This window comes from Lysinibacillus sp. 1 U-2021, assembly GCF_029916965.1.
In the GTDB taxonomy this organism is placed as follows: domain Bacteria; phylum Bacillota; class Bacilli; order Bacillales_A; family Planococcaceae; genus Lysinibacillus; species Lysinibacillus capsici.
In genome coordinates this window covers 4764945-4822615 of sequence record NZ_CP123966.1, presented here as the reverse complement: position 1 = coordinate 4822615, position 57671 = coordinate 4764945, and the positions used below count along the sequence as shown (strand labels likewise).

Genomic DNA, 57671 nt, shown 5'->3' with positions numbered 1-57671 from the left:
GGACAAGGATGCTTATTTAAAAGTGGTGAATGCAGGGCTGGGTTTACCATTAGACTCAATTATTCCTTCCAAAACCGTTTATTATAAGCAGCAAAAAATGTATGAACACAATATTGAAAAGGCAAAAGAATTATTGGCTGAGGCAGGCTATCCAGATGGCTTCGATATTGAAATCTGGGGGAACACAAACTCGGATACGATGAAGGGTATGCAGTTTATTCAACAACAGTTAGGTCAAATCGGTGTAAAAGTAGAAATTAAATCAATGGAAGAAGGAACTTTATCAGACGAAATCTATGGTGCACAAACACCAGATGATGCGAAATTACAAATGTGGTATGTGAGTTGGTCAGCGTATGCTTCGGATATAACGAATGCAACAAAGCCTCTTTTCCATAGCGTATCATTCCCACCGAATGGTGCAAATACAGCTTACTATCATAACACGGAGGCAGATCAATTAATGGATGAAGCTAACTCCATTTCAGATGTAGATCGCCAAGCTGAACTATATGAAAAATTACAGGAAATCGTTTATCAAGATACACCTTGGATTTTCTTAGGGGTAGATGAGGTTGTTTACGGTGTACGTTCAAATGTGAGCGGTGTGCTAGTCAACCCTACAGGTGGACTTGATGTGAAGAATGCCAAAGTGGAGTAATGAACAGTTAAAGGAATTGATGCTCGTCAATTCCTTTTCTACAAAAATAGAAAGGAGGAAGGCCACATGTGGAAGTATATAGCAAGAAGAACGATTGAAATGATACCGATATTAATTGTCATTTCCATATTAACATTCTTATTTATTCATTTCATACCAGGTGACCCTGCAAGATTAGTAGCTGGTAAGGATGCCACGCTAGAAGATGTTGAAAATGTACGCCATGAGTTAGGTTTAGATAAACCTATTCTTAAACAATACATGGATTATATGAAAAATCTTGTGACGGGTGAGCTAGGAACATCTTTAACAACAGGACTACCTGTCATAGATATGTTTAAAACAAGGTTTATGCCTTCTCTTCATCTTACTTTCCTTTCCATGTTTTGGGCTACATTAATGGGTTTGGTGATTGGTGTTTTTTCTGCCATCAATAAAAACAAATGGCCTGATTATTTTGGTATGGTAACGGCTGTTTCTGGCATCTCAATTCCAGGATTTTGGTTGGGCTTATTATTAATTCAATTATTTTCAGTGCAGCTAGGGTTATTTCCGACAGGTGGATTAGATGGCTTTTCTAGTTATATTTTGCCCTCCTTGACCTTAGGGGCTGGCATTATGTCAATGATTGCGCGATTTACTCGTTCTTCCATGCTTGAAACGTTACAAGCTGATTTTATAAGAACAGGGAGAGCAAAAGGATTGAAAGAACACTCCGTTATTGTGACCCATGCTTTAAGAAATTCCTTGATTTCTGTGGTAACAGTAGCAGGTCTGCAATTCGGATTTCTCTTAGGAGGATCGGTGGTAGTGGAGACAGTCTTTAGTTTTCCAGGAATGGGACGACTTTTAATTGATTCGATTGCCTTTCGAGATTATCCCGTCATTCAGTCTGCACTGCTGTTATTTGCATTTGAATTTATTTTAGTCAATTTAATAGTTGATGTGCTTTATACCGTGTTAAATCCAAAAATCCAATTAAATTCTTAAGGGAGGGAACAAAATGACTTCACCAACTACTGTGCAAAATAGCCAAGTGCAAAATACACAAAGAAAATACTCTCCTCTTAAAGAATTTTGGAAGTCTTTTAAAAAACAAAAGGCTGCTTTGGTAGCAAGTATCTTTATAGGATTGTTAATTGTAGTCGCTATTATTGGCCCTTATATCGCACCTTACGATCCTTTTGAACCGAATTATAATGCTTTATTAGAGGGACCAAGTGCAAGTCATTTGGCAGGAACGGACGAGTATGGTCGAGATATTTTTAGTCGTTTAATAGTAGGCGCAAAAATATCCTTAATGGTGAGTTTCAGTGCCGTATTTTTAGGCTTAATACTAGGAACTATTTTAGGTTTAATTAGCGGTTACTTCGGTGGGTGGGTTGACAAAATCATCATGCGTAGCTGTGATGTGTTGTTTTCATTTCCTGATTTATTATTAGCGATTGCCATTGTAGCCTTATTGGGCCCTGGTATTAATAATGTCATCATTGCTGTGATGATCTTTAGTGTGCCATCTTTTGCTCGTTTAGTCAGAGGTGCTACATTGAATGCGAAGGAGAATGTCTATGTAGAAGCAGCACAATCTATGGGAGCATCGCATGTTAGAGTGCTGTGGAAACATATTTTCCCTGAAACAATTAGTGAGTTAATCATTTTTGTCACAATGCGTATAGGGACAGCCATTTTAGCAGCTTCTGGTTTAAGTTTTTTAGGCTTAGGTGCAAGCCCTGAAATGCCTGAGTGGGGAGTAATGCTAAGTAGTGGGCGTGACTATTTAGGGACATCTTCGCATGTAGTCATCATGCCAGGTATTGCCATATTTTTAACCGTACTAGCATTTAACTTAATAGGTGATGGATTACGAGATGTGTTAGATCCAAAAATAAAAAATAATTAAGGAGAATGCCTATGCCAGAACATGTATTGCGAGTAAGTGACTTAGAAACGTCCTTTACGCGTGATAATAAGGAAATCAAAATTTTAAGAGGTGTCAATTTTTCCATCCGTAAAGGGGAGATAGTAGGCTTAGTGGGAGAATCGGGCAGTGGAAAAAGCTTAACATCGTTATCCATCATGCAATTATTTCACGGTACTACAGGCAAAATCGTCAATGGCTCTATACATTTTAATGGACATGACTTGACGAAAATATCCGAATCAGAAATTCGGAAGATTCGTGGCAAGCAAATGGCCATGATTTTTCAAGAGCCCATGACTTCTTTAAATCCTGTCTTAAAAATAGGCAAGCAGTTAAGGGAAGCAATTGAGATGCATTTGAAGCTGCCGAAAAACGAAAGTAAGCATCATGCAATCCAAATGTTAAAAAGCGTGGGCATAGGAAGAGCCGAGGAAATCATTTATGAATATCCACATCAGCTCTCAGGAGGAATGCGCCAACGGGTAATGATTGCAATGGCTATGGCCTGCCACCCTAATTTACTTATTGCCGACGAACCAACCACTGCGCTTGATGTCACGATACAAGCTCAAATTTTAGAGCTAATGAAAAAGCTAAAAGAAGAAAATGAGACAGCTATTTTATTAATTACACATGATTTAGGTGTTGTGGCGGAAATGTGCGATAGGGTAGTGGTCATGTATGCAGGGCAGGTTGTAGAGGAAGCAGATGTCTTTGAATTATTTGCTAGCCCCAAGCATCCCTATACAAAAGGTTTAATTGCATCTGTACCGAAAATTGGTGATAACAAAGAGGTATTAGATTCTATCAATGGTCAAGTACCATCCCCACAAAATATGCCGAATGGTTGTAAATTTGCTCCACGTTGTAATCAAGCGATGTCTATATGCCATCAGGAGAGTCCACCGACAGTAAAAATTTCGGCTACACGCCAATGTAGCTGCTGGCTATATGTGAAAAAGGATGTGGAAGTAAATGCCTAACAGTATATTAAAAGTGGAGAATTTAAAAAAGAGCTTTCAAATAGCCGGAGGGTTATTTCAAAAAAAGCAATATGTTAACGCAGTTATAGATGTCTCCTTTGAAATAGAAGAAGGTACGACATTTAGTTTAGTTGGGGAAAGTGGTTGTGGGAAATCTACTACGGGCAGATTAATTACTAGATTACTAGCACCAACGAATGGAAGTATCGTGGTGGATGGGAAGGAAGTAGCTACTGCAAAGCCGTCCGAATTAAGGCACTTAAGGCAAACTGTTCAAATGATTTTTCAAGACCCATATGCCTCATTGAATCCAAGAATGAAGGTCAAGGAGCTTGTTGGAGAGCCTTTAGAAATTCATACAAAGCTTTCGAAAGCAGAGCGTGAAAAACTAGTGCTTGAAATGCTGGAAGTCGTTGGATTAAATGCTGAACATGCTGATCGCTATGCACATGAGTTCAGTGGTGGACAAAGACAGCGTTTGGGTATTGCTCGTGCTTTAATTACAAAGCCAAAATTAATCATTGCTGATGAGCCTGTGTCTGCGTTGGATGTATCTATACAATCGCAAATATTGAATCTATTAAAGCAATTGCAGCAAGAATATAAAATATCTTATCTCTTTATTTCTCACGATTTAAGTGTTGTAGAACATATTAGCCATTATATTGGGGTTATGTATTTAGGATCCATTGTAGAAATTGGGCGTAAAGAAACCATATTTAATGAACCAAAGCATCCCTATACACAAGCGCTCATTGCTTCCGTACCGATTGCAGACCCAACATTACGAAAAAAGAAGATCGTTTTAACTGGTGATATTCCAAATCCTAAAAATCCGCCGAGTGGTTGTACCTTCCACACAAGGTGCCCCTTTGCATCAGATATATGTAAGCAAGCTATACCAGAAATGAGGAAAATTAACGAAGAGCAAAGTGTTGCATGTCACTTTGTTAACTAATGGAGAGGATGTTTATAAATGAAAATAGGGTTAAGCACATACAGCATGGTTAAAAAAATGAGACAGGGAGAGATGGATGTTCTAGATGTTTTACAATGGGTAGCAGACAACGGTGGTCAGCATGTAGAATTAGTGCCCTATGAATTTACGGTTGTAGATAACTATGAACTTGCAACTGAAATTAAAGATAAAGCAGCAGAGCTAGGATTAGAGTTATCCGCCTATTCGTTACCAGCTAACTTTATTCAGGATACGGAGGAAGCTTTTTTAGAAGAAGTTGAACGTTTAAAGAAACATATTGATGTAGTACATCATATGGGTATTCACATTATGCGCCATGACGTTACTCTCTTTACCTTACCAAAGGAGCAAACATCCATTCATTATTACAACGAGCATTTTGAAGAAATGGTTAGAGGCTGTCAGTTAATTGCAGATTACGCGAAACAATTTAATATTACGACAACGATTGAAAATCATGGCTTTAATGTTCAAACAAGTGATCGTGTACAACAATTAATTCATGCGGTAAACAGAGACAACTTTAAAACAACTTTAGATATCGGTAATTTTTTATGTATTGATGAAGAGCCTCTCATTGGTGTTATGAAAAACATTCCTTATGCTGCTACAGTGCATTTCAAAGATTTTTATATTCGTCCTTATTATGAAAATCCAGGTGAGGGCGAGTGGTTCCGTACAGTTCATAACAACTACATCAGAGGTGCTATTGTCGGGCATGGTGATATAAATATTCGAGAAATTATTAAACTCGTAAAAGGCAGTGGATATGATGGCTATCTTACTATTGAGTTTGAAGGAATGGAAGATTGCCAAGTAGGTTCAAAAATAGGGATGGATAATGTACGTCGTTTATGGAATGAATGCAAGCTCTAAAGGAGGAAAGCACATGGATAAATTAAAAGTTTGTGTCATTGGCACAGGTTCTATTTCAGATTTTCACTTAGGTTCCTATACGAATAATCCATACGTTGAATTATATGGCGTGTATGATGCTTCCATTGAACGAGGCAAAGCAAAAGCAGCCCAATTTGGAGCAACACATGTTTTTTCTTCAAAAGAAGAGCTATTCGCAGATAAAAATGTGGATGCTGTCAGTATTTGTACATGGAATAATACGCATGCTGAATTGGCGATTCTTGCTTTGGAAAATGACTTACATGTTCTAATAGAAAAGCCGCTATCTATGACTTATGCAGAGGCTCTAAATATCCAAAAGGTTGCAGAAAAGCATCAGAAAGTATTTCAAGTGGGCTATGTAAGACGATTTGCAACAAATACCAAAGTACTGAAAAGCTTCATCGACGATAACAAATTGGGCGATATTTATTATGCCAAAGCTTCCTGCCTAAGAAGATTAGGGAATCCAGGAGGCTGGTTTGCCGAAATTGATAAGTCTGGCGGCGGACCTTTAATTGATCTAGGGGTACATGTAATTGATATATGCTGGTACTTAATGGGTAGACCAAAAGTGAAACGTATAACAGGTCATACTTACAATCAATTAGGAAATCGAAATCATATAGAAAATTTATCCTTCTACAAGGCTGCAGACTATGATGCAACTAAAAACACAGTAGAAGACTTAGCAAATGCCCTCATTACATTTGAGAATGGAGCATCGCTAATGGTAGACGTTTCCTATACACTACATGCTTTAAAAGATGAAATAAGTATTAAGCTATATGGCACGAACGGTGGAGCAGAGCTAGAGCCTGAATTAAAAATTGTAAGTGAAGAGCATAATACAATTTTAAATATTCATCCTCAAATTAACGATCTAACTTTTGATTTTGCGACAGCCTTTCAAAATGAAATTAATTCATTTGTTGATTGTTGCCTTCATCATTATGATTCAGTTGCACCTGTGGAGGATGGGGTAGAAATTATGAAAATCTTAGAAGGTATTTATATTTCTGCAACTGAAGGAAAGGAGGTTGTTTATTAAAATGGTAAAATTGGATAATAAAATCGGTGTGATAGTAGACAGCTTTCGTTTACCTATTCGTGAAGGTTTATTAAAGGCGAAAGAAGTTGGGGCACAGGGGGTACAAATGTATGCCGTTTCAGGTGAGCTGGACCCCGATAACCTAAATGCTGAACAAAGAGCAGAATTGAAGGCGTATATTTTAGGGTTAGGTCTAGAAATCTCCGCCTTATGTGGAGATTTAGGAGGACATGGCTTCCAAGATAAAGCAGAAAATGCCTGGAAAATCAAGAAATCGAAAGAAATACTGCAATTAGCCAAGGACCTAGGAACATCCATTGTTACAACCCATATCGGTATTATTCCTGAAGATGAAAATGACCCAATCTATCAAACAATGCTGGAAGCTTGTGAAGAATTAGGACAATATGCTACATCATTAGATGCTTATTTTGCGATTGAAACAGGGCCAGAAACGAGTAAAACATTAAAAGAGTTTTTAGATAAGCTATCAACGAACGGTGTATCGGTTAATTTTGATCCAGCCAATATGGTGATGGTAACAAAAGATGATCCTGTAGCTGGAGTCAAACTATTAAAGAAATATATTGTACATACACATGTAAAGGATGGTATTCAACTGCAGTCAACGAATCCTAAAGATGTGTACGGGTACTTAGGATACGATTCTGGAACATCTCATGATAAAATAGAAGAAATGGTGGAAAATGGAGAGTTTTTTAGAGAACTTCCATTAGGTCATGGAGATGTCAATTTCGAGCTTTATTTTTCAGCTTTACAAGAAATCGGATACAATGGCTATTTAACTATTGAACGAGAAGTGAGATCAAATCCCGAAAAAGACATCAAAGAAGCTGTACAATTCATAGAAAAGTTTAAATAGGGGTTGAATCTAATTTGAAAAAGCAAGATCAAGTACAAATGCGAAGACAAAATAAATATATTGTGCTTGACGCAATAAGGCAGATGGCGCCAATTTCAAGAATTCAATTATCAAAATATACAAAAATGAGCCCTACGACCATTACTCGTATTGTGCAGGAGCTAGAAGCGGAAGGCTTTATTCTTGAAGGGGTATCGGAAGAAACAGCCATTGGTAGACGTCCTACGTTAATTCATATGCGAGAAGATGCTTTATATACGATTGGGATAGAAATTGACTGTTTTACTATTCGAATAGGTATACTAGATTTCTTAGGGAAGCTTATTGCCTTTCAGGAAGTCAAATGTAGCATCAAGCATCAATACGAAGAAGCTATATATCTACTTAAACGATCTATAGAAAATATCATGACAGAATATCAGATTGCTCAGGATAAATTACTAGGCATTGGGATAGGAATTCCAGGAGTAATCAATAACGAGGAAGGAATTATCGTTTCCTCTGAGCAATTGAAGTGGGAAAACTGCCCTATAAGAGAAGATTTGAATGGTGTTTTTGGTTGTGAAGTCATCATAGATAATGAATTAAAAATGCAAATCATTGCTGAAATTGGTGATATCTATACGCCACAGTATTCAAATTGTATTTTAGTCGGAATTGGAACGGGAATAGGAGCATCCATATTATTAAATGGAGAAGTGTATCGTGGCATTCAAAATAAAGCTGGAGAAATAAGTCATATAACGATTAATCCCTTTGGTGAAATGTGTCACTGTGGTAAAAGAGGATGCTTATCGATGTATGTTTCTGAAGTTACGCTGTTAAAAAGAACACCTAAAAATCTTAATATTCAATCAATAGAAGAGATTTTGCAGTGTGTTGATCAAGGTGAGCAATGGGCGATCGATATTCAACAAGATGTAGCTACTTTTCTAGCTATAGCCATCAATAATCTAGTTTGTTTATACGAACCAGAGGCTGTCATCGTCAGTGGAGAAATTATTGAGCACAATGTGACATTTCAAAAACTACTTAGTGAAAAGTGTAAACAGTATATATGGAAGGAATTACAACCCTACTTTGATTTACAGTTTTCCAATCAATTAAAAGAAGGGGTTGTTAAAGGAGCGGCATTACAAGCACAAAAGCAGTTGCTGTCTGTTTAAAGAAAGGTTGGTTGATTCGTGGCTTACTCAGAATTTTTAAAGGAGTATCGTTCAGGATTAATGGAAAATGTGCATTATGGACAAATGAGTGCTGTGAATCTAACGAAGGAAGAATTCGTCTCTGTAGGTCAAGACTATGAGCCTGTGTATTTTCGTTCTGCAGCAAAACCATTTCAAGCCATTCCCATTTTTATGACTGATTTTATAGAAAAATACGGGATTACTTCAAATGAAAGTGCATTATTTTTGGCTTCACAAAGAGGCGAAATTTATCATCAAGAGGCATTAGTCTCTCTGCTGGAAAAACTCCCTATTAATGAAAGTGAATTAATTTGTGCAGCATCCTATCCATTAAATGAGGAACCTAAAACACAGTATATTCAACAGGGATTTGAAAAGAGGAAACTCTTTCATAATTGCGCGGGCAAGCATTTAGGATTTTTAACTGCATGTTTAGCAAATGGCTATGATGTCAAGCAATATTGTCATCCAGAACATCCACTGCAACAGATGATAAAAAAATATATTGCTTATTTAAGTGAATATGAGATAGAGAGAATTCGTACAGGGATTGATGGCTGTGGCGCGCCCGTCTTTGCAATTCCGTTAAAAAACATGGCCATTGCCTATTTAAAGTTAGCACGACCAGAATTGATTGATGATGAACTAATTCGTGAAGCAGTAATCAAGCTTACGTCGGTGATGAATCAAGAGAATCATATCATTGCAGCACAAAACTTTATTTGTACGGCATTATTAAAGGACTCTAATATTGTGGCGAAGGGCGGAGCACAGGGCGTATACTGTTTTGCTCTTAGAAATGAAGGAGTAAGTTTCGCCTTGAAAATTATGAATGGTTCAGAAAGTCCATGGCCGAATGTAATTGCTTCTGTATTGGAACAAATGCAGTATAAAAATCAAGAAACAATTGAGCGTATTAAAGCATTGTCTCCTGCATTTGTGCATAATGATGCAGGGATAGAGGTAGGAGAAATTGTATCTACAATTAAAATTGTATAGAGGTGAAGGCACTTGCATGTTTTGGCAATAGACGGTGGTGGAACGAAAACGATTGCAACAATCTCAACATGTCATGGGCAAATTATGGCGCTAGCTGAAACAGGCAAAAGTAATCCCACATCCATGAGCTTCGAGCATTTTACAGAGACGATAACAGAATTAATAAATGATTTAAAAAGACAACAGCCTCACGAATTTCAACACATTACAAAGTGCCATGCGGGCCTGTCTGGTGTAACAGAAAATAATAATGAGAAAATTACCTATGCATTATTAACCTCGCTTTTACCGAAAGGCTGTCAACTATCACTATCGAATGATGGAATGAACGCGCTGTATGCGGGAACCTTGGGGCAGCCAGGCATTGTACAAATTTCTGGTACGGGTGCGATTACACTCAGTATAGATGCATCTGGAAGAATTGAACGTACAGCAGGATGGGGTTATATTTTTGATGATGAGGGCAGTGGCTATGATATTGGCATTCGCACATTAAAAGCGGTATTTAAAGCATTCGATAAAAGAGGTCCTGAAACGCTTCTAACAGCAGCGGTATTAGAATATTTTCGATTACAATCCGTTCCGCAGATAATTGAAGTGGTATATGGTGAAGGACATCCGAGGGATACCATATCTCCTTTAAGTAAGGTTGCAATTGAATGTGCTAAACGTGGTGATGGAGAAGCCAATACGATTATTGATCAAGTGTGCCATGTTTTTTATCAAAGTATAGACGCTTGTTACAATAAAAACCCGTTTGCACATAAGCAAGTCAAAGTAGTGCTAGCTGGTGGCGTTTTTAATGAATTGGAGCTATTTACTAAAAAATTAATCGCTATAGATAAAAAGAGTAGTAATCAGTATCACTTCGTGGGTGCTTATAGCTTACCGGTAGGTGGTGCCGCTTTAGCTGCTTTAAAATTACCATATAATGAAGCAAAGCTATTTATTGATCAATATAATGCAAGTATGAAGAAGTTTTTAACGAGTTAATACCCCTTAACTTTGCAAGTAGAGAAAAGCATGTACATGTCTCTACTTGCATTTTGTCAGTCTCCTACTTTAAACATATACCCCTTATATGAATTATGAATGATCATGACGATTCCGATAAGCATAAAATTGGATAATAACGAACTTCCGCCATAGCTTAAAAAGGGTAGGGTGACACCTGTGACAGGTAAAAGTCCAATGGTCATGCCTATATTTTGAGTAATTTGAAAGGCTAGTAAGCTTGAAATACCTGCCCCCATTAAAGTCATAAAGGGGTCTCGCGCTACTACCGTAATAACAACAATACGATAGATAACAAAAAATAGTAGTGCTATTACAAATGCTCCTCCAATAAAACCTAGCTCTTCTGCAATAGTAGAGAATATAAAATCGGTATGTTTTTCTGGTACATAGACATTGTTATGTAGATAGCCCTTGCCCACAAATTCTCCTGATCCGATAGCCATAAAGCCTTGGCGTACTTGAAAAGAAGAATCTGTATATTCATAAGGCTGAAGCCATCCATAAATTCTAGAAATCTGATGTCCTGAGAGAGCACCTAAAACCTTCTCTGTAAAAAATTCATTAAATCTGACATAGAGCACTACCATCGTACTGATGATAACTAGAGGAACGGCCGTAAATATGGCAAGAAGCTTTCTATGAATACCTGAAAAGAAAATCATTGGTAAAATCATTGCCATATACAGCATGACCATACCTGTATCGGGTTGTCTATAAACAAGTAGCGTAGGAGGAAGGACAATTAGCCCGATTTTTATAAGTAACCAAAAATCTGCTAGATAAGAGGGGCGAACATTTTTCTCTTGATGAGCAATAATGACCTTACTCACAACTATTAAAAAAGCGAATTTTAAAAATTCCGATGGTTGGAGAGAACCTAAAAACGGGATCTGATACCATGATTTTGCCTGATTGATCGTTCGAGCAATGCTTTCAGGTGCAACAATAAGACCAGCCGTTAAAGCAACTATTAGGAAGTAAAATGGCCATCCAATCTTTTTCAATTGTTCAATATCAAGCAAGGAAATTCCAAACATGATGGTGAATCCGATGACATAAAATAAAAACTGTTTGATAATAAAGGAACTTGAATACTGTTCAAAATTTACACTACTAGAATGGACAAAAAGGCAACTAATAGCGCCGAGTAAAAGAAGACTTATTACTAAACTCCAATCTAACTTCTTGAATTGCGTCAAATGTAACACCTCCATTCTCTATTAGGAACGCTGACAATGTATGGAAGGTTGCGAATGTTTTCCTAAAAGTAGTATGAATAAGTAGCAACAATCTGGCTAATTTAGCGAGTTAAATTACCTAAATAAAACTAAATGATGGGTATAAATTCTTAATATTTCGATTAAAATTTACAAAAATATAACACTGGCTTTATATCTCTATACTATCATTATTGGTAAGAGTTGGAGGAGGAGCCAAGGATCATGCATTTTTTCCGTTTCATTAAGGTGAAGGACAAGTTACTTGTACTCATGATTGTTTGTGTATTATCGAATGTATTGCTAGGTGTATTCAGTGTAGATTATTTAAGGAAAATGTCGTGGCATGCAAGTGAGAGTTACACACAGGGACTTGTCCCAATTGGATGGCTAAATGAGCTAGAAGAATCACAGCGTCGATTGGATTTTATAGTAGATTCGAAGGGTGACGATAAAGAAATGACAGCCATTTTACAAAACATGGCCCAGCCTTTAGAGCATCTAGATAGCCAAGAAATTGATAAAAAGATGAGTCATCAAATTAAGAAGTATAAGTCATTGCTTAAGAAGCAGGAAGAAGCCATTGAGAATTTTAAGCAATTGAACCATGGTGAGCTAGATCAGTTTTATGTGCAAACATTTTTACCAATTAGTCAGGAGAGTCATGCATTATTAGAAGATACGCAAAATTATTTGGTTCAACGAGCAAAAGATCAACAGCAGGCTTATCAGAAAGATGTGCAATTTGGCTACTGGTTACTAGGTGGTGTATGCTTAGCGGTTGTCTTGCTTGTTATCCTTATCGGTTTTATCGCAACGAAGGCAGTCAATGTGCCAACCCGTCAACTAAAGTCGTTATTAAAACGTGCAGAACAAGGTGATTTCACTGCCAATGCAAGTTATGTAGCTCATGATGAGCTTGGTGAAGTAGTTCTGTCTTACAATCAAATGGTAACAGAGGTGAAACGACTACTCCATACTGTGACAGACAGTGCCTATGAAGTAGAAGAAATGACTGGGAAATTGCAGAAATCCTCTGAGCAATCATCAACAACGACATTAAAAATAGCGAAGGATGTACAATCTATTTCAGAGTCAACGTCTGCTTCTTCTAGTAAATTAGCTTCGAATACGGCTTCCTTAGAGGAAGTTTTAAATGATGTACAGGTTATTTTAGAAAAGGTTCAGGTTGTAGAAAGTTTTGCACAAAAAACGGCCAGAGATGCAGAAAGCGGAACTGAAATTGTACAGGCTAATTTAACGCAAATGCAAGCTATTAAGCAGGCGGTTGAAAAATCTAATACAGCTATCTTTAATTTAGTAGAGCGAGCTGCATCGATAGATCAAATGATTGAAGTAATAGAAAGAATAACAGCGCAAACAAATTTATTAGCTTTAAACGCGTCAATTGAAGCCGCTAGAGCAGGAGAGCATGGTAAAGGCTTTGCAGTAGTGGCTAATGAGGTTCGTAAGCTTGCAGAGCAAACTGTTCAATCGACACAAACGATTACATCCATTGTACAGAACATCCATTTAGATTCGAGTTATGCGGTACAAATGATGGAAGGCGTTTTAGTGGCGACTGAAAAAGGTGTAGCTGTTACAGGACAAACTGCGTCAAGTTTTGATCAAATTTTAGAAAAAGTACATACTATTAAGCCTTATATTATGGAAGTATCTGCTACGGTTCAAGAGATTGCCAATCACACGAAGAAGGTAAGTGAGGATGCAGGTATGCTGACAGCCTTATCTGATACGAATGCCGTGTCTACTAAGCATGTAGCTACGTTAACAGCTGATCAATTAACAGCTCAGCAACAGTTCCATAATTATATTAAGGAATTGCGCAAAGTATCAAAAGTTTTGCAAATAGCTGTCAAACGTTTTTCGATATAATTTAATATTAAAGAATAATATTCGAAAAGGGTCTTCTTTGCAAAAAATAGCAAAGAAGATTCTTTTTTTGCATGGTTACAAAACTAGCTTATGAAAGTGCAAAAGTTTTGTGTTTTTGAGGTGTACAAATGTGTTTTATATATTTTTGTAGCACAATATTTTTCATGACCTCATATACTGTGGATAAGGGATTGTATGTTCTTTGTAAGGAATATTGTTAATATAATTGTTGTATTTTCAAAACGAACACATTATAATGAATTTCATTGAAAGTGTTATTAAATCAATGTTTATTAATATATTTTTGTACTTTCAGAAAGTACAATTGTTCACATGTGGAGGTTTTGGGAAATGAAAAAGATTATTGTTACTGGAGCACTTGGTCAAATTGGTTCTGAGCTAGTAGAAAAACTTCGTGGTATTTATGGAGAGGACAATATACTTGCTACAGACATTAGAAAGCTTGAACATACTAAGGGCCCATTTGAAATATTGGACGTGACAGATGGACAAAGAATGCATGATTTAGCAAAGGACTTCGGTGCAGATACGATGATGCATTTAGCAGCATTATTATCAGCTACAGCAGAGAGAAATCCATTGTTAGCTTGGAATTTAAATATGGGTGGATTAATGAATGCGTTAGAAGTTTCACGTGAGTTAAATATGCAATTTTTCACGCCAAGCTCAATTGGTGCGTTTGGTCCGTCTACACCTAAGGAAGATACACCACAGGATACTTTGCAAAGACCAACAACTATGTATGGGGTAAATAAGGTAGCGGGTGAGTTATTATGCGATTATTACTTCAATCGTTTTGGTGTTGATACACGCGGAGTACGCTTCCCAGGGCTAATTTCTTATGTAACACCTCCAGGTGGTGGTACAACAGATTATGCAGTAGAAATTTTCTATGAAGCCATCGAACAAGGCAAATATACATCGTATATTCAGGAAGGTACATTTATGGATATGATGTACATGCCAGATGCCTTACAAGCTATTGTAGATTTAATGGAAGCAGACGGTAGTAAGCTTGTTCATCGCAATGCTTTTAATATTACAGCCATGAGCTTCGAACCTTCGCAAATCGCGGCTGAAATCAAGAAACACTTACCAAATTTTACAATGAGCTATCAGGTAGATCCTGTTCGTCAGGCCATTGCAGATAGCTGGCCAAACTCTTTAAATATTGAAGCGGCTCAAAAAGAATGGGGCTTCAAAGCAGAATATGATTTAGCTAAAATGACGGTAGATATGTTAGAAAAATTGAAAATTAAACTGCATAAAAAAGCAATTTCATAATAGATAGGCAACGGGTGAAGACTAGACTTCATCCGTTTTTTTATATATAAAAGAAAATTATTGGAATATATAGATTAAATTATGAAATTAAAATATAATAATATTCGGAATATTAATAGTATTCAGTTAAATTGATACTATGATAATTTCACAAGGGGAAATTCACAAATGAAGGGATGATGGGGTTTATGATGCAAGCACCATTAGTTTTAACTAGTTTTTTTAAACGAGCAGAGAGCTATTTTGCAAGAAAATCAATTATTTCACGGACAAGCCCACACAAAATACATCGTTTAACATATGGGCAGTGGGCAAAAAGAACGCGTCGTTTAGCAGATGCCCTTACGAAGCTTGGGATGACAAGAGGAACAAAAGTCGGCTCCTTTGCGTGGAATCAGCATCGACATTTAGAAGCTTATTTTGCTGTGCCTTGCTCAGGGGCAATCTTACACATGGTAAATATTCGTTTATCAGAAGAGCATTTGATCTATATTATTAATCATGCAGAAGATGAGATTTTAATGGTAGATGTAGATTTATTACCGATCATTGAAAATATTGCGCCAAAACTTGATACAGTGAAACATTATATCATTATGACGGATGAACCAGCTTTGCCAAAGACTACATTACAAAATGTTTTATCCTATGAGGACATAATAGCTACTGCTGATGAAGAATTTCAATTTCCAGAGGATATTGATGAAGAAGCACCTGCCGGTATGTGCTATACAAGCGCCACAACAGGGAATCCAAAGGGGGTTGTCTATTCCCATCGGGGTTTAGTATTACACAGTATCATGCTGAGTATGTCTGACTCTATGGGAATTGCGGAAAGAGATGTCGTGATGCCGATTGTACCCATGTTTCATGCAAATGCATGGGGCTTGCCTTTTGCTAGTGTCAATGTGGGTGCTACACAAGTTCTACCAGGTCCACAATTTACTTCAGCATTAATAATGGATTTAATCGAACAAGAAAAGGTTACATTAACTGCTGGTGTTCCAACCATTTGGATAGGTGCCCTACAGGAGCAGGAAAAGAAAGAACGAGATATTAGTTCTTTAAGAGCGATATGCTGTGGTGGATCGGCTTCACCAACTCGACTCATTCGGACATTTGAAGAAAAATATGGGATTCCTTATATTGTTGTCTACGGCATGACGGAAACTACACCAATCGTGGCATTGTCTAATTATATGTCATGGATGGAAGATTGGCCGATTGAAAAGCGTATTGAAGCTCGAGCGATGCAAGGGATGACAATGGCAGGTATCGAATCTAGTATTATTAATGAGGCGGGGGAGGTACCTTGGGATGGCGAAACAATGGGGGAATTACGTTTAAAAGGCCCATGGATTTCCAACGAATACTATCGTGATGAGCGAACAGCAGATGCCTATCGAGATGGTTGGTTATATACTGGTGATATTGCTGTACGAACAGCAGATGGCTTTATTAAAATTACGGACCGTACGAAGGATCTTATTAAATCAGGTGGGGAATGGATTTCCTCTGTTGATTTGGAAAATGCGCTGATGACTCATGATGCCGTTTTAGAAGCGGCTGTCATTGCCATGCCCCATGCTAAATGGCAGGAGCGTCCATTAGCTTGCGTTGTATTGAAAGAGGGACAATCAGTAACTGAACCAGAGCTTCTTGCTTTTTTAGAAAATCAATTTGCCAAGTGGTGGGTACCAGATGCAGTCGTCTTTCTAGAAGAAATTCCAAAGACATCTGTCGGAAAATTCCTGAAAGCGAAGCTGCGAGATAATGTAGCAGAAATTTATCCTAAATCATTGGTATAGGTAAAAGAGCGATTTCCGTAAATGGAAGTCGCTCTTTTTTGAGTTATTTAGTTAGCATATGGAAGACTTGTTCAACGTCTTTATCGCCACGACCAGAGATATTAATAATAATGCTTTCCCCAGATGATAAAGTTGGTGCTAATTTTAGAGCATGTGCGACTGCATGTGAGCTTTCAAGAGCAGGAATAATACCTTCAACCTTAGAAAGTACTTGGAAGGCATCTAAAACTTCTTCATTTGTCACGGTCACATACTCAGCACGGCCGATTGTTTTCAAATGGCTATGCTCAGGTCCCGCACCTGGATAATCTAAACCAGCTGCTATTGAATAGGTAGGGAGTGGGTTACCTTCTGCGTCCTGAAGTACTAAACATTTGAAGCCGTGTAGCTCTCCTGGTGTTCCTTCGTTTAAGGTAGCAGCTTTGTCTGGCTCTATTCCAATAAGACGAACATCTTCGTCTGCAATATAATCAGCAAATGCCCCAATGGCATTACTACCGCCTCCTACACAGGCAAGAACAGCTGTCGGCAGCTTTCCTTCCTTTTCTAATATCTGTTCACGACTTTCGCGGCTAATCACTGATTGAAAATGTTTAACCATTGATGGGAAGGGATGTGGTCCAACTGCTGAGCCTAATAAATAGAAGGTTGTTTCATAGTTTTCTACTAAGTCAGCGAATGCCTCATCTACTGCATCCTTTAAGCGGCCTTGCCCTTTATCGACAGCTACAACTTTCGCGCCGAGAAGTTCCATGCGAAATACGTTCAATGCCTGACGTTTTGTATCTTCCAAGCCCATATAAATCGTGCAATCCATTCCAAACATGGCACACGCTGTAGCTGTTGCTACACCATGTTGACCTGCCCCTGTTTCGGCAATCACGCGATTTGCTCCCATACGTTTAGCTAGTAAAATTTGTCCTAATACATTATTGATTTTATGGGAGCCTGTGTGGTTAAGGTCTTCACGTTTTAAATAGATTTTTGCGCCACCTAATTGCTTTGTTAAATTCTCTGCAAAATAAAGAGGGGATTTACGACCGACATATTCACGGAAATAGTAATCTAATTCTTGCTTAAAATCATCATCCTCTTTATACTTTTGAAAATTCTCATCTAGTCTATTTAAAACATTTTGAAGCTCCTTTGGAACAAAGCTTCCACCAAATTCACCGAAATATCCCTTTTTTTCTACTACTGTACTCATCTTAACTCGACTCCTCTATGCTAATTTTTCCAAAAAAAAAGCCACTCCAATCCCTCATAAAAAGGACGAGTAACCGTGGTGCCACCTTCATTCGCAATTTTTGCGCGCTTTCCTGCTCCGGTAACGGGGAGCGAAACGGCCTTACATTTGATAAGGCTGCTCTGAAGTCCATTCACAAGTCTGTACTACTGGTTTGCACCAACCACCAGCTCTCTAAAAGTAACAATGCTTGCTACTACTCTTCTTCCTTGCATTTATTAGAAAGAATTGTAGAGTATTTTCAGAATAGTGTCAAGAAAAAAGACGAATCTAAAAAGATCCGTCAGTTAAATCAAATTTTTAAAGTCAAGGCGTTTGTTTAATACATACATAATCGGTGCACCTACAGCTAATACAACAAATTCACCCGCCGCGACGGTTAGCCAAGTCCAGAAAAATGGCAACTCTAAAGCCAAGTTCAGCTCAAAGGCAATGATAAACATAGTACATGTAAAGAGCAATGTATTAATAATTAAACGTGCCCAAATATTTTTGACAAATTTACAGATTAAAATAAACAGGCCAAGAGTAATCATTGAATGACCTACACCAAACACTAAATCGTAAATGCCAAGTGGTGAAAAGAGATTAGAAATCAATACACCAATAATAATCCCTACGGCAAAGCGTGGATTAAAGGCCACTAAATGGTTAAACATCTCAGATACTCGGAACTGTACCTCTGTAAAACCAAATGGGGCAACAAGCATGGTTACAGCTATATATAGAGCTGCAATGATACCACTTGCTGCTAAAAATTTTATTTTCATATTCATTTCTCCTTAGTTTTTTTTCGTGGGATGGTTACGAACCACGGTGCTTTCACACAAGTAAATATTCTATTATAGATATCTAGTAGAAGTCAAATGTCAGACTTTGTCTATAATGTCCTATCGTCGCAAAATTGTCATAAATATTTTTTACTATGTTGAAAAAAGAAATCGATTAACTAAAACAGCGTAGTTTAGCGGTTTAAAGCGCCAAATTAAATGAAAAACTAAAATATTTTGTCACTTTTAAAAGTCAGAACATTCATAATGTTGTTGACGGAGCTCGATAATAACGATAATATAGCGATACATTCACACTTTGTTTGGATAAAGTGCGATAGATATTCGAGAATATAATCGGGGGGATTATTTGTGAAAAGCAATGTAAAGAAGTTGTCATTCCTTCTTTTTGGATTAGTGTTGCTTCTTGCTGCTTGTGGTAGCGGTGGCTCAGGTACAGCAGATTCAAAAGGAAATGAAAAAAACAATGCAAGTGAGAGCGGAAATGCAGACGATAAAACATATAAAATCGGGATTACTCAAATTGTTGAGCATCCATCGTTAAACGCAGCAACGGAAGGCTTTAAAAAAGCAATTGAAGATGCTGGCTTAAAAGTTGACTACGATCCACAAATTGCGCAAGGAGATAACAGCCTTAACACAACGATTGCTAACAATCTAGTGAGTGCAAACGTAGATTTAATTTTTGCTAACTCTACACCTTCTGCACAAGCAGCTGCAACAGCAACAAGTGATATTCCAATTATTTTTACATCGGTTACAGATGCTGTTGGTGCACAGTTAATCGACTCAATGGAGAAGCCAGGGAAAAATATTACAGGCACAATTGATCTACATCCTGAAACGATTTCTAAAACAGTAGCATTCTTAAAAGACCTTGGTGCGAAAAAAGTAGGGATGGTCTACAATGCGGGTGAGCAAAACTCAGTTGCCCAAGTTTCAGAAGTGAAAAAGGTTATGGATGAACAAGGTTTAACGGTGGTAGAAGCATCAGCATCCACTTCAGCAGATGTAAAGCAAGCGACAGAATCTCTAATTGGTAAAGTAGATGCTTTCTATATTATTACTGATAACACAGTAGTTTCTGCTTTAGAATCGGTAATTGATGTTGCCAATACGAATAAATTACCATTAATCGTAGGAGAATTAGATTCTGTGGCACGTGGTGGTTTAGCGGCTTATGGATTTGAATATTTCGATATCGGTTATGAAGCAGGTCAAATGGCTGTGAAAATTTTAAAAGGTGAAGCAACACCTGCTGATACACCAGCACAATATCCTCAAAATCTGAAACTATTAATCAATAAAAAAGTAGCAGATGATTTAGGCATCGAAATGAAAGATTCTTGGGGTGCAGAAATTCTAGAACAGTAAAACGAAGCGGGGGAGAACTATCCCCGCTTTATCTTCATTTTACAAGCGATATAAATAATAAAGAGATTTAGGAGATGATTCAACGATGTTTTTAGCATTATTTGGCGCAGTGGAGCAAGGAATCATCTATGCAATTATGGCACTTGGTGTATATTTAACATTTCGGGTGTTAGATTTTCCGGATTTAACGGTTGATGGAAGCTTTGTAACAGGGGCGGCAACTGCAGCAACAATGGTTTTGCTTGGCTACCACCCAATCTTAGCGACTTTAGTGGCAATTGTTGCTGGATTTATTGCTGGATGTATGACAGGAATTCTTCACACGAAAGGAAAGATTAATCCGCTTTTATCAGGAATTTTAATGATGATTGCTTTATATTCAATTAATCTACGTATCATGGGGTTAACTGCAGAAAATACGATAGGTCGCCCGAATATTCCACTACTAAACTCTGAAACAATCTTTTCAAAGTTTCAATCTTTTTGGAGTAATTTAGGGATCGATGATGCTATCAATAACCTATTAAAAAGCATAGGCTTTCAGCATGTACCAGGTACATGGAGTGTGCTGATTGTTGTATTAATCATCACGATTTTAATTAAGTTAATAGCAGACTGGTTCTTAAAGACAGAAGTTGGGCTAGCAATCCGAGCAACTGGTGATAATAAACGAATGATTCGCAGCTTCTCTGCAAATACAGATACACTTATCATTTTGGGGCTAGGTCTTTCCAATGCGCTTGTCGCATTTTCTGGAGCTTTAATCGCACAATATTCGAAGTTCTCTGATGTTAGTATGGGGATTGGTATGATTGTGATCGGTCTCGCATCCGTTATTATTGGTGAAGCTATTTTTGGGACTAAAACTATTATCCGTACAACGTTTGCCGTTATTGCAGGAGCCATCATTTATCGTATTATATTAGCTTTAGCATTACGTGTAGATTTCCTTGATTCAGGAGACATGAAATTAATTACAGCGATCATCGTTATTTTGGCGCTGATCTTACCGCAATTTATTAATAAGAGTAAAGAACGTAAACGTAAAGCTAAACGTGCTGCAGAACTTTCACAAGTAAAAAAAGTAGAGCAGGGAGGTAACGGCCTTGCTTAAATTACATGGTATTAATAAGGTATTTAATGAAGGAACACCTGATGAGAAGATTGCACTTGCGGAGATCAACCTACATTTAAAGCCCGGTGATTTTGTGACAATTATAGGTAGTAATGGTGCAGGTAAATCAACGATGATGAATATGATTTCAGGTGCTTTAACACCCGATTTCGGTACAGTATTGATTGATGGTAATGATGTGACAAGTTTGCCTGAATATAAACGCTCTCAATACATTGGGCGTGTCTTCCAGGACCCAATGGCAGGAACTGCACCTACGATGACAATTGAAGAAAATCTAGCATTAGCATACTCTCGAAATAAACATAGAGGGCTACGCAATGGTGTGGACAAAAAGCGTCGTGAATTTTTTAAAGAATCGCTAGCGATGCTTGGTTTGAATCTTGAGAATCGTCTTTCTGCTAAGGTAGGTTTACTTTCAGGTGGGGAACGTCAAGCTTTGTCGCTCTTAATGGCTACCTTCACAAAGCCATCTATTTTATTGCTAGATGAGCATACAGCTGCACTTGATCCATCACGTGCAGAATTAATTACCCGTATTACGAAATACTTAGTGGAAAAAGATAATTTAACCACATTAATGGTAACGCACAATATGCAGCAAGCATTAGACTTAGGGAATCGTCTTATTATGATGGATAAAGGCCAAATCATTTTAGAAGTTGGTGAAGATCGCAAACATGAATTAACAATTCCTGATTTAATGTCCGAGTTTGAACGTATTCGTGGGGAAAAAATGAATTCAGACCGTGCTCTATTAGGTTAATATCGAAACGCTCATACACTTGTATGGGCGTTTTTTTATAGTGTTAGAAAAGTATTTTTATGAATGGTGAAAATACTTGATTTCTTAAGTGGGATTCCGATCTATCTCATGGGAGTCAAGTAGCCCTCCAATCCAGCTCATCAATTTAGCAAAGGTCCTCACTACTCTTTATGGAGGGGCGTTGTCACACATCGTTTTTCCACATTGTTAGTATGATAGAAAATGAAAGGACACAGTTTCAAATGGGTTGATTGGAGAGGAGTCAGCTCTTAGGGGATTTAGCGGCTCATCAGATGCCACCTGGACGCTGGCGGAACAGATATCGATCCCTCGCCTTGCCAGAATGTCTCTTTCCGCAGACGATATTGTTTTTTCAACATCAACTAGTTTTAATAATTTTTATTTAGGGAAATAAAACGATTGATAAATTTTATCACATAAAAAAGCCTCACTTTCAGAGAAGTGAGGCTCTTGATTTTAAACGAGTAAGCCAAATAGTTGAATATCGTTGTTTACTTCTTTGTATTTGAAGCCGAATTCATCCATTCGGGCAAGTAGTCCTTCATATTCAGCACGATCACCTAACTCAATGCCGACTAGTGCAGGGCCACTTTCTTTATTATTTTTCTTGGTATATTCAAAGGTAGTAATGTCATCGTTTGGTCCAAGTACACTAGTGAGGAATTGACGTAATGCTCCGGCACGCTGAGGGAAGCTGACGATGAAGTAGTAAAGTAAGCCTTCGTGTATAAGTGACTTTTCTTTAATCTCCTGCATTCGTCCAATGTCATTATTCCCACCACTGATGATGACAACGACTGACTTACCTTTAATTTCTTCTTTATAAAAATCAAGAGCTGCCACTGATAATGCTCCTGCAGGCTCAGCGATAATCGCATGTTTATTATATAGATCTAGAATGGTCGTACATACCTTGCCTTCAGGTACAAGAACAATATCATCTAAATAGCGACGGCAAACATCATAAGTATGATGACCGACGCATTTTACTGCAGCACCATCAACGAATTTATCAATCCAATCAAGAGCAACTGCGCCACCTTCAGCAAAGGCAGCCTTCATACTACCAGCACCAGCAGGCTCCACACCAATAATTTTACTAGTAGGAGAGAGATTTTTAATGTAGGCAGACACGCCTGACATTAAGCCACCACCGCCAATACTTCCGAATACGTAGTCGATTGGCTCCTCCATATCATTCATAATTTCTACCGCTACCGTTCCTTGACCAGCAATGACATCAAAATCATCAAATGGATGAATGAAGATTTTACCATGCTCTTCACAATAGCTCAACGCGCTTTCAGCAGAATCATCGAATGTATCTCCTGCTAAAATAATTTCCACATATTCACGACCAAACATACGTACTTGGTCTATTTTTTGCTTCGGCGTTGTTTGTGGCATAAAAATGCTTGCTTGAATTTTTAATTGGGCACAGGCATAAGCTACACCTTGTGCATGATTGCCTGCACTTGCACAGACAACCCCAGCATTGCGCGCTTCATCCTCGATTTTTTTAATTTTATAATAGGCACCACGAAGCTTGAATGAGCGTACATGCTGTAAATCTTCGCGTTTAATATAAATATTAGCTCCGTATTTCTCGGATAAATAGTCGTTTTTTTGTAGTGGTGTGTGCACAACTACATCTTTTAAAAAATGATGTGCAATCAGGACATTCTCCACTTGCACGGTTCTAGTATCAGCAACTTCCATAGTATTCATCCTCCGTTATACGTTTAAAACATTTATCTATGATAGCACACTTTATTTGCTTTTTGTGATTAATTTTTAGTAAATTCTAAATTTTCCGTGTCTATTTTATGATGTAAGCGTTTTATCTTGATATAGCTAATTATTTTATAAAGAAGCAATGTCTCAGACCTAGAATTAGCTCAATTTAAGGGGAGAAAATCTGTTGTTTCAAATCTAAAAAATACGACTCTCATAACAAAAATGGTCAAGCATATACTAGATTAGCTGAGGACAAGTAGGAGGGTATGTAGTGGAAATCATTCAAGGGATTTTATCAACATATTGGAAGTTTTTTGATTTGGCGATGTGGCAAGAAGTACTAATGGACCCTGTCTCCTGGGGACTAATATCCTCATTAATTATTATAGAAGGTTTGCTGTCGGCAGATAATGCACTGGTATTAGCGGTACTAGTGAAACATTTACCAGATAAACAGCGAAAACGGGCATTAATGTATGGTATGCTAGGTGCCTATTTTTTTAGATTTTTATTTATTGGCATAGGTGTTTATCTAGTAGAATTTTGGTTTATTAAAGTATTAGGTGCTTTGTATTTAGGTTGGCTTTGTGTAGCTCATTTCCTTCACATAGGGAATGAGGATAGTGTAAAAGAGGTAAAGAGGTCAGGATGGATGGTGCGTCTTTTCGGCACGTTTTGGGCAACTGTCATTTCTGTTGAGCTAATGGATATTGCTTTTTCAATTGACTCAATCTTTGCTGCGTTTGCGATATCAGATCAGGTCTGGGTGCTTTTAATTGGTGGGATGTTAGGCATATTAATGATGAGGACGATTGCAGGTGTTTTTTTAATCATCATTGAAAAAATACCAGAGCTTGAAGCAACAGCCTTCATAATTATAGGTGTCATCGGCTTAAAAATGTTAGTAAGTGTTTTCAATATCCACATCCCTCATTATTTATTCTTTCTTTTCTTAGTGATTGCTTTTTTCATCACGATCATTGTGCATATGATGAAGAGGGTAAGAGCTGCCTAATTAAAAAGTACTGTTCTCCAAAATGAGAACAGTACTTTACTTATTTTACATATTTATCTGGGTCAACAATATAGAACTTTTCAACATTAAGCCAGCTCTCGCTCATTGGTTCGCCGTCATCAATACGTTTTTCAGTCTCCTGCATCATCCAACCAGTCTGAGACGCATGGGCTTGTAATGCTTTTAATTTGTCCATTCGCATTTCCCGAATATCATAGACCACATGTGGTTCACCATTTTTTTCAATCGTATCATTGGCGAAGGCACAACCGAATATTTGTGGACGAGCAGCCTTTGGCATACGACGTACAGCTTCAACTACAGCCCGTGCTGTTGCTTCATGGTCTGGGTGAACAGCAAAGCCAGGTAAAAATGTGAAAATTAAAGAAGGCATTAGTTCTTCGATTAGCCCTTCCATTAATTTTACCATTTTCTCATCATCTTCAAATTCTATTGTTTTATCACGTAGACCAAGCATGCGTAAATCTTGAATACCCATTGCCTCTGCCGCTGCAACCAATTCCTTACGACGGATTTCAGGTAAAGACTCGCGTGTAGCAAAGGGTGGATTACCTAAATTACGTCCCATTTCGCCTAATGTTAAACAGGCATATGTAACAGGTGTATTCATTTTCTTTGTATAGTAGGCGATGGTTCCCGCAACTGAGAAAGCCTCATCATCTGGGTGAGGGTACACAATTAAAATATGACGTTGTGGTTGTAAATTCAAATAGTCGTCCCCCTTAGTAAGTAAATGGCGTTTCACTAATTTCAAGCGCAATCGCCAATTTTCCAGAGTAGTCTAGTCCAGCCATTAATAAACGGCCTAAATCATCTAATTCAAAATGTGTAATGCCTTGAGCATAAACCCAGCCATGAGGTAATTTTAAACCCACACGATGAGGTGCATTATCTACAACCTTAGCAAGCTCATAGTTAATTTTAGCATTGCGAATAAAAGCACCTGCATTAAAAAACTGTTCATCATAGTGTGCTGCATAAGATCCGTTTGTCGTCTCAAGATGAATATAAACGTCTTTGTTGGCGAAAGAATTCAGCAATTTTTGCAACGTCTCTACTTGTACTTCTTGCATCTTAACACTCCTCTCGATCATTTCTCCTTTAAGTATAGTAAAAAAAATTCGCAAAGGGAAATTGATTGCTTTGATAAAAAAATTGATGATTTATATTTACAAACCTTAGCGCCATTTGGTCCAAATTTTTTGAAAGTGTTAGCATCCAGGGGAAATAAATCATCATCTCTAAATCTATGACAAGTCCTTAAGCAATATTCTTGAAAAAATTATTGTAATGTATCAATATAGGGAGTGTGAAAATAAATATGTACAAACTGTGTCGTTTCGCATTGTATCCGTTTTCACATATAAAAAGATATTGCAACCATGACTTCTTCCTAATTCGTGTGTGTAAACAGCTCCACCTGTTGAAGTAGTATTATTTCGGAAATAATGAATTCTATCTTGGTACAATAGATGACGTTCCTTGAACAGGTGATGCAAGGTAGCTGTGAAAAAGGGAAGAAAAATGAAGCTCATTATCATAGTATAATAAAAACCGCGACTCTCTTTATGACGGAGAGTCGCGGTTTTTTATTGAAAATTAATGTAGGCTATGTATTTGTTAGTATCGATTGAGCTTTCGTTCTATTGTATCTAAACGATTATTAACATTTTGTAATTGTTTAAACATTTGCTTCATATAAAGATTTTGATCTTGGGTTTCAGTAGTTTTGGCTTGTGCCAATTCTTCCTCCTCCTGCAGAGCCAATATTGTGGCAAGGGTGGATAATGAGTAACCAAGTGTTAATATGATGGAGGCAATTACTTCAACTTTTGAAGAGGTGATTTCTCCAGCTAGTAAACCTGATTCTTCCGTTAAGTCTTCTACCTTGTTTTTTTTCATTTTTTCCCCTCCCATACAGCTAATATATGGGGTATGAGGCATTAACGTATCTTGTCCAATTTTAATCTTTATCGGATAAATACTCATCATTAAATAATTGTTTAGTATTTGTAATTTTCTAATAATTACATTGATTTTTCCATTTAAATATAGCATTATAGTAGGAATAAACAAGATGTTTAGAGGGGGAACTGGAGTGAATAAGGACTTTAAATATTGTAAGGAATCAAGAGTGATGCGTACAAGTCGTGTATTTCCAAACGATGTGAATAATCATAATACATTATTTGGCGGACGGTTGATGAGCGATATTGATCAAGTTGCTTCCATTTCAGCTGCAAAGCATAGCAGAAGAGATTGTGTTACAGCCTCAACTGATTCAGTCGATTTCCTACATCCCATTCGCCCAACAGATTCGGTTTATTTCGAATCGTATGTAGCTTGGACGGGAAGATCTTCTATGGAGGTTTTTGTCAAAGTCATTTCTGAAAACTTGAAAACTGGGGAGAGAAAGGTGGCAGCGACTGCATTATTAACTTTCGTGGCATTGGATGAAAATAACAAACCAGCACTGGTCCCACGAGTAATTCCTGAAACAGTAGAAGAGACAAAATTGCATGAAACAGCTTCAGAACGAGCGAAGGCCCGTGCAGAACGTAAAAAGGAAAGTAAAGCGTTAGCGCAATTTATATCTATGAATGATCCATGGGATTATCGGCTAGAAATGATGGAGAATTATATGTAAAAAAGGGATGTCTCAAATGACTTTGAGACATCCCTTTCATCCTTATATTTCTGTTACTGTTACGTGTGGAGCACCAAAGCGAGATTTCGCACCATGCATGACAGGACCTACATATTCATTTAGCGCCCAGCCATGTGCAATAGCTGTGGATACAAACTCTTTTGCTTCAATAACAGAATCTTTAATAGTAAGACCATTCGCAAGGTTCGCTGTGACAGAGGCAGCAAAAGTACAGCCTGCACCGTGGTTATTTGTAGATGGAACTTTTTCAGATTCTAATAAGTAGAATGTTTCACCATCAAAGAATAAGTCTATTGCTTTTTCAGTAGCTAGAGCTTTTCCACCTTTAATGACAACAGCTTTAGCCCCTAGTTCATGGATTTTACGAGCGGCAATCTTCATGTCGTCAATGTTTTTGGGTGTACCTGTGCCAGCTAATTGTCCAGCTTCAAAAAGGTTTGGTGTTGTTACTGCTGCTAGTGGTAAAAGATGCTGAATCATGGCATCTGTGTTACCTGGATTCAGTACTTCATCGTCACCTTTACATACCATAACAGGATCGATGACAATATTTGAAGTCCCTGAATTTGCAATAGCCTTTCCAGCAATACGAATAATTTCTTCTGTGGAGAGCATCCCTGTCTTAATGGCATCAATTCCTGTGGAAAGAGCTGTGTCAATTTGTTTTTGTAGTAAATCGGTTGGCAAAGGTGTGACGTTATGTGTCCAGCCATTAGGGTCCATTGTTACGACAACTGTTAATGCCACCATCCCATATGTACCGTGCTCTTGGAATGTTTTAAGGTCAGCTTGCATTCCTGCACCGCCTGATGTATCTGAACCTGCAATTGTTAATGTTTTTTTTAGAGTCATGTAAAGGATCTCCTTTATCGTTAAGAGTTATAAAATTAACATCTAGTATAGTCCGATTCTGATTCTATAAAAATAGCCAGAATACTATATTTTTATATGGTCAGTTTCAACTGATGCTTGAATTCATCTTTCATTTTTTGTACCGTTGTAAGAAGAGAAAGGGGCTTAAAGAACGATGAAACAAGTATTCCCGAATGATTGGCAAGAAGTACTCAAAGAAGAATTAGAAAAACCATATTATCAAAAACTACGTCAATTTGTCGCAAATGAATATTCGACACAAACTATTTATCCACCAATGGATGATGTGATGAACGCATTTTATACAACAGCATATCATGATGTGAAGGTTGTTATTTTGGGACAAGACCCTTATCATGGGCCTAATCAAGCGCATGGGCTAAGCTTTTCTGTTAAACCAGGTATTCCACATCCTCCTAGCTTACGGAATATGTTTCAAGAGCTACAGGATGATTTAGGCTGTCCAATTCCTCAAAATGGAACGCTAACAAAGTGGGCTGAACAGGGTGTTATGCTATTAAATACGGTGCTTACAGTTCGAGCAGGACAAGCGAATTCCCATAAAGAACAAGGGTGGGAGCAATTTACCGATGCTGTTATCGATCTATTAGCTGCAAGGGAAGAACCACTAATTTTTGTATTGTGGGGCAAACCAGCGCAACGCAAAAAGCAATTAATCCGAAAATATAAAACACCACATGTCATACTCGAAGCGCCACACCCAAGTCCATTAAGTGCTTATCGAGGATTCTTTGGTAGTAAACCTTATTCAAAGATTAATCAACAATTAGTGGAGTGGGGCAAGCAGCCGATTGATTGGTGTTTAGAATAGATTGGCACAAATCGTTTGCTTTATACGCTTTAGCAATCATGTTACATTTAATATAGAAGAAAGTGAGGGACATTGATGAAGGTGAATTGTTTTAAGTGTCAATTTTTTAAAGTAACCTGGGACCCTCAAAACCCACGCGCATGTGCAGCTTATGGCTTTAAAACAAAGCAAATACCATCCGTTGTTGTGAAGCAATCCTCGGGTGTAGATTGTTTAAAATTCGTACCAAAAGTAGAAAGCGGGAGAATGTAATGATTTCTTATCAGGCCGTTATACAGCAACTTGAAAAACAATTATCTAACGCAACAAATGCGGGGAATGATCAGCAAATTCGTGAGGCACTTACAGCCATTCGAGCATTATGTGATGTGGTGTTAGATTCTTCAAGTGATGCACCATCTATCACTCCTCATAAGCATGTACCGCAAATGCTTGTGTCAGAGTCAAAACCATCCACTTTATATACAACAAAGATTGAAGAAGATGGAGCAAATGGTGATTCCATTTTTGATTTTTAATCCATTTTAAAGGTAGGGTAACGAAAATGAAAAGATTTATCGTGACAGGTGCTCTTCATGGCCTATTAGCAGTAGCATTCGGTGCATTTGGTGCACATGCTTTAAAGGAAATTTTAGATGAATATAGTCGAGGTATTTGGGAAACGGCTGTTCAATATCAAATGTTTCACGCTACAGGATTACTAATCATTGGTCTGTTAATGAGCTCTAAACTATTAGGTGAAGTGAAACAATTAAATTTAGCAGGTATTTTCTTTAACCTTGGTATTGTTTTCTTTTCTGGGAGCTTATATGTTCTGGCGATAAGTGGTATTAAAGTATTAGGAGCTATTACACCAATTGGTGGCGTACTATTTTTAGCGGGATGGCTACTTATTATTTTAACTGCTCTCAAGCATGCTCGCTAATTTTAAGCTGACTCTCTTACATTATTTGTAGGGGGGTTTTTCTTTGTTATGAGTCATCTTTCAAAGATAGGGATTTAAATCCTATCCATTTTGTAAGAATTTATAGTACACTACTAATATTACTTGCAATATTTCGAAAATACCAAAAGTGAGGTTACGTAGTATGGAAAAACTATTTACATTACTGGATGCTAACTATAATGAGATGGTAGGGATTCGTCGCCATTTACATGAATACCCTGAATTATCCTTTGAAGAAGTCGAAACGCCATCCTATATAGCTACTTTTCATAGAGAATTGGGTCATGTGGTTCGAGAAGGAGTGGGAGGACGTGGCGTCGTAGCGATATTACGTGGCAGAAAGCCTGGCAAAACGGTGGCATTACGAGCTGACTTTGATGCATTAGCGATACATGAAGAAAATGATGTACCTTACAAATCTAAAATAGCTGGAAAAATGCATGCATGTGGACATGATGGACATACAGCTACATTGCTTGGGCTAGCTAAGGCATTGAATGCGATGAGGGACCAAATTGAAGGCACTATCGTATTTATTCATCAGCATGCAGAGGAAGTGGCGCCAGGTGGAGCTAAGCCAATGATTGAGGATGGTTGTTTAGAAGGAGTAGATGTTATTTTTGGTACACATTTATGGGCACCTACACCATTAGGAGAAATATTAGTGAAAGATGGAGCCATCATGGCTGCCGCGGATAAAGTAGAAATAACGGTTCAAGGAAAGGGTGGTCATGGCGCAGAGCCTCATCATTCTATTGATGCAGTTACCCTAGCCTCCCAATTTGTCGTCAATGCTCAACAGCTTGTTTCAAGACGAATTGACCCATTGAAATCAGCTGTTTTAACAATCGGTCATTTTGAGGCAATTAATCCGTTTAACGTTATAGCTGATCGGGTAGTTTTAGCGGGGACAATTCGTACATTTGAAGAAGAAGTACGCATACAAATGGAGCAAGAGCTAGAAGCAGTATTAAATGCGACTTGTCTGGCATTTGGGGCAAGTTACGAATATCGCTACACAAGGGGTTATCCACCTGTTTATAACCATCAGAGAGAAACTGAGTTTTTGGCACAATTGGCGTCGACTGTACCAGGGGTAGATCAAGTAATAACATGTCCGCCATTTATGATTGGGGAAGATTTTGCGTATTATTTAGAAAAAGTACCAGGCACATTTTTCTTCACAGGAGCTAAAAAGCCAGAATGGGAAACGGCCTATCCGCATCATCATGCACGCTTTGATTTTGATGAACGTGCTATGCTAATTGCAGCAAAAACCTTAGGTAAAGCAACCTTAACGTATTTAAATGAAAATTGAACATAGCGAAGGATAAAAATCCGCATACGCCCATCGACTTTTGGTCAGTGAGTGTATTGCGGATTTTTACTTAGAGATAGAATTATGGATTTTGATTAAAGTAAGCCATTTCCTCATCATACTCTGCAAAATCGAAATAAATCATAGGGAAAAGAAAACGATGATTAGACTTAAGCTCACGAATAATGACATGATCTCGACCAGCTGCTTCTACCACACCTCGAACAGTTTTTGTGTTTTTTCCCTGCTCTACTGCGTGCTCAAAAGAAAAATGGAAGGTAGCTGGTTTTCCACGGTTCAAACGTAAAATATTTTCTATATAGGACTCCTCACGGCCGGGTGGTCGTCCGCTCGGAAGTGTGACTGGGGGAGGAGTCATTTGTTGTTGCGTTGTTGGTGTCCAATAATAAGGCATCATCAATTATCAACCTACTTTCTTTTTAAATTTGAGGACAATCTTGTTCAGTTGGCGAGAAAAAACAATGGGATTTGAACCTGCCAGTATTCCATTGGCCATACCATTGTGCAGGACAATCACCTGCTGGCATGAAAAACCACAAAGAGCGGGTAGCTGGATGAAATCTTTCACCCTGAATCACCCTTTTAGCTAGTCGAATATCTTGATCACGTGCTCGTTGATAAAAATAACCCTTTTGTGTTGCCTCAAAGCCTCCCGGACGCTGATAAACCATTTGTTCAATTGTTCGAATATCACCAAAATCTAAACAATCACCTCTTACACGATTAACGCCAACATTCCCAACCATCAGCATGCCTAACTCTCCTTCGCCTTCTGCTTCGGCACGCATTAGTCTTGCGAGTAGGGCTGTCTGTGCATCATTCGTCTTAATAACAGCGATTTTCATACCTCCTCGCAGACAGTATATGCATGAAGGTATAGTAGTCATGTTCAATTTTGTTAAGAAAGACAATCACATATTAAAGTTACTATGCATATAGTAGTAATAACGACAAGTACGTAGAAAATACTTCAAATCCTGCAAGTCCCGATAGTTTTTATAGCAAAAAGGGTAAATAGAAAAAAATAGATTTAGGGGAACGTGAGATCAATGAATTGCATGTGTATCTAATACATGTGAGGTGATGGCTTATGGAAATTGGCGTTTGGTTTGGGATCTTATTAAGTGCAGTGCTGGCATTTTTATTAGGGGAGTTTTATGGACAGCCGCTCCATTGGTATCTCTTTATTGTTATAATAGTGATTGGTTTTTTTATTCAAACGGTCATCTTAATTTTAAAAGTAAAGAACGAGAGCTCTTAATGAAGTATGTAGAAGAAACGTGTTAGGGGGGAAGAAAGTGTCATCGCTAAAAGATGGCACTTTTTTATATTGTGAGTATAAATTTGCTAGTATGGAAAGCAAAGCATTAGCAAAAATGACTTTACAATGCTTGTTTTAGCTGCTATTCAATAAGACATAATTATTCTTACCTAGTAAGTATATTAAAAATATAGCGTGACATACTAAAAATGACTTTATTTTTGCTTTTATGAAGGAGCGTTTCCATGCGTATTTTTAGTATGTTTGTAGCAATCATCATCAGCGCTTTTCTGGCAGTTGGAATAGCAGAATATTATCATCAACCATATAATTGGTATTTAGTTTTTCTTATGATTCTAACTGGGATTTTTATTCATATTATTATTTTAATATTCGAATCCGAGAATGCAGAAGAAAACGAAATTTAAAAATGCGAGTCCGTATTGACGGACTCGCATTTTTAATTAGATTTTAAACAGTTAAGAATTTAACCAATTTATCTTTATCCAGAAGGTTTCCGACGAAAAATTCCCCGAACTCGCCATAGCGTGCTGACACTTCGTCAAAGCGCATTTCATATACTAATTTTTTGAATTGCAGTACGTCATCAGCAAATAAAGTTACGCCCCATTCGTGATCATCGAAGCCTACAGAGCCAGTGATAATTTGTTTTACTTTACCAGCATAGCCGCGACCAATCATTCCATGTGAACGCATTAATGATTTACGCTCATCCATTGATAGCATGTACCAGTTGTCGTTTCCTTGACGGCGTTTATCCATTGGATAGAAGCATACATATTTAGCGCGCGGAAGTTCAGGATATAGACGCGCACGTACATGCGGATTTTGGTAAGGATCTTCATTTGACTCGCCAGCTAAATAGTTTGAAAGCTCTACAACAGATACATAAGAATATGTAGGAATTGTAAAATCTGCAATAGCTAATTTATTGAATTCTGCTTCAAGCTCTTGTAACTCATCCATTGTTTCACGCAATGTCATAATCATAAAGTCAGCTTTTTGACCAACAATTGCATAGAAAGCATGAGCACCTGTTTTAGCTACGTCTGCTTCGTTCAGTTTTTCTAAATAAGCAATAAATTCCTCTACTGCTGCTTGACGTTCCTCAGCAGAAACAAGTTTCCAAGATGCCCAATCAATTGAGCGGAAATCATGTAAAGCGTACCAACCATCTAACGTAATTGCTGCTTCATTCATTATTGAAAACACTCCTTTATAAGTGAATACCATTCAAAAATAGTTTATCATAGTTTGTACAAAATCCCTAAGTTCATGATAGTAATTCACGAATTTGACACCATCTTAAGATCATGTATTCTAAAGAGAAGAGATGTAATAAGAGGAGTACCAATATGAAACATATTTTACAACAGCCAATTTGGCGTTATTATGATCAATCCATTAGTGCGAAGCAAAGATCACCGCTTGAATCTTTTGCGACGGACGATACATTGTGCCAATTAGTCGGCCAATTGATGTCCCCGCCAACAATTCGTACATGGGTTCATGAGGCATCTGTTGTGCTAGGTATTCAAGACCATCGTTTACCTTATGTTCAGCAAGGTATGGAATTACTAGAATCTAGAGGCTATCATCCTATTGTTCGTAATTCTGGTGGACTAGCGGTTGTGCTAGATGAAGGGATTCTTAATATTTCCATTGTATTGTCTGAACAAAAAGAGTCGCTCAGTATAAATGATGGCTATGATGTAATGGTGGACCTTGTGAAGGGGTTGTTCCCAGAAATAGCTGAAAAAATTGAGGCTTATGAAATAGTGGGCTCTTATTGCCCAGGTTCGTATGATTTAAGTATTGATGGGAAAAAATTTGCAGGTATTTCACAAAGACGCTTACGTCAAGGGGTGGCAGTGCAAATTTATTTATGTATTGAGGGGAGTGGCTCGCAACGCGCGGCACTTATCCGTGACTTTTATGAAGCAAGCTTGCAACAAGAGGAAACAAAATTCGCTTACCCTCAAATCGTGCCTGAAGTCATGGCTTCGCTATCAGAGCTTATAGACCCTCATTTAACAGTAGAAGCAGTTGTTATTCGTCTACAGCAACTACTTAATCAGTGGGCCGAGGAAGTACGTCCACAGTCCTTTTATGACGAAGAATTAACGTTGTATGGTTTTTATTTACAGCGCGTTTTTGAGCGCAACACCAAAATGCTTGAACGTAAGTAAGTTGGTTGATTATATGAAACAGAAAAAGCGATGCGGCTAATTTAGCGCATCGCCATTTTCTGGTTGATAAATAGAACTGCTAGTGACAAGATTTCCGTTCTTCTCCATTTTAAAAACAGGTGCAATTCGCTCTTCCTCTTCATCAAGCGTAACAAGACGTCTAGCACGATTCATAATTTGAACAAATTGCTCGTAATCTTTGCGAATCGCTCGATTTTCCTCTTCTAGTTTTGTAATGGTTTTCTCTAGTTTTTTATTTTTCTCAGATGTTACATGTACAAGTTGTCGCCATTTTGAAGATTCATTTCCTACTTCACCAGAATGCTGTAAACGTAGTAAATAAGCTATGACAATATCAAGAGAAAGGGCAGATAGCGGAATTGATTTTCCTTCTGCAGCACTATTATTTACGGTAAACATACTAGAAGCACGGCGTCTTGCTGGCGCTCCTAACACTCGCATTCTCTCTTTTCTTTCCTTTTTAGCTTCTGCTAATTGTTCCTCGTATTCTTTACGAACAACGGCATTCCAACGAAAACCGCATGCTGCCGCAGTACGATTTAATGCATCGCCCGCTTCCTCAAAGGCATTAAGCTGTGTGCTTCCTTCTGTTACATGACGGATTACAGCCTCTGCTAGTAATTCATCGTTTTCTTTTAACCAAGCATCTTGTCTTACTTTACTCATATTAAAATCCTCCCACCTTTATCTGGAACTTGTTATTTAAGACTAGCATGACCAATCTTTTAACCTTTTATTCATCTATGTAGAAGGAATTATGCTTGAATAGAAGGGGAAAAGTACGATACAATACCCGATGTAGGTTTGTGCACATGCTGCATACTTAAATATGTGAAGGTCATGTGTGCAATAGAGCGAGATTATGTTTGAAAAATACTATATAGAAAGGGTTGTTGACAAAATGGCAAACGAATTTAAAGTTTGCGATGAATGTCAGGCCGTTAACTTAAAGACGTTAATTCCAAAATTAAAGGAAATCGATCCTGATGCAACCATCGAAATTGGCTGTCATTCTTACTGTGGTCCAGGACGCAAAAAGACTTTTACCTTTGTAAATAGCCGACCTGTTGCTGCATTAACAGAAGATGAACTAATGGAAAAGGTTTTAGCAAAATTAAAAAAGTAAAACTAAAAGCTATCTCTACTTGGGGGATAGTTTTTGTTTTGCTTTTTTATATGTTGAGAAATTAGACCAATATAAATATAAAAATAATGATTAAGGTAATTGAAATAGGTTGTTAATATCTATAGAAAAATGGCAATAAGTATGCTAGTCCAAGATTTATCGCATATAATAGAACTATAACAAAATGGGGGTGCTATCAAAATGACATATGCAAACGCTAAATTAGAAGAAGAAAAGGTATTTAAAGATCCAGTACACCGTTATGTGCATGTTCGAGATCAAGTGATATGGGATTTAGTGGGTACAAGAGAATTTCAGCGTTTACGTAGAATTCGTCAACTAGGTACCACATTTTTAGTATTTCATGGAGCAGAACATAGCCGCTTTAGTCATTCTTTGGGGGTTTACGAAATTGTACGTCGCATAGTAGATGATATCTTTGTAGGGCGTCCAGATTGGGATGAAAGTGAAAGATTATTAGTGTTATGTGCAGCCCTTTTACATGATTTAGGTCATGGCCCATTTTCCCATGCCTTTGAAAATGTATTTGAGCTTGATCATGAATATTTTACAAGGCAAATTTTGTTGGGAGATACGGAAGTAAATGCGATCTTAAAAAAAGTGGCAGCTGATTTTCCTGAAAAGGTATCCCAAGTAATTGAAAAGACATATCCAAATAAGCAAGTAATTAGTTTAATTTCGAGCCAAATTGATGCAGATCGTATGGATTACTTACAACGTGATGCTTATTTTACAGGTGTAAGCTACGGTCATTTTGATATGGAACGGATTTTAAGAGTAATGCGTCCAAGAAAAAACCAAGTAGTCATCAAAGCAACAGGCATGCATGCGGTGGAAGACTATATAATGAGTCGCTATCAAATGTACTTACAAATTTATTTCCATCCTGTTTCACGAAGTGCAGAGGTAATTTTAAATAATATATTAAAAAGAGTAAAACAATTAAGTTTAGCGGGCTATACATTTAAGCATGAGCCTACTCATTTCCTAGCATTTTTCCGAAATGTTATTACATTAGAGGATTATCTTGCGTTAGACGAGAGTATACTTTTTACATATTTTCAGTTATGGATGCAAGAGGAGGATGCCATTCTAAGTGATCTAAGCCGTCGCTTTGTGAATCGTAAGCTATTTCAATACATTGATTTAGACCCGGGAGTAGAGCTCAATAAATATCAAAAACTCCAAGAGCTTTTCAAAAAGGCAGGATTAGACCCCGATTATTATCTTATACATGATACAACAGCAGATCTGCCATATGATTTTTACAGACCAGGAGAGGAAGAAGTGCGTGTACCAATTTTTTTAGAAATGAAAAATGGTGAGCTACGGGAGCTTTCACGTGAATCCATTATTGTGGATGCTATCTCAGGGCGTATGAAACGAGATCATAAAATCTATTTCCCATTAGATTTCTTAGAGGACGATTCTTCACATCCAACGATCAAACAGCAAATACTAATGATGTTAGGTAAAGATGAAAAATAAGTTGTGTCTGACAATATTACTCCCATGAAATCTTATAAAATAGGGTAGAGCGCTCTCTTGTGCTCTACCCATCTTACTATTATTTGTCGCTAAAACGAACGCCTGCAACGCCGTAATGGTTTTTAGACATTTCTTCAATAAAAACTGTTACATTTTCTGCAGGTGCATTAACTGTGCGAGATACTGCTTCTGTTACTTCTTTTACAAGAGCACGTTTTTGTTCCTCTGTACGACCTTCAAGCATTTTCACTGTTACGTATGGCATAATATTGCCTCCTTTATAGAATAATGTTGTATAGTTAGTTTATAAGAAAGTATAAACTTCTTACTTGCGTTGAGGCATATACGCAATGGTGAAAATAGTGATTGTTTCGACAAAATATGCGTGGATATGCTTTCCTTTATAATAGCAGAATGGAGGATATTTAAGTATGACAAATGAAGAAAAACCAAAACAAAAAATGGGTTTTACCATTATAAAAAATGATCCAACAGATGGACATAAAGGATTTGGTATCGGTTCACTTTCATTAGAGAATGTATCGCCTGTAATAGTGGATGTAGAAGAGGGGACAGCTTCTGTTGAAATTGGTGCCATGCATGCAAGAAGTGACGTAGAGCGTGGTATTAAATTTACAATGGACCGTGCTGATTCAGAGGGTGGAAAACCGTATTGGCTAGTATGGGTGACTATCGATCATAAAGAGGATGGGCCATATTATGCAGGTGTAACGGCTTGTGAAATGGTCGTTAATCGCGAAAAGCGTCGTGGTTATAAAATTTTAGCTGACCATGTAAACAAAATGGATAAATCTATGAAACGTCATATTATTGTAGAGCATATGGATGCACCCTCTAAAAAAGTGTTAGCTTCTTTCCTTAAGCAACTTAATCCAGAATTGTGGGAACGTAGTGAGGAGCAATTGCGTCAAGACTTATTTGTCGAATAGACTCGTAATGATTGAACAATCTGTGACATTTTGCAATCGCTTTCGATATTAGGTTGAAAGTGTGTTTGAAACAAAGTACACTTGAGGCAGAGCTTACATTTTAGTAAGCTAGGACACTTGGTATCGCGAATGTGATGAGCGCTATGCGGCATTTGAACAACCCAAACCCAAGCCAAATGCCCCATGATGCTCATACTTCGCGGACCATAAAAAAGAAAAGCTTTCTGTTCCCACGGACACGTCTCCGGGGAAGAGAAAGCTTTTCTTATTTTTCGTATATCAGTTACTTTGTCGAGAGCCTTCATTGCTTAAAACGTATTAGGTTTAAAAAGGTTTCCGACATTACTTTGTTTTTTAGTCCTTAAATATAGAGAACGGTAGCATATTCCAAAATTCTCCCCATGTATTACTGTCGAGAATATCGAAGTTTGTACATTTTTCAGTTGGTACATCCTTCGACTCTACATAGACTAGACGCTGTTTAGGACAAGCGTCAGTCGCTAATTTACCTGTTTCAATATCAATGACAACGCCCTCTACACCTTTAGGTTTTTTGAAATCCTCATTTTTTGTACCTTTGTTGACAGTTTCCATAAAGTCAATCCAGATTTGCTTTGTGGCAGCAGTATCTTCCTTCGTGGTAAGGTTTTTACCCTGATCATAGCCATTCCATACACCAGCAGTTAGTTTTGGTGTAAAACCAATTAACCATTGATCACTATTCGTAGAACCTGATTTAGCAGCATATGTGTGTGTCATACGTGAACGAATACTGATTCCTGTAGCGGGTGAATAGTCACTGAAAACCGGATCAAAAATACCTGTCATCATTTCTGTTAAGATGTATGCATTTTCTTTAGAAATGGCTGTTTCAGCTTTGCTTGCTACATCTTTGTTTTCATAGATAACATCTCCATGTGCATTTTTAATGGATACAATGGTTGTTGGTGTTGTTTGCTGTCCTTGCGACGCCAAAATATTATATGCATTTGTCATCTCGTATAATGTCGTTTCAATCGTTCCCAGTGCAATTGATAAATTATCCTTCGCGCCAATTCCTACATTAAAACGGTTTGCCATATCATGAAACTCTTTGAAGCCAATGTCCTCTAAGGTTTTTACTGCATAAATATTATCTGAGATAGCAATAGCTTGTGCCATCGTCATATCATGATCTGCAAATTGACCGTTGACGTTTTTAGGTGCATAAGTGCCACGTCCATTATCATAAGTAAAAGTTGTTTCACCAACATCTAAAAAAGTTAGTGGCGTGTAACCATTTTCTAGCGCCGCTGCATATAAGATCGGCTTAATTGTAGAGCCTGGTTGACGTTTAGCTTGTGTAACTCGGTTAAATGAGCTTACTGAATAATCACGACCACCGACTAGCGCGGTGACAGCTCCTGTTTTAGATTCCATACTTACAAACGCAGATTGCAGATCATTGGCAGGCATATTTTTGGCTACTGCTTCTTCAGCTGCTTTTTGATGCTCCAGATTAAGCGTTGTTTGAATCGTCCAGCCACCTTCACTAATATCAAGGTTTTTGGATTTTAAGATTTCACTGGCTTCTTGCCAAGCCACATCCAGGAAATAAGGGGCAACAGATTTGGTTGCAACCCAGCTATCATTTTTTAAGACGAGCTGTTCATTTTCAGCGCGCGTTTTTTCTTCTTGTGTAATGGCTCCTTGGTCAGCCATAAGTTTTAAAATAACATGTTGACGATTGGTAGCCTTATCTAAATTGGCAATTGGTGAGTAAATACTTGGTCCTTTTGGTACGCCTGTTAGCATTGCTGCTTCAGCAAGCGTTAAATCACTGGCAGATTTTCCGAAATAAAAACGACTGGCAGCTTCTACTCCATACATGCCATGACCGTAATACACAGTATTTAAATAGCCCTCTAGTATTTCGTCCTTGTCATAAAAAACTTCTAATCTATAAGCATATAGGGCTTCGTTTAATTTACGTGTCCAAGACTTTTCATGGGAAAGATAAAGGTTACGAGCATATTGTTGCGTAATGGTACTAGCGCCTTGAACCTTGCCGCCAGCCTTAATGTCCACTAAAATGGCACCAGCAATACGTGAATAGTCGAAACCGCCATGTTGATAGAAATCTTTATCTTCAACAGCAACAACTGCTTCCTTTAAGTAAGGTGACATCTCATCGAGACCGACCCAATATCGTCGTTGATTTGTAAAGTGATCCCCAATTTGGTTCTCATTTTCATCTAAGAAAATAGAAGCCTTTGGTACGGTTAAAGGCGGTGCACCAGCCACTTGAACATAGATGCGGAGTGCGACAAACGCTACGACAATTGCAGATGTAAAGGCCACAAATAACGTAAGGCTTTTGCGTGTGCGCTTTACACGTTGTTGCTTTCGATGATAGCTTTTTCGTTTCATCCGACTTCACCTCGTTTTCTCACAACTTCGAACTTAGCTTTAGTATGTGTTCGAACATTCATCTTTAATCGAAATTCTAACTAAAAACTATTGCACTTTATTCAAAAACATCTATACTTTTTTTGTACTACTTGAAATGCTGGCATTCGACAAAAAATCGCACCTTGTAGATTTTAATCGAAATTTGCTAGACGTTCCAATAATGTATACGAGGAAAAAAGGATACAGGTTTCATTACAATCCTGTAAGCCATAATAGAAGAAGACGAAAAATGATGATTAATTATATGGAGGGCTAGCAATGAGATTTGATGAAGCTTATTCAGGAAATGTTTTTATAAAAAGTCATCCTACATATGACGATGCACAGGCAGTAATTTATGGCATGCCAATGGATTGGACAGTAAGTTACCGTCCAGGATCACGTTTCGGTCCACAGCGCATCCGTGAGGTATCCATTGGTCTTGAAGAGTACAGTCCCTATCTAGATCGTGAGCTTGAGGAAGTAAAGTACTTTGATGCAGGAGATATTCCACTACCATTCGGTAATGCACAGCGTTCTTTAGATGAAATTGAGAAATTTATAGAGAAATTATTAGCGGATGGCAAGATTCCTGTCGGCATGGGTGGCGAGCATCTAGTGTCTTGGCCAGTAATGAAGGCTGTATCAGCTAAATATGATGACCTTGCTATTATTCACTTTGATGCACATACGGATTTACGTGTGGAATATGAGGGAGAGCCACTTTCGCACTCTACCCCAATCCGTAAAATTGCGGAACATATAGGACCTAAAAATGTCTATTCATTTGGAATTCGTTCCGGTATGAAAGAGGAATTTGAATGGGCAAAGGAAAACGGCATGCACATTTCAAAATTTGAAGTACTTGAACCGTTAAAAGAGGTCCTACCAACACTAGCTGGACGCAATGTGTATGTAACAATTGATATCGATGTTTTAGATCCAGCACACGCACCAGGCACTGGTACAGTAGACTGTGGTGGTATTACTTCGAAAGAATTACTCGCTTCCATCCATGCTATTGCAGCAAGTGGTGTAAATGTAGTAGGTTTCGACCTAGTTGAAGTAGCACCGATCTACGATTCTTCAGAAATGACAGCAAACACAGCTTCAAAATTATTACGTGAAATGATTTTAGGCTGGGTAAAATAAGTAAGGATTTATAAAGGTTGATATGAAGCGGTTTGAGTGGGGTTTAGCTATGAGCTAGCCCCACTTTTAGCCCCACTTGCCCTTAAACTCTCACTAAAAACGGATACAGTTTGTGCCTCCATCTCTTGGAGAATGTGGCCATAAACGGTATGGATCATTTCAGGAGTATTTCCTAATCGTTCGGCAATCGCCTTGACAGGAATACTGTTATTCATAAGTATGGTGGCATGTGTGTGCCTTAAACCATGTATCGTTGTTGCTGGTAGCCCAGCCGATTCTACAAAGCGGTTAAAAATTGAGTTTAACCCTGTGGAAACAAAAGGCTCTGCTGTGTGAGGTGATAAAAAGATAAATGAATCATCTTTGGTTACATCACTATGCAGTCTACGACCATGTGAAAGTAACAACGCTTTAACAGCCGTTTGATAGCTCTGTAGCTGCTGCAACACTATATCATCTACTTTTATGGTACGCTCACTGTTCTTTGTTTTAGTGGAGCCCACACCGTTATTTCCTCTAGTTCGCTCAATAGTTATTGTTTGACTGGCAAAGTCGATATTTCGCCACTGAAGCCCCAATGCCTCGCCTTTACGCATACCTGTATAAGCAATCGTTAAAAATAAGCTGTAGTAGGCAATATCCCCATGCTGCTTAATATGATTCAGTAATATACTAAGTTGGCCAGGTGTGAGATAGTTCTTTTCTGTTTCCTTATCTCTTAGAGAGGGAAGGGCGGCTCCATGTAGCTTATTTCGAATTATGATTTCTTCCGCCACAGCTGCATTCATAGCAATCCTAAAAATCGAATGCAAGGCACGAATCGTAGAGGGCTTTAGCTTGTCCTCTAACACATTGATAAACGACATCTGATAAATAACCTTATCGAGCTTCTGCAACTTGTAGGAGCCAAGAAGGGGCTTAAAATAAAGCTTTATAAAGCCCTCACGTTGAGTAACAGTAGAAGGTTTCCATTTACCTTTATTCATGTCAAACCACATGTCTAGCCATTGAGAGACAGTTAAGTTATCATGTTCTATATGTTTTGTTTCACCACGCAGCGTTGCAGCCTTCACTTCCAGTAGGGCTTTCAATGCTGCTTTTTCTGTTTTAAACCCACTTTTCTTCTTCTCACGACGCTTTCCAGAGGCATCATAATACTTATGTCGAAACATCCATAGTTTTTCTTTATTCGCATTGAAATAGTGATATATTTCAGGTTCTTTTGCTGATTTATATAGTTTCACCTTGTCCATTCCTTTCATGCTTGGCGGCGTGTGTACAGGAATAGGTGAGTAGGTAAGCGTTAGTTTTCTTTTTGGTGATTCATGATTTCAGCTACTTTAGAAAGAATGAGTTTCTTTTGTTCTTTACTTAAGATTGCACCTTTATAGTTCACTTTTTTGTCTAGGTACAACAAATTTTCCACATCAAAGAATGATAGCTCTAATTCTTTACGTGAAGTTGGTGCATAATATATTTTCCCGTTTAAATCTCGTTTTTTTGAAGGGGTAGTAAAAGAAAATCGATATTCGTCATCTTGCTGTAGTTCATATTTATTACTTCCCTCAGCATTTACTATTCGAGCTTCAGTTTCATTAATGAAACTTTTACCTGAAGCACTTAAATTATTTAATTGACGAACATATCTTTTCTTATTATTTTCTATATCTTGTATTTGTGAGAGTATTTCATTTTTATCTTCCCACACATCCTCTTTAGAATCTAATCTTTCAAAAAGCATACTTATTACGTTATCCATTAGGCTAATTGGGTCAGGTTTATTAGTGCTATCTAAAAAATCAACTAAATCCGCTTTTGGTGTTTGTAGGTCAAGTGTTGAGAAAGTCCATGGATAAACACCGAAAGCCTTGGCCAATAAGTATATTTCAAAAACTGAGGGGGTTTTATATTCATCGTTTTCTAATTTCGATAATGTATTTTTGTTGATAAATATAGGCTCACCGTATTCGAAATTTAAAGTTTCTCTTTCCAATTCCTCTAAAGTCCATCCTTTATCTTCTCTCAGCTCTTTAATAGTTTGCCCTAATGTTTTAATGTGCCCAGCTTTAATTAATAAGTCCATTAAAGGAACTTCGAGTATTTTAGAAAGTTTTTGAAGAACATCATGGGCAGGGATTTTTCTACCATTTTCTATATGCGAAATATAGCCCTGTGATAGTTCTGTCATTTCAGCTACTTGTGATGTGGTTAAAGAGAGACGCTTGCGGGCATCTCTCAAAATAAGCCCTAATTCATTCATCGTACATACCTCCTGTTTATAATATAACCGAATTTAATACTAAAAGACATAATTTGCTTGCAATATTTTTGAATGTGGTTTACTTTAATACTAATAGTATTAATACTTTTAGTATTAAGAGGAGGGTACAAATGGAAAAGCTTATTTTTACAGTTCCAGAAATTGCAAAATTACTTAATTTAAGTACAGCAACTATTTACTCAATGGTTCGTAACAACGAAATACCCTACAAGAAGTTACGTGGCAAAATAGTTTTTCATAGAGAAACAATTGAAATATGGCTTGCTACACCAACAGCATAAAGAAAGAAGGTGAATGTAATGATTCCATCGCAAATTGAAGTCAATCTTGATAAAAAGGCAATCCAGCAGCACATAGAAAAGCAATTAGATAATGCTATTCAATCTCAGTTATGGCTTGTATCAGTGGAACGTCTTGCACAACTAACTGACATGTCTAAACGCTGGTTAGAGGATGAAATACTTTGTGATCCACGTATGAGGGCTATTGAACGTAAAAAGAATCGTAAGCGTTGGTATTTGGCGCAACAGGCTTTTGAGGTAATAAACGAAATCACATCAGATTGGTAAATCAAACGCTGGCGGCGTGTGTATGGAAATAAGTATAGGGGAACGGAGGGCAAATAGAATGTATGAAAATCTAACAAACGATGAATTACGTGTATATCGCATTTTAGAGGGGTTAGGAGATACTGAGAGTTTAACAGGTTCACAAATTATGGAGCGATTAATTATTAAGGATCGTCGTTTTTTTCACCAGCTAATTTTTGAATTACGGCTGAAAGGAGTACCTATTGTAAGTATTAAGAGCGGCAGTCATTCAGGCTACTGGTTAGCACGAAATAAGGACGAGCTTGCATCCTATTTACATGACAAGGAACTATATATAGCCACTCATAAGAAAATCATTGAAGCCATGAGGGGAGCTGCAGAAGCAATATTTTAGCTTCAACATTATGAAAAGGGAAGGGAGGTGTATTAATGGATGCTTGGTTGGATTAGTTTGCACAGGAAATTACAAGAACATGAAATATATGCCGATCCTTATATGTTGAAATTATGGATCCATTGTTTACTCAAGGCATCCCATAAAGAACGAAATCAACTAGTGGGAAATCAGGTAGTTAATTTAGAAGTCGGGCAATTCATAACAGGTAGAAAAGCGCTCGCAAATGAGTTTAACAAAGGCGCTAAAGATACCCATATTATTTCAGAAAGTACATTGTGGAGATGGTTGTTATTATTTGAACAGTTGCAAATGTTGAACATCAAAAAAACAACGAAATATAGCGTTGTTACTGTGGTTAACTGGTGTGAATATCAAGGGATTGAACAACAAATGAACAGCAAGTGGACAGCAGATGAACAACAGATGAACAGCAGTAGAACAGCAAGTGGACAGCAACTGGACAACAAACGAACAGCAGATGAACAACAGATGAACACAAACAATAATTTTAATAATGTTAACCATGATAATAATTCAAATAATAATAACAACGACAACAATGTTAACTATGAAAATAATGCTAATAAAAGAGAAAGACCGACAGACAAAGATCTTAAAGACTCTTTCCCCGCCTCTAGTATTACTAATAGCGTAGATAGAGAGACGGTAGAAGAGACAAAAGAAAAAACAGTCGTCGGTCGGTCTGTTCCTTCACTCGATGATTCTTTTGAGAATAAAAAGTTTGTAAGTAACCTTAATCGTTCAGAACAAATAGCTAGTATCGAAAAGTCTATTCGTTTTACTTTCGATAACGCTGACGAACAAGTTTATAAAGAAATACAGGGATGGCTTATGATGCATAGTTACGAATTAGTAAAAGAAGCAATAAAAGTAACAGCTCAATTAGAAGATCCGCCTAGTAAGCTAAGTAGTCATATTTTGACTATGTTAGCAGATTGGAAGAATCAAGGTATTAGCACTTATGAGCAATTGCTAGAAAGACAGGAACAGACAGCATAATCTACTAGAAGTTTCAACGAATAACCATGTTAGGACAGAAAGCCTATAGCTGTGTTTTTATTATAAATTCGATGAAATTTTATAAGGTTGATAGTTAAAATCGCTTCTATGGCTTATTAAATAGCTTAAATTGGATGTTTGAAACAGGGATTGCAAAAAATAGTAAGGGAGTTGAGCGTGATATGAGAAAACGTAGACCTGAAAAGTATGAATTGTATGAGCGTGCTTACATGAGATTATTAAATAAATACAGAGCTGGCCAATCACAAAATCAAGGTACTTATCTTGTGAAGATGGCATGGCTTGGTGTGAAGATAGTAGGCTCACAACCAGATGCCAGAACGAGAGAAGAAGCGGTGAAACAATTTGAATTCATCGAAATTATTCAAGGATGCCTTTCTACGTTAAGACCTAAGCAATTCGAGCAATTATTCCCCATCGAAAAGAAATATGATGGTGAAAAATATGAGGTGAAAGATTACTTTTACACTCGCAAATATATGGACGAGCTACCACAGGATGAACCGATTGGACAAAATATTTCAGAATTGCTTTGGGAGTATCAAAACTGGGATATAAATTTCTTCACCGTAGAATCAATGGGAGCTATAAGCGCTATGAGACGTTTTGACGGTCATTTAGGACTGTTTGAAGAGTTTATGGCACAACAAGGGAAAGACACGCCCAACACTTTCAAAAACAGTAAAGGACAGGCTTATTATGTGCGACATGGAAAGCCACAAAAAATAAAAACGAGCAAGTCGGACCACTTGCGTCTAGTAAAGGGGTGATAAGTTGTTAGCAACATTCAAATATACTGATACTGAATTGAAAAAGCTATTAGCTTCTATGATTGTGCTGGTAGACACAAGAGAACAGGTTAACCAGCACATTATAAACTATTTTCAACTTCATAATATCCCATATACAGCTATAAAGCTAGATACAGGGGATTACAGCGCAATGCTTCCTCAGAATTTTGAACTGGGTATATACAGAGATACCTACTTTCCGTTCACTGTGGAACGGAAAAACAGCATCGATGAATTAGCCAGCAGCATCAAAGAGGAACGGTTTGAACATGAGCTGATACGATCTCAAAAATCAAACTTTACGCTTTTGATTGAAGGTAGTTACTCCGACTTAGTGAATGGTAACTACAGAAGCCAATACAATTCGAAAGCATTACTCGCGCGAATCAAAACATTTGAAGCACGTTACAGCTTCTCCACAACCTTTTTGAATGATAGGCAATTAAGTGGCAACTGGATATACAACCATCTTTATTATCATGTTCGAGCAGCGTTGAAAGGATAGAAAGTTTAGTTCTGAAAAAATTTAAATCTCCTAAAAAGGTAGTAATCGGACAAATCAGACACCTTAAAAAGGGAAGCGACTATCTAAGACCGAGGTTGTTGTTTCAGCCAAGTGTTTAGATATTCTTCAGTTTCTTTAGATGGCATAAGCCACTTTGTACCGACTTTATATTTTGGGAAATCTGGATGATAAAAGAACTGCTCGAGAATGAATGATCTGCTCATACATGTTCGACGACATAGCTCCTTTAAGTCCCAGAAGATTAAATCTGAATTAATTTCTTGAATCTGTGCCTTGATTTCTTTCTGTACAAGACGTTCTATTTCAGCTTTATCGATAGAAACGGTGATTATTGAGTTCATAATTATATCTCTCCTTTGATAGTAAAGCTCACAGTTGATAATTAGGCTGTGAAAAGGGCGTATTTTTAATGTAGTAATACACTCAAAGGTTGCAAAACATTGCAATAATTACAATTTCAATGGGTACACATAAAGCAAGGAAAGTAATTTTATACGTTTTCAGTGAAGGAGTGTCTATTGTGAATCTTAAATATGATTGGGATTGGATGCGAGAATATTACGCACGTTCTCAGAAAAATAGCCGTACATCGTTAAAGGATGTTTCCCAGATCTTTGAGGTACCTTATCAAACTGTTAGGAGAGTAGCAGCAAAAGAAAATTGGATAGGCAATGTAGCTGTTTGCCGATGTGCTGAATTAATCAAGTACTTTCCGAGTGTTGCACATCAAGAACAATATTTGAAATTGGCTGTTTCACTAGCACATCGAGATTATGAGAAGTTGGAAGAAATGCAACGACTTGGTGACTGGTTTTAAATAGTAACGTTACGAAACAAACAATGTTCCTTTTGAAAGGCTACAAATACTAAGATTAAATACGATTTTAAGTGCAACTAATATGTTGAGAAATGTTAAGGTTGCAACGTTCCAAAACGCAACTCTATTCACTTCCCAAACGGAACAGGACCGTAAGAAAACGTAAGGTATTTGTGATGTTAGAGCCTTGCAAAACCTAACATTTTTACGGAGTACTCCATTGCAGTACTCCAAACATTTCGTTGTAGTACAAAATTGTATAACCATAGAAAAACAGCTACTTCATAGCGTTATTTTGATAGTTGATTGGAACGTTCCAAAACAAAACACAAATACTTTTGCAAAACAAACAAACCCCAAGAAAACCCATGAATTAGAACGAAAAGTATGCATCCAAAAGTGTGCATATCCAAGAAAAAGGATGCAACCTTTTCATTTGATGGTTGCAATGTTTGAAAAATGAGAGGAGGAAAACATAGTGGACATCAAAACAGAGAAATGGCTCGATTATGAAATACGTTTTGTTTGGTATAAAGAAGAATGGTGGGCAGTGGCCAAGGATGTGTCAGATGCGCTGGGATACACAAGGACAAGTAATATGCTCCGAATGCTTTCTAAAGTACAAAAGGATACTCACTTAATGAACACCCTTGGTGGAGAACAAAACATGTCAATTATATCTGAACTTGGCATTTATAAAGCAATTATGCGGTCAGAAAGACCAGAAGCAGAAAAGTTTGAAGTTTGGGTATACAAAATTCTAAAACAACTCCGTCAGTCATCAGGTTTAGAAGGTTTTCAAATCTTTAGGATGCTAGACAAAGTACATCAAAAGGAAACAATGGCTAAGTTGCAACAATCATTGCTAGAACCAACAACGGTGAGCTTTATAAAAGCAAACACAATTGCTAACAAAGCTGTATCAAGTCGTCATGGGCATGTGAAATCTCTAAAGAAGAATCAAATGACACCTGAGATGTTGATTGAACGAGAGCCAATCTTAGCCGATACAGTTGATTTAATGATCGCAAAAGAGAAATTCCGACTTGATTTGTCAGTCAGTAAGAAAGTCTATGAAAAGTATGTGCATTAACAGCAGTAAAGCTTATTAATATGTGCACCTAGAATGCAACCATGCTAACTTTTGCTAACATTTTTTCGTATTAAGGATGCTAAGAAATGCTAAGGTTCCATTTTATAAATGATAGCTTTTGATAACGTTTTCTGTGTAAAGATGTGACTTTGTTTTACTCAGATTTTTTCCCGAACGAACACCGTGAATGAGGTGATACTATGCAACGCCAAAGAGACGAACGAGGGCGCTTTGTAAGAGGTAATACAGTGGCAGTAGGTAACAAAGGAAACCGTCATTCAAAATATGGCAATGAGAATGCAAAAAAGCACGGAATGTATTCTAAATTGTTATTTGCTCAAGAAATAGTTGGTGATGAACTTATTTTGCATGCCTTTCACAAAGGCGTTTCTATCCGCTTCTATGAAGGTGAATGGATTAATAACGGAGACAGCTTCATTATTCTTGGTGAAAAAGGAGAACAAGCTAAAGAATTGTTAGGAATGCCATTTAAAAGAGTGAAAGTTAAATAGCACTTAAAAGGCGGTGGAAATATTGACTTTAGACGAACTAAAACGACTTTTCAAAAAGCAAATACCTGCAGCATACGAATCATTAAAAGAAGCGGAAGCCATGCCAGAAGGTGAGGTAAAGCGTTATAAAATATCCGCTGCTATTGAGGTAATTGAAAAGGCACAGGGTATTCTTGAAAGTTACTGTACCGATTTGAAATTTAAGGATGAGCTTATCCTAGCTCATAGGGTTGAGAATGTGCCAAGAGAACGTACAGCCATGATTTTCTTTGATTACGTAAATACCGAACCCACAAGAGCTATTAAAAATTTAAAAGCATTAGAGGATTTAGCTTACAAAAAGCTACTTAATCTTTTAAACAATCAGGAGATCTGTTCAGAAGATTTATCAAACACTACACAACAAAGTATGGCTGACCGCTTAAAAGCAAGAGAACAACGAATGAAAGGGTGATAGCATGCTAACAGACAGCCAATTTTGGACGTATTTACAAGCACAACGAGAATTAGAAGAAATCGAACAAGTATTTCAAGCGGAGCGACAGGAAGCCTATGAAGGTATTGCTCCGACGATAACAGGTTTCGATTATGGCAGCGGACGCATCTACAAATTGGCTTGTCACGTTGAAGATTATGCTATTTACCTGGTAGAGCTTTATGAAAAACGAAATCAGCGTATGAATCGAATAAAAAAGCGTGTTGAAGTATTAGAAGAAGCGGCTTCCCTTCTCTATGATGACGAGCGAGCGCAGTATGAGGCTTGGAAAGTAAATCCTGTTGATTTATACCCTGATATATTAAAAACGCTGAGAGAGTGCTTAAACTACGTTTTAGAGCGGGAGCAAATAAAAGAATGTGTTCATGAAATGTCAGTGACTGAATGGGATGCGCAGATAGAGGCTATGGATGATGAAGAACTGTTATCAGATTACTGGGATTGTGATGGTTCATTCGATCAGGGCATTATGAAAAGACGGGAGAAAGAAAAACAGTATGGCCGGGTTGAATTATCGGAAAGCTCGTTACAGAAGTATGCTGAAAAGTTTACGATAAAAGACCGCTTCCGTAAGACAGCAGCGTGTTATTAGCATTGTAGGTACTATGTATGTTCTGTAAGTAACTACATAGAAAGGAGAAGCGTATATGTTTTGTGTCATTCAGAAAATGCAGAAGAAAAAGCCGGATGCGTATGGCGCACGCAAAGAAATCATTGTCACTGAAATAAAATTCGGCTTTGTTGGTGAGGAACCGAAAACATCATACGGTTACACATACAGCGATAAACGTTTTGAACGCCCTGTATTAGATGCTTATAAAATTAGTATACATCACAGCTACCGAGAGAATGGCAAAGTGAAAAAGAAACAATGGGTTATACGTACCGTGAGTTATTACGACTTGATAGAGTATTCGCTTTATGATTGCGCTGATAGTAGCATAAGAAAAGTCGCAAAAGAAATGGACAAAGAGGAAGATTTTCTTTACGATCTGATTTACGAAAAGTTGAATCCCATCATTGAGAAAATCGAAGCAGAGTTCCAACAGACAGATGAATATAGGGCTAAGAAAGAACAAGAAGCGATTCTTAGAGCACATAGAGAAGCAGAGGCGGCATTTGAAAAAGAATATGGTCAGGGCGAATATCGGTATTGCTATGACGTATTTGGTGCATTGCGTAATCCAGCGTACTTAGAGGAATTAAAGGTTAAGAAAAAGGCCCGAGAAGAATATGCAAAGCGTAGTTACGAGGAAAGTTTCAAACGTAACTACAGCAATTATTCGGATGGAAACGGTAGTAGTTACTCAAGTAATGAATCTAGTAACTACAACGAGGATGAAAAGAAGATACTGCACGAACTTTACCGATTGGGTTCCAAGAAGTTTCATCCGGATGCATGCGGTGATGATGGTAGCAAGATGAAATTCTTAACAAAATTAAAAGAACAGTGGGGACTATAAGTTAGTAAAGGGCAGTCTATAGCTTAATATGACCACTGTTAGTAATATAAAAAGGGGTTAGCAGGATGGATCCATTAAAATTAGATTTAAATGGCGCTTTATATATACCAGCTGAAAAACTAATTGTTCCTTGCGTAATTGTGGTATCAGATGGAAAGGCGAAATTGCAACCATTACAAGCTTTTGGAACATTGGAAGTTATTGTACAAGATAATAAGGTTTCTCGTATAAATAACAAGGAATCTATTGTGTTTTAATGTATCATTGAAGTAGAAAGATAGAATAAAAGTCTATCGGAAGAACCGAGGACAACAAGCGAAATTGGGCAATACACCCTTTTTCCGTTTGTTGTCCTTTTTATATGCAAAAAGGAAAGAAATGAGGGATGGAAAGTGGACTCAAAGGAATTATTTACGGAAGAACAAAGATTATGGCTATCCAAAATTAATTTACTGCAAGAGGAAATAAATCTTTTCAACTTAAAAATCAAACGATTAAATATTGACTTGCAATTATGTACAAACAATAAGCGCTTAAAACGCATTAAAAGAGCTTACAAAAAGCACTTGGAATCATGGGAAAAACTCAAAGAGAAACTTAAATTCTTAAGGGAACAGTATGAAGGGCTAACAAGGGGTGATTAAATGACCAGTGCTAGTATGCGTGATATGTATGTTGGTATTTATTTTAGGGACGGAGCAACAACAACTTTACAGCATTTAAATCAGGTCATGGATAACATTGGAGATGAAATAGTCAATGTTGGTCAAGGATTAACTCATACGACACAGGGCTTTAACCATTTTGGTCATGCAGGTATATCAGCTTCACAAAACGTTGCACACGGATTAAATAACGCCGAAACGGAGGCTGGACAATTAAATCAAGAAGTACAACATGTTAGTAAAACATTAAATGGTTTTAAATCAATGATGCGTGGTCTTACAGGGATAGTTGCTGGTGTATTTGCTGCTAATGAGGTTAAAGAGTTTGGACTTAGTTCAATCGAGGCAGCAGCTGGAACACAAGCTATAAGTGCCCAATTTGAACAAGTTTTTGGGCAAAGCCAATCATTGGCACAACAGACGGTGAATCAAATGGGGAAAGATTTTGGTATGGTTCCTAACCGAATTAAACCAGCATTTACGAAAACAACATCTCAATTTCTGGGGTTAGGAATGAAAATAGAATCTGCCATGAAAAAGGCTGAGCAAGCTACTTCTATAAGTGCAAATGCTGCGGCATTTTTTGACGTTTCAATGGAAGATGCTCAAGGTTCTTTAAATAGTTTTATCAAAGGGAACTACGAAGGCGGTGAAGCTATTGGGGTATTCGCGAATGAAGCCCAATTAGCTGCTTTTGCAGTATCCAAAAAACTAGTAAAAACTACAAAAGAATGGTCAAATTTAGATGAAGCTACTAAACAAGCAACACGATTAGATTATGCAGAAAATATGTTGGCAGCCGGTGGAGCTATTGATGAAGTTGGGAAGAAAACTGGTCAAGCTAGTAGAGAAGCGAATTCTTATGAAAATCAACTAGGTAATCTTAAACAATCTTGGACGGACTTAAAGGCAGGGATTGGAGGACCTTTATTACAGCCGTTTGTTGATAGTATGGCCAGTGCATCAAAATGGATGGAAAACTTCGACACTGACAAGTTGGTCAATAAAATCGATCGTGTAGTTTCTTTTGCGGGAACTGCTAAGGATACCGTCATGTCTTTAGTGAATGACACAGGAAATGTATCTAACTTGTGGCAAAACTTCGGTATTTCAAAAGATGCGAGTGATGAAATGGCATCTTTTGCAGATACCATGAAAACTACATTCGTAGCAGGTATAGGTGTTGCAGAAACAGCCTTTAACGGATTTAAAACAGGTTTAGGCTGGGTAATCGATAATAAAGAGTTAGTTATATCAGGCATAGCTGGTATTGCAGGTGGCTTCACTGCATTTAAAACTATTAAAACGGGATTAGATATCTTTGAGAAGGTAAAGTCAATTGGGAGTATAGGTGGTATGGTAGCAAAGTTTTCTAATCCAATAGGTATCGCTACAATCGCTATCGGAGGTCTAATAACTGCGGGTGTTTATTTGTATCAAAATTGGGACACGGTCAAGGAAAAAGCTCTAGGACTATGGGAAACGTTGAAAAATAATCCTATGGCTGCATTGGTGGCGGGACCTATTGGTGGGCTTATTGCTGCAGGTATATCCTTGTACAATAATTGGGATGACATTAAAACAAGAGCTATTTCTTTATGGACTACAACTGCAGAAAAGTTTACAGCTATTAAAGAATCCGTTTCAAACTTTGTGCAACCAGCAATTAGTTGGTTTGATAGTCTATCGACTAAATGGAGTGATTTCAAATCGTCTATATCCAACTTCAAAGTACCGAAATGGATATCTACTATAGGTAGCACAATTAGTGGTGCCGCAAGTACCGTTAAGGGTTGGGTCACAGGTGGTCCTGACGGATCTCATGCTACAGGCCTTGAACGTGTACCTTACAATGGTTATATTGCTGAATTGCATAAAAATGAGACCGTCTTAACTGCCCAACAGTCTAGTACACTAAGATCAATGGGGATACTTTCATCAAACGGTGATGGGACACCAAGTTTAGATTTACAACAAAATACAACGCCTTCAGAACCAGTATCAACGACTTCTACTGTATCAACCACAAGGACTTATGGTGGTGTTCAAGTTATTAATACGTTCAATTTAACATTTCACGGTACCAATGATGCTAAGGGAATTGAAAAAACAATAAGAAACGTTGTACCACAATTAATTAGAGATACGATTGGCGATATGATTGATACAGAAATGCAAACCATTTAAGAGGTGAGATAATCGGAAGTTTAGATTCAATATATCTTACTTTTTTTTAATAGGCATTATAATAAGACTTAGCTACCTTAATAATGTAAATCTATTTTAACTAAAGGAGCGAATTTTATGAAGATAATAAAAGAAATGGAACATAGTATTAATTTAGAAATAAAAATAAATGAACTTGAGTTAGAATTAATTAGGGCTAAAGTGGAAAAGGTAGTTATTGAGGCCTATGAAAAGGGAATAGAAGATTGTAGAGAATGTATGAAGTTCGAATTATCTCTCCCGTCAAATTTAAAAAAAGAACATCTAGCTCAAATATTCCAATGTGAATTATCAACGGTAGAAAAGATAATTCGGATGGATGGATTTCCTAAATGTCATGCAGTTGCAGCTCGATATCCACGGGCTAAAGTGATGGAGTGGATAAACAAAAATACTCTATATATGAATGAGCGTTTGGGTGTATATGTTGCTAAATAGAGAAGTTTTAGAGCTTCGGAACTACAGCCCATTAATTTATGCCTTTTGAAGTCAAGGAGTAGTATATCCCCTTTATATATGGCAATAGAAGAGTCTTACAGTACAATGTAAGGCTTTTTCTTTTGTTTTGAACTGCATCAAACAGCCAAAACAATATAAGGTGAGAATGGCGAGTTTGGTGTGGTTTTGAGAGCAAAAAGTTATTACATATATTTCATCTTCTGGTTTATGATTGGGATGGAGGTGGAAAATGACACAAACAACACCAAAAATAAAGACAAATCAAAACGTTAATTTTATTAATGATCTTATTGAAATGACTAAAAAAGATGATAAGGAATTAAAAAGATTTATTGACCATAACCTATTCCCGAAAGAATCTTTATTAAGTATTGATTCAATCAATAGTAACATTGATTCTTTAAGATTAATGAATGAAAATCAACAAATTTTAGTAAAAAGCAGAGCCAAACAATTTGAGGAATCAAATGATCCCACTAAGTATTTCCCAACACTTTTAGGGATTTTTGGATTGGTAATTACTTTATATGGTATATTAAATCAAGTCCTAAATAATGATATCGGAACTCTTATATACGCAACTGTTATAGGTATATTAGGTATTTTTGTTGCTAACATTTTTAGAAAATCTATTGTTGTACGGCCTACTGCTGTTTTTTTTAATTCTTTAGTAACAAACATTCAGTACAATAATGAAGAGGAAAAGACATCCTAACTGGGATGTTTTTTTATTTTACAAAGCAACTAGCATAATGGGGTGATGCCATTGATTGAACCAAAATTAACATTGAAGCAACAAGCATTTGCTGATTTCTACATTGAGTTAGGGAATGCCGCAGAAGCTTATTTAAAGGCATATCCGAACGTGAAGAAGGAAGCGACAGCAGCAGGAAGTCGAATGTTAACAAATGTTAGCGTGAAATCCTATATAGACGAGCGCATGGAGGGGTTGAAGTCTCAACGTATAGTAAGCCAAAAAGAAATAAATATAGGTATTGGCAGATGTTTTGATTCCATTTATCAGTCATTTTTTTATGACTGATGTTGGTGTTTCTTGTAAAATATTTGATTAATCAAATAATAAAGGTGGTATGGTCGTGGGTAAAAAAAACGAAATAAACCAGGTTAATATTGAGGTTAAAATAGCTGAACTTGAACTAGAGTTAGTTAAATTAAAAATTGAGCAGGTAGCGGAAGAGGCCTTTTTACAAGGAGTAGAGTATGGAAAGCAACAGCATAAATGGCCTCCTTTGTTAACCAATTCTGATTTGAAGGAAATATTTCAATGTAGTAGATCAGTAGTACATCGATTAAAAAACATATCAGGTTTTCCAAATTTCTCTTATATTCAAGGGAGATATCCACGCGATGAAGTATTTAAGTGGATAAAAAATAATTCAATTTAATAGTTTACAGCATGTTTCACCAATTCGAAAATTTCGAAGTCGTTAGTGAGAGAATAGTAGATTACCTGTATCAAAGCAACATTTGAAATATAGCTTATATTGAGCATTCAATACGACGTTACAGCTAATCCATAAACACAAAATGCATCCGCTCTATAAGAGTAGATGCTTTTTGTGTTGCTATTATATTTTTTCCCCGTTTTTTAGAAAGAAGAAACCTTCAAATTCAACTTCCAACACTTCAGCAATTTTCTTTAAATCCTGTTCACTAAAGTTATCCTTCTTCAATTTCGTATTAATGTTTTGTCGTGATTGTCCAAGCAGTTCAGCGAGATCTTGGACTGACATATTTTTTCTGTGTAATAAAACTTTAATTTTTTCCCCCATTGTTAAAGACACTATAACACCTCCTACAACTTAATTATATCATGAATTACAGTATATGTGACAATTATTTTATTTACAAAAGCAATGTTTTATTTTACAAAACACTTGATTTAGACAACCAAATGATTTACATTGGAAATATAAACTTTTACAAATAACCATCAACGGTTAGTCGATGAATGCATTAGAAATAGCCGACGTGTGTTAGGAAGGTGGGTGGACGGATGAAGCGATTAACTAAACGGCAGCGCCAACAAGTAGCTCGTGCCATGCTTAAGGGCTATCTAATGTTGCTAACACAACAAATTTATAAATAAACAAGGAGATGAAGTT

At 37.4% G+C, this 57671-nt stretch carries 68 protein-coding genes, 1 riboswitch and 1 other annotated feature (1 of these 70 only partly in view); of the genes, 50 read left to right on the top strand and 18 right to left on the bottom strand.

Annotated features, from left to right (window positions below):
- The 11 genes from QH639_RS25540 to QH639_RS25490 all read left to right on the top strand — a co-directional run.
- Positions 1-661, top strand: the final stretch of a protein-coding gene (locus QH639_RS25540) for a glutathione ABC transporter substrate-binding protein (protein WP_259419759.1). The gene continues 923 nt to the left of window position 1, outside the view; the window shows 661 of its 1584 coding nt (coding positions 924-1584); its start codon lies off the left edge, out of view; the stop codon is at positions 659-661.
- Between the two features lie 66 nt (positions 662-727).
- Positions 728-1651 (top strand): ABC transporter permease, encoded by a 924-nt coding sequence (locus tag QH639_RS25535; protein WP_131520744.1) that lies wholly within the window; start codon positions 728-730, stop codon positions 1649-1651.
- A gap of 13 nt (positions 1652-1664) precedes the next feature.
- Complete coding sequence (locus QH639_RS25530) at positions 1665-2561, top strand: ABC transporter permease (protein ID WP_131520745.1); 897 nt, start codon at positions 1665-1667, stop codon at positions 2559-2561.
- 11 nt (positions 2562-2572) lie between these two features.
- Complete coding sequence (locus QH639_RS25525) at positions 2573-3565, top strand: ABC transporter ATP-binding protein (RefSeq protein WP_281115446.1); 993 nt, start codon at positions 2573-2575, stop codon at positions 3563-3565.
- Positions 3558-4523: an ABC transporter ATP-binding protein gene (locus tag QH639_RS25520; protein ID WP_131520747.1), complete on the top strand. Its 966-nt coding sequence runs from the start codon at positions 3558-3560 to the stop codon at positions 4521-4523. Before QH639_RS25525 ends, QH639_RS25520 begins: the two co-directional genes overlap by 8 nt.
- A gap of 18 nt (positions 4524-4541) precedes the next feature.
- Positions 4542-5420, top strand: a complete 879-nt coding sequence (locus QH639_RS25515) for a sugar phosphate isomerase/epimerase family protein (protein ID WP_112117293.1) — start codon at positions 4542-4544, stop codon at positions 5418-5420.
- Between the two features lie 13 nt (positions 5421-5433).
- Positions 5434-6492: a Gfo/Idh/MocA family protein gene (locus QH639_RS25510; RefSeq protein WP_237899225.1), complete on the top strand. Its 1059-nt coding sequence runs from the start codon at positions 5434-5436 to the stop codon at positions 6490-6492.
- A gap of 1 nt (position 6493) precedes the next feature.
- A complete protein-coding gene (locus QH639_RS25505; RefSeq protein ID WP_103117394.1) occupies positions 6494-7375 on the top strand; it encodes a sugar phosphate isomerase/epimerase family protein in 882 nt (293 codons plus the stop codon).
- Positions 7376-7389: 14 nt separating this feature from the next.
- Complete coding sequence (locus QH639_RS25500; RefSeq protein ID WP_131520749.1) at positions 7390-8541, top strand: ROK family transcriptional regulator; 1152 nt, start codon at positions 7390-7392, stop codon at positions 8539-8541.
- 18 nt (positions 8542-8559) lie between these two features.
- A complete protein-coding gene (locus tag QH639_RS25495) occupies positions 8560-9561 on the top strand; it encodes an asparaginase (protein ID WP_131520750.1) in 1002 nt (333 codons plus the stop codon).
- Positions 9562-9573: 12 nt separating this feature from the next.
- Positions 9574-10554, top strand: coding sequence for an N-acetylglucosamine kinase (locus tag QH639_RS25490; protein ID WP_131520751.1), 981 nt, complete (start codon positions 9574-9576; stop codon positions 10552-10554).
- Between the two features lie 56 nt (positions 10555-10610).
- On the opposite strand, the gene QH639_RS25485 is transcribed toward QH639_RS25490, so the two are convergent.
- The gene (locus QH639_RS25485) at positions 10611-11786 is read right to left on the bottom strand and encodes an FtsW/RodA/SpoVE family cell cycle protein (protein WP_281115445.1); all 1176 of its coding nucleotides are present in this window, start codon (positions 11784-11786) and stop codon (positions 10611-10613) included.
- A gap of 234 nt (positions 11787-12020) precedes the next feature.
- Here QH639_RS25485 and QH639_RS25480 point away from each other — a divergent pair, with 234 nt between their 5' ends.
- The 3 genes from QH639_RS25480 to QH639_RS25470 all read left to right on the top strand — a co-directional run bounded on the left by QH639_RS25480 (position 12021) and on the right by QH639_RS25470 (position 16804).
- Positions 12021-13691 carry a methyl-accepting chemotaxis protein gene (locus QH639_RS25480; protein ID WP_281115444.1) on the top strand — a complete coding sequence of 557 codons (1671 nt, stop codon included), beginning with the start codon at positions 12021-12023 and terminating at the stop codon, positions 13689-13691.
- A gap of 351 nt (positions 13692-14042) precedes the next feature.
- Positions 14043-14996, top strand: coding sequence for an L-threonine 3-dehydrogenase (locus QH639_RS25475; RefSeq protein ID WP_004225462.1), 954 nt, complete (start codon positions 14043-14045; stop codon positions 14994-14996).
- Positions 14997-15184: 188 nt separating this feature from the next.
- Entirely contained in the window at positions 15185-16804 is a 1620-nt protein-coding gene (locus QH639_RS25470; RefSeq protein WP_281115443.1) for a long-chain fatty acid--CoA ligase, read from the top strand.
- 43 nt (positions 16805-16847) lie between these two features.
- On the opposite strand, the gene trpB is transcribed toward QH639_RS25470, so the two are convergent.
- Positions 16848-18011, bottom strand: a complete 1164-nt coding sequence (gene trpB, locus QH639_RS25465) for a tryptophan synthase subunit beta (protein WP_131520755.1) — start codon at positions 18009-18011, stop codon at positions 16848-16850.
- Between the two features lie 58 nt (positions 18012-18069).
- Positions 18070-18269: a binding site (T-box leader), on the bottom strand.
- Between the two features lie 68 nt (positions 18270-18337).
- Positions 18338-18820: a QueT transporter family protein gene (locus QH639_RS25460; protein ID WP_131520756.1), complete on the bottom strand. Its 483-nt coding sequence runs from the start codon at positions 18818-18820 to the stop codon at positions 18338-18340.
- 6 nt (positions 18821-18826) lie between these two features.
- Positions 18827-18871, bottom strand: a riboswitch (PreQ1 riboswitch).
- A gap of 321 nt (positions 18872-19192) precedes the next feature.
- Here QH639_RS25460 and QH639_RS25455 point away from each other — a divergent pair.
- The 3 genes from QH639_RS25455 to QH639_RS25445 all read left to right on the top strand — a co-directional run bounded on the left by QH639_RS25455 (position 19193) and on the right by QH639_RS25445 (position 22116).
- A complete protein-coding gene (locus tag QH639_RS25455; protein ID WP_281115442.1) occupies positions 19193-20215 on the top strand; it encodes an ABC transporter substrate-binding protein in 1023 nt (340 codons plus the stop codon).
- 85 nt (positions 20216-20300) lie between these two features.
- Positions 20301-21329, top strand: a complete 1029-nt coding sequence (locus tag QH639_RS25450; protein ID WP_009371612.1) for an ABC transporter permease — start codon at positions 20301-20303, stop codon at positions 21327-21329.
- On the top strand, positions 21322-22116 hold the full coding sequence (locus QH639_RS25445; protein ID WP_054549124.1) for an ABC transporter ATP-binding protein: 795 nt from the start codon (positions 21322-21324) through the stop codon (positions 22114-22116). Before QH639_RS25450 ends, QH639_RS25445 begins: the two co-directional genes overlap by 8 nt.
- 477 nt (positions 22117-22593) lie before the next feature.
- Here QH639_RS25445 and ilvA read toward each other — a convergent pair whose 3' ends face one another.
- Positions 22594-23856 (bottom strand): threonine ammonia-lyase IlvA, encoded by a 1263-nt coding sequence (gene ilvA / locus QH639_RS25440; RefSeq protein ID WP_131520758.1) that lies wholly within the window; start codon positions 23854-23856, stop codon positions 22594-22596.
- Between the two features lie 289 nt (positions 23857-24145).
- On the opposite strand from ilvA, the gene QH639_RS25435 reads away from it, so the two are divergent.
- Positions 24146-24889, top strand: a complete 744-nt coding sequence (locus QH639_RS25435) for a TerC family protein (RefSeq protein WP_131520759.1) — start codon at positions 24146-24148, stop codon at positions 24887-24889.
- Positions 24890-24929: 40 nt separating this feature from the next.
- On the opposite strand, the gene bshB2 is transcribed toward QH639_RS25435, so the two are convergent.
- From bshB2 to QH639_RS25420, 3 genes are all read right to left on the bottom strand, one after another.
- Positions 24930-25619: a bacillithiol biosynthesis deacetylase BshB2 gene (gene bshB2 / locus QH639_RS25430; protein WP_131520760.1), complete on the bottom strand. Its 690-nt coding sequence runs from the start codon at positions 25617-25619 to the stop codon at positions 24930-24932.
- 13 nt (positions 25620-25632) lie between these two features.
- Positions 25633-25983, bottom strand: coding sequence for a YojF family protein (locus QH639_RS25425; RefSeq protein ID WP_004225428.1), 351 nt, complete (start codon positions 25981-25983; stop codon positions 25633-25635).
- A gap of 547 nt (positions 25984-26530) precedes the next feature.
- Positions 26531-26812 (bottom strand): hypothetical protein, encoded by a 282-nt coding sequence (locus tag QH639_RS25420; protein WP_048393429.1) that lies wholly within the window; start codon positions 26810-26812, stop codon positions 26531-26533.
- A gap of 196 nt (positions 26813-27008) precedes the next feature.
- On the opposite strand from QH639_RS25420, the gene QH639_RS25415 reads away from it, so the two are divergent.
- Positions 27009-27557 carry an acyl-CoA thioesterase gene (locus QH639_RS25415; RefSeq protein WP_131520761.1) on the top strand — a complete coding sequence of 183 codons (549 nt, stop codon included), beginning with the start codon at positions 27009-27011 and terminating at the stop codon, positions 27555-27557.
- A 42-nt stretch (positions 27558-27599) separates the two neighbouring features.
- On the opposite strand, the gene thiD is transcribed toward QH639_RS25415, so the two are convergent.
- On the bottom strand, positions 27600-28430 hold the full coding sequence (thiD, locus tag QH639_RS25410) for a bifunctional hydroxymethylpyrimidine kinase/phosphomethylpyrimidine kinase (RefSeq protein ID WP_281115441.1): 831 nt from the start codon (positions 28428-28430) through the stop codon (positions 27600-27602).
- Positions 28431-28605: 175 nt separating this feature from the next.
- Between thiD and QH639_RS25405 the strand changes: the two genes are divergently transcribed.
- The 5 genes from QH639_RS25405 to QH639_RS25385 all read left to right on the top strand — a co-directional run bounded on the left by QH639_RS25405 (position 28606) and on the right by QH639_RS25385 (position 31547).
- Entirely contained in the window at positions 28606-29283 is a 678-nt protein-coding gene (locus tag QH639_RS25405; RefSeq protein ID WP_259419815.1) for a uracil-DNA glycosylase, read from the top strand.
- A 75-nt stretch (positions 29284-29358) separates the two neighbouring features.
- Positions 29359-29535, top strand: a complete 177-nt coding sequence (locus QH639_RS25400) for a hypothetical protein (protein WP_048393435.1) — start codon at positions 29359-29361, stop codon at positions 29533-29535.
- The gene (locus QH639_RS25395) at positions 29535-29801 is read left to right on the top strand and encodes a YwdI family protein (protein WP_131520764.1); all 267 of its coding nucleotides are present in this window, start codon (positions 29535-29537) and stop codon (positions 29799-29801) included. Before QH639_RS25400 ends, QH639_RS25395 begins: the two co-directional genes overlap by 1 nt.
- Positions 29802-29827: 26 nt before the next feature.
- Complete coding sequence (locus QH639_RS25390; RefSeq protein ID WP_048393440.1) at positions 29828-30208, top strand: DUF423 domain-containing protein; 381 nt, start codon at positions 29828-29830, stop codon at positions 30206-30208.
- Positions 30209-30371: 163 nt separating this feature from the next.
- On the top strand, positions 30372-31547 hold the full coding sequence (locus QH639_RS25385) for an amidohydrolase (protein WP_131520765.1): 1176 nt from the start codon (positions 30372-30374) through the stop codon (positions 31545-31547).
- Positions 31548-31629: 82 nt separating this feature from the next.
- Here the strand turns inward: QH639_RS25385 and gerQ are convergent, their stop codons facing one another.
- Both gerQ and QH639_RS25375 read right to left on the bottom strand, forming a co-directional pair.
- A complete protein-coding gene (gene gerQ / locus QH639_RS25380) occupies positions 31630-31965 on the bottom strand; it encodes a spore coat protein GerQ (protein ID WP_004227629.1) in 336 nt (111 codons plus the stop codon).
- A 22-nt stretch (positions 31966-31987) separates the two neighbouring features.
- On the bottom strand, positions 31988-32413 hold the full coding sequence (locus QH639_RS25375; RefSeq protein ID WP_004227631.1) for a cell wall hydrolase: 426 nt from the start codon (positions 32411-32413) through the stop codon (positions 31988-31990).
- 245 nt (positions 32414-32658) lie between these two features.
- On the opposite strand from QH639_RS25375, the gene QH639_RS25370 reads away from it, so the two are divergent.
- Complete coding sequence (locus QH639_RS25370; protein WP_004227634.1) at positions 32659-32829, top strand: hypothetical protein; 171 nt, start codon at positions 32659-32661, stop codon at positions 32827-32829.
- Positions 32830-33074: 245 nt separating this feature from the next.
- Positions 33075-33257 carry a hypothetical protein gene (locus tag QH639_RS25365; RefSeq protein ID WP_004227636.1) on the top strand — a complete coding sequence of 61 codons (183 nt, stop codon included), beginning with the start codon at positions 33075-33077 and terminating at the stop codon, positions 33255-33257.
- A 43-nt stretch (positions 33258-33300) separates the two neighbouring features.
- Here the strand turns inward: QH639_RS25365 and hemQ are convergent, their stop codons facing one another.
- Positions 33301-34050 (bottom strand): hydrogen peroxide-dependent heme synthase, encoded by a 750-nt coding sequence (hemQ, locus tag QH639_RS25360; protein ID WP_004227638.1) that lies wholly within the window; start codon positions 34048-34050, stop codon positions 33301-33303.
- Between the two features lie 155 nt (positions 34051-34205).
- Here hemQ and lipL point away from each other — a divergent pair, with 155 nt between their 5' ends.
- Positions 34206-35039, top strand: coding sequence for an octanoyl-[GcvH]:protein N-octanoyltransferase (gene lipL, locus QH639_RS25355; protein ID WP_237899234.1), 834 nt, complete (start codon positions 34206-34208; stop codon positions 35037-35039).
- 36 nt (positions 35040-35075) lie between these two features.
- Here the strand turns inward: lipL and QH639_RS25350 are convergent, their stop codons facing one another.
- Positions 35076-35726: an RsfA family transcriptional regulator gene (locus QH639_RS25350; protein ID WP_004227650.1), complete on the bottom strand. Its 651-nt coding sequence runs from the start codon at positions 35724-35726 to the stop codon at positions 35076-35078.
- A gap of 235 nt (positions 35727-35961) precedes the next feature.
- Here QH639_RS25350 and QH639_RS25345 point away from each other — a divergent pair, with 235 nt between their 5' ends.
- Both QH639_RS25345 and QH639_RS25340 read left to right on the top strand, forming a co-directional pair.
- Complete coding sequence (locus tag QH639_RS25345; protein WP_004227652.1) at positions 35962-36186, top strand: YuzB family protein; 225 nt, start codon at positions 35962-35964, stop codon at positions 36184-36186.
- Positions 36187-36387: 201 nt separating this feature from the next.
- On the top strand, positions 36388-37695 hold the full coding sequence (locus QH639_RS25340; RefSeq protein WP_131520767.1) for an HD domain-containing protein: 1308 nt from the start codon (positions 36388-36390) through the stop codon (positions 37693-37695).
- A gap of 79 nt (positions 37696-37774) precedes the next feature.
- Here QH639_RS25340 and QH639_RS25335 read toward each other — a convergent pair whose 3' ends face one another.
- Positions 37775-37960, bottom strand: a complete 186-nt coding sequence (locus QH639_RS25335) for a 2-hydroxymuconate tautomerase (protein WP_004231516.1) — start codon at positions 37958-37960, stop codon at positions 37775-37777.
- A 166-nt stretch (positions 37961-38126) separates the two neighbouring features.
- On the opposite strand from QH639_RS25335, the gene QH639_RS25330 reads away from it, so the two are divergent.
- Entirely contained in the window at positions 38127-38645 is a 519-nt protein-coding gene (locus tag QH639_RS25330) for a YwhD family protein (RefSeq protein ID WP_131520768.1), read from the top strand.
- A 354-nt stretch (positions 38646-38999) separates the two neighbouring features.
- On the opposite strand, the gene QH639_RS25325 is transcribed toward QH639_RS25330, so the two are convergent.
- Positions 39000-41054 carry a transglycosylase domain-containing protein gene (locus QH639_RS25325; RefSeq protein WP_048393764.1) on the bottom strand — a complete coding sequence of 685 codons (2055 nt, stop codon included), beginning with the start codon at positions 41052-41054 and terminating at the stop codon, positions 39000-39002.
- A gap of 300 nt (positions 41055-41354) precedes the next feature.
- On the opposite strand from QH639_RS25325, the gene speB reads away from it, so the two are divergent.
- Complete coding sequence (speB, locus tag QH639_RS25320) at positions 41355-42227, top strand: agmatinase (protein ID WP_004231519.1); 873 nt, start codon at positions 41355-41357, stop codon at positions 42225-42227.
- Positions 42228-42274: 47 nt separating this feature from the next.
- Here speB and QH639_RS25315 read toward each other — a convergent pair whose 3' ends face one another.
- Positions 42275-43471, bottom strand: coding sequence for a site-specific integrase (locus QH639_RS25315; protein WP_481817311.1), 1197 nt, complete (start codon positions 43469-43471; stop codon positions 42275-42277).
- 59 nt (positions 43472-43530) lie between these two features.
- On the bottom strand, positions 43531-44487 hold the full coding sequence (locus QH639_RS25310; RefSeq protein WP_281115439.1) for a helix-turn-helix domain-containing protein: 957 nt from the start codon (positions 44485-44487) through the stop codon (positions 43531-43533).
- 131 nt (positions 44488-44618) lie between these two features.
- On the opposite strand from QH639_RS25310, the gene QH639_RS25305 reads away from it, so the two are divergent.
- The 6 genes from QH639_RS25305 to QH639_RS25280 all read left to right on the top strand — a co-directional run bounded on the left by QH639_RS25305 (position 44619) and on the right by QH639_RS25280 (position 47793).
- Entirely contained in the window at positions 44619-44789 is a 171-nt protein-coding gene (locus QH639_RS25305) for a helix-turn-helix domain-containing protein (RefSeq protein ID WP_281115438.1), read from the top strand.
- 18 nt (positions 44790-44807) lie between these two features.
- Complete coding sequence (locus tag QH639_RS25300) at positions 44808-45077, top strand: hypothetical protein (protein WP_281115437.1); 270 nt, start codon at positions 44808-44810, stop codon at positions 45075-45077.
- A 58-nt stretch (positions 45078-45135) separates the two neighbouring features.
- Positions 45136-45453 (top strand): hypothetical protein, encoded by a 318-nt coding sequence (locus QH639_RS25295; protein ID WP_281115436.1) that lies wholly within the window; start codon positions 45136-45138, stop codon positions 45451-45453.
- A 39-nt stretch (positions 45454-45492) separates the two neighbouring features.
- Entirely contained in the window at positions 45493-46476 is a 984-nt protein-coding gene (locus QH639_RS25290; RefSeq protein ID WP_281115435.1) for a DnaD domain protein, read from the top strand.
- A 182-nt stretch (positions 46477-46658) separates the two neighbouring features.
- Positions 46659-47267 carry a hypothetical protein gene (locus QH639_RS25285; RefSeq protein ID WP_281115434.1) on the top strand — a complete coding sequence of 203 codons (609 nt, stop codon included), beginning with the start codon at positions 46659-46661 and terminating at the stop codon, positions 47265-47267.
- Positions 47268-47271: 4 nt separating this feature from the next.
- Positions 47272-47793, top strand: coding sequence for an ERCC4 domain-containing protein (locus tag QH639_RS25280; protein ID WP_481817310.1), 522 nt, complete (start codon positions 47272-47274; stop codon positions 47791-47793).
- Positions 47794-47876: 83 nt separating this feature from the next.
- Here QH639_RS25280 and QH639_RS25275 read toward each other — a convergent pair whose 3' ends face one another.
- Positions 47877-48155, bottom strand: a complete 279-nt coding sequence (locus tag QH639_RS25275) for a group-specific protein (RefSeq protein WP_281115433.1) — start codon at positions 48153-48155, stop codon at positions 47877-47879.
- Positions 48156-48334: 179 nt separating this feature from the next.
- Here QH639_RS25275 and QH639_RS25270 point away from each other — a divergent pair, with 179 nt between their 5' ends.
- The 13 genes from QH639_RS25270 to QH639_RS25210 all read left to right on the top strand — a co-directional run bounded on the left by QH639_RS25270 (position 48335) and on the right by QH639_RS25210 (position 56951).
- Positions 48335-48631, top strand: coding sequence for a hypothetical protein (locus QH639_RS25270; protein ID WP_281115432.1), 297 nt, complete (start codon positions 48335-48337; stop codon positions 48629-48631).
- A 478-nt stretch (positions 48632-49109) separates the two neighbouring features.
- On the top strand, positions 49110-49724 hold the full coding sequence (locus QH639_RS25265) for a BRO-N domain-containing protein (RefSeq protein WP_281115431.1): 615 nt from the start codon (positions 49110-49112) through the stop codon (positions 49722-49724).
- 200 nt (positions 49725-49924) lie between these two features.
- Positions 49925-50236 carry a hypothetical protein gene (locus QH639_RS25260; RefSeq protein WP_281115430.1) on the top strand — a complete coding sequence of 104 codons (312 nt, stop codon included), beginning with the start codon at positions 49925-49927 and terminating at the stop codon, positions 50234-50236.
- Positions 50237-50258: 22 nt separating this feature from the next.
- Positions 50259-50690 carry a hypothetical protein gene (locus QH639_RS25255; RefSeq protein WP_281115429.1) on the top strand — a complete coding sequence of 144 codons (432 nt, stop codon included), beginning with the start codon at positions 50259-50261 and terminating at the stop codon, positions 50688-50690.
- A 4-nt stretch (positions 50691-50694) separates the two neighbouring features.
- The gene (locus tag QH639_RS25250) at positions 50695-51324 is read left to right on the top strand and encodes a hypothetical protein (protein WP_281115428.1); all 630 of its coding nucleotides are present in this window, start codon (positions 50695-50697) and stop codon (positions 51322-51324) included.
- Between the two features lie 55 nt (positions 51325-51379).
- Complete coding sequence (locus QH639_RS25245; RefSeq protein WP_281115427.1) at positions 51380-52195, top strand: hypothetical protein; 816 nt, start codon at positions 51380-51382, stop codon at positions 52193-52195.
- A gap of 65 nt (positions 52196-52260) precedes the next feature.
- Complete coding sequence (locus QH639_RS25240; RefSeq protein ID WP_281115426.1) at positions 52261-52452, top strand: XtrA/YqaO family protein; 192 nt, start codon at positions 52261-52263, stop codon at positions 52450-52452.
- A gap of 135 nt (positions 52453-52587) precedes the next feature.
- Entirely contained in the window at positions 52588-52839 is a 252-nt protein-coding gene (locus QH639_RS25235; protein WP_281115425.1) for a hypothetical protein, read from the top strand.
- On the top strand, positions 52840-55047 hold the full coding sequence (locus tag QH639_RS25230) for a phage tail protein (RefSeq protein ID WP_281115424.1): 2208 nt from the start codon (positions 52840-52842) through the stop codon (positions 55045-55047).
- A 117-nt stretch (positions 55048-55164) separates the two neighbouring features.
- Positions 55165-55524, top strand: a complete 360-nt coding sequence (locus QH639_RS25225) for a hypothetical protein (protein ID WP_281115423.1) — start codon at positions 55165-55167, stop codon at positions 55522-55524.
- Between the two features lie 250 nt (positions 55525-55774).
- Positions 55775-56260: a hypothetical protein gene (locus QH639_RS25220; RefSeq protein WP_258859115.1), complete on the top strand. Its 486-nt coding sequence runs from the start codon at positions 55775-55777 to the stop codon at positions 56258-56260.
- Positions 56261-56311: 51 nt separating this feature from the next.
- On the top strand, positions 56312-56587 hold the full coding sequence (locus QH639_RS25215) for a terminase small subunit (RefSeq protein WP_281115422.1): 276 nt from the start codon (positions 56312-56314) through the stop codon (positions 56585-56587).
- A 55-nt stretch (positions 56588-56642) separates the two neighbouring features.
- Positions 56643-56951: a hypothetical protein gene (locus QH639_RS25210; protein ID WP_281115421.1), complete on the top strand. Its 309-nt coding sequence runs from the start codon at positions 56643-56645 to the stop codon at positions 56949-56951.
- Positions 56952-57134: 183 nt separating this feature from the next.
- Here the strand turns inward: QH639_RS25210 and QH639_RS25205 are convergent, their stop codons facing one another.
- Positions 57135-57350, bottom strand: a complete 216-nt coding sequence (locus tag QH639_RS25205) for a helix-turn-helix transcriptional regulator (RefSeq protein WP_281115420.1) — start codon at positions 57348-57350, stop codon at positions 57135-57137.
- Positions 57351-57671 lie beyond the last annotated feature (321 nt).

Coding starts and splice junctions, on each gene's coding strand:
- QH639_RS25530 (WP_131520745.1), top strand. CDS start 1,665: ATGACTTCACCAACTACTGTGCAAAATAGCCAAGTGCAAAATACACAA.
- QH639_RS25475 (WP_004225462.1), top strand. CDS start 14,043: ATGAAAAAGATTATTGTTACTGGAGCACTTGGTCAAATTGGTTCTGAG.
- QH639_RS25515 (WP_112117293.1), top strand. CDS start 4,542: ATGAAAATAGGGTTAAGCACATACAGCATGGTTAAAAAAATGAGACAG.
- QH639_RS25400 (WP_048393435.1), top strand. CDS start 29,359: ATGAAGGTGAATTGTTTTAAGTGTCAATTTTTTAAAGTAACCTGGGAC.
- QH639_RS25230 (WP_281115424.1), top strand. CDS start 52,840: ATGACCAGTGCTAGTATGCGTGATATGTATGTTGGTATTTATTTTAGG.
- QH639_RS25405 (WP_259419815.1), top strand. CDS start 28,606: ATGAAACAAGTATTCCCGAATGATTGGCAAGAAGTACTCAAAGAAGAA.
- QH639_RS25300 (WP_281115437.1), top strand. CDS start 44,808: ATGATTCCATCGCAAATTGAAGTCAATCTTGATAAAAAGGCAATCCAG.
- QH639_RS25510 (WP_237899225.1), top strand. CDS start 5,434: ATGGATAAATTAAAAGTTTGTGTCATTGGCACAGGTTCTATTTCAGAT.
- gerQ (WP_004227629.1), bottom strand. CDS start 31,965: ATGATGCCTTATTATTGGACACCAACAACGCAACAACAAATGACTCCT.
- thiD (WP_281115441.1), bottom strand. CDS start 28,430: ATGACTCTAAAAAAAACATTAACAATTGCAGGTTCAGATACATCAGGC.
- QH639_RS25460 (WP_131520756.1), bottom strand. CDS start 18,820: ATGAAAATAAAATTTTTAGCAGCAAGTGGTATCATTGCAGCTCTATAT.
- hemQ (WP_004227638.1), bottom strand. CDS start 34,050: ATGAATGAAGCAGCAATTACGTTAGATGGTTGGTACGCTTTACATGAT.
- QH639_RS25295 (WP_281115436.1), top strand. CDS start 45,136: ATGTATGAAAATCTAACAAACGATGAATTACGTGTATATCGCATTTTA.
- QH639_RS25535 (WP_131520744.1), top strand. CDS start 728: ATGTGGAAGTATATAGCAAGAAGAACGATTGAAATGATACCGATATTA.
- QH639_RS25260 (WP_281115430.1), top strand. CDS start 49,925: ATGCAACGCCAAAGAGACGAACGAGGGCGCTTTGTAAGAGGTAATACA.
- QH639_RS25520 (WP_131520747.1), top strand. CDS start 3,558: ATGCCTAACAGTATATTAAAAGTGGAGAATTTAAAAAAGAGCTTTCAA.
- QH639_RS25450 (WP_009371612.1), top strand. CDS start 20,301: ATGTTTTTAGCATTATTTGGCGCAGTGGAGCAAGGAATCATCTATGCA.
- QH639_RS25290 (WP_281115435.1), top strand. CDS start 45,493: ATGCTTGGTTGGATTAGTTTGCACAGGAAATTACAAGAACATGAAATA.
- QH639_RS25345 (WP_004227652.1), top strand. CDS start 35,962: ATGGCAAACGAATTTAAAGTTTGCGATGAATGTCAGGCCGTTAACTTA.
- QH639_RS25330 (WP_131520768.1), top strand. CDS start 38,127: ATGACAAATGAAGAAAAACCAAAACAAAAAATGGGTTTTACCATTATA.
- trpB (WP_131520755.1), bottom strand. CDS start 18,011: ATGAGTACAGTAGTAGAAAAAAAGGGATATTTCGGTGAATTTGGTGGA.
- QH639_RS25305 (WP_281115438.1), top strand. CDS start 44,619: ATGGAAAAGCTTATTTTTACAGTTCCAGAAATTGCAAAATTACTTAAT.
- QH639_RS25285 (WP_281115434.1), top strand. CDS start 46,659: ATGAGAAAACGTAGACCTGAAAAGTATGAATTGTATGAGCGTGCTTAC.
- QH639_RS25365 (WP_004227636.1), top strand. CDS start 33,075: ATGCGTATTTTTAGTATGTTTGTAGCAATCATCATCAGCGCTTTTCTG.
- QH639_RS25240 (WP_281115426.1), top strand. CDS start 52,261: ATGGATCCATTAAAATTAGATTTAAATGGCGCTTTATATATACCAGCT.
- QH639_RS25335 (WP_004231516.1), bottom strand. CDS start 37,960: ATGCCATACGTAACAGTGAAAATGCTTGAAGGTCGTACAGAGGAACAA.
- QH639_RS25395 (WP_131520764.1), top strand. CDS start 29,535: ATGATTTCTTATCAGGCCGTTATACAGCAACTTGAAAAACAATTATCT.
- QH639_RS25505 (WP_103117394.1), top strand. CDS start 6,494: ATGGTAAAATTGGATAATAAAATCGGTGTGATAGTAGACAGCTTTCGT.
- QH639_RS25275 (WP_281115433.1), bottom strand. CDS start 48,155: ATGAACTCAATAATCACCGTTTCTATCGATAAAGCTGAAATAGAACGT.
- QH639_RS25525 (WP_281115446.1), top strand. CDS start 2,573: ATGCCAGAACATGTATTGCGAGTAAGTGACTTAGAAACGTCCTTTACG.
- QH639_RS25225 (WP_281115423.1), top strand. CDS start 55,165: ATGAAGATAATAAAAGAAATGGAACATAGTATTAATTTAGAAATAAAA.
- QH639_RS25375 (WP_004227631.1), bottom strand. CDS start 32,413: ATGAAAATCGCTGTTATTAAGACGAATGATGCACAGACAGCCCTACTC.
- lipL (WP_237899234.1), top strand. CDS start 34,206: ATGAAACATATTTTACAACAGCCAATTTGGCGTTATTATGATCAATCC.
- QH639_RS25425 (WP_004225428.1), bottom strand. CDS start 25,983: ATGCAAGAAGTACAAGTAGAGACGTTGCAAAAATTGCTGAATTCTTTC.
- QH639_RS25310 (WP_281115439.1), bottom strand. CDS start 44,487: ATGAATGAATTAGGGCTTATTTTGAGAGATGCCCGCAAGCGTCTCTCT.
- QH639_RS25385 (WP_131520765.1), top strand. CDS start 30,372: ATGGAAAAACTATTTACATTACTGGATGCTAACTATAATGAGATGGTA.
- QH639_RS25470 (WP_281115443.1), top strand. CDS start 15,185: ATGATGCAAGCACCATTAGTTTTAACTAGTTTTTTTAAACGAGCAGAG.
- ilvA (WP_131520758.1), bottom strand. CDS start 23,856: ATGGAAGTTGCTGATACTAGAACCGTGCAAGTGGAGAATGTCCTGATT.
- QH639_RS25325 (WP_048393764.1), bottom strand. CDS start 41,054: ATGAAACGAAAAAGCTATCATCGAAAGCAACAACGTGTAAAGCGCACA.
- QH639_RS25220 (WP_258859115.1), top strand. CDS start 55,775: ATGACACAAACAACACCAAAAATAAAGACAAATCAAAACGTTAATTTT.
- QH639_RS25420 (WP_048393429.1), bottom strand. CDS start 26,812: ATGAAAAAAAACAAGGTAGAAGACTTAACGGAAGAATCAGGTTTACTA.
- QH639_RS25340 (WP_131520767.1), top strand. CDS start 36,388: ATGACATATGCAAACGCTAAATTAGAAGAAGAAAAGGTATTTAAAGAT.
- QH639_RS25350 (WP_004227650.1), bottom strand. CDS start 35,726: ATGAGTAAAGTAAGACAAGATGCTTGGTTAAAAGAAAACGATGAATTA.
- QH639_RS25370 (WP_004227634.1), top strand. CDS start 32,659: ATGGAAATTGGCGTTTGGTTTGGGATCTTATTAAGTGCAGTGCTGGCA.
- QH639_RS25250 (WP_281115428.1), top strand. CDS start 50,695: ATGCTAACAGACAGCCAATTTTGGACGTATTTACAAGCACAACGAGAA.
- QH639_RS25245 (WP_281115427.1), top strand. CDS start 51,380: ATGTTTTGTGTCATTCAGAAAATGCAGAAGAAAAAGCCGGATGCGTAT.
- speB (WP_004231519.1), top strand. CDS start 41,355: ATGAGATTTGATGAAGCTTATTCAGGAAATGTTTTTATAAAAAGTCAT.
- QH639_RS25480 (WP_281115444.1), top strand. CDS start 12,021: ATGCATTTTTTCCGTTTCATTAAGGTGAAGGACAAGTTACTTGTACTC.
- QH639_RS25390 (WP_048393440.1), top strand. CDS start 29,828: ATGAAAAGATTTATCGTGACAGGTGCTCTTCATGGCCTATTAGCAGTA.